At 57.6% G+C, this 57,671-nt stretch carries 52 protein-coding genes (2 of these 52 running past the window's edge); 17 read left to right on the plus strand and 35 right to left on the minus strand.

Going from position 1 to position 57,671, the window contains the following annotated elements:
* Positions 1–752, minus strand: the 5' portion of a protein-coding gene (locus tag R0J87_RS02605) for a circularly permuted type 2 ATP-grasp protein (protein WP_404342874.1). 733 nt of this gene lie to the left of the window's left edge; the window shows 752 of its 1,485 coding nt (coding positions 1–752); it begins with the start codon at positions 750–752; its stop codon lies off the left edge, out of view.
* Positions 753–1,186: 434 nt separating this feature from the next.
* Here R0J87_RS02605 and R0J87_RS02610 point away from each other — a divergent pair, with 434 nt between their 5' ends.
* From R0J87_RS02610 to R0J87_RS02620, 3 genes are all read left to right on the plus strand, one after another.
* Positions 1,187–4,537, plus strand: a complete 3,351-nt coding sequence (locus tag R0J87_RS02610) for a transglutaminase family protein (protein WP_498884188.1) — start codon at positions 1,187–1,189, stop codon at positions 4,535–4,537.
* 76 nt (positions 4,538–4,613) lie between these two features.
* The gene (locus R0J87_RS02615; protein WP_498884189.1) at positions 4,614–7,022 is read left to right on the plus strand and encodes a circularly permuted type 2 ATP-grasp protein; all 2,409 of its coding nucleotides are present in this window, start codon (positions 4,614–4,616) and stop codon (positions 7,020–7,022) included.
* Positions 7,019–7,897 carry a transglutaminase family protein gene (locus R0J87_RS02620; protein WP_498884191.1) on the plus strand — a complete coding sequence of 293 codons (879 nt, stop codon included), beginning with the start codon at positions 7,019–7,021 and terminating at the stop codon, positions 7,895–7,897. Before R0J87_RS02615 ends, R0J87_RS02620 begins: the two co-directional genes overlap by 4 nt.
* 72 nt (positions 7,898–7,969) lie before the next feature.
* Here R0J87_RS02620 and R0J87_RS02625 read toward each other — a convergent pair whose 3' ends face one another.
* The 4 genes from R0J87_RS02625 to R0J87_RS02640 form a co-directional block, all read right to left on the minus strand.
* Positions 7,970–9,235 carry a TRAP transporter large permease gene (locus R0J87_RS02625; protein WP_498884192.1) on the minus strand — a complete coding sequence of 422 codons (1,266 nt, stop codon included), beginning with the start codon at positions 9,233–9,235 and terminating at the stop codon, positions 7,970–7,972.
* Positions 9,232–9,768, minus strand: coding sequence for a TRAP transporter small permease (locus R0J87_RS02630; protein WP_498884194.1), 537 nt, complete (start codon positions 9,766–9,768; stop codon positions 9,232–9,234). Before R0J87_RS02630 ends, R0J87_RS02625 begins: the two co-directional genes overlap by 4 nt.
* A 43-nt stretch (positions 9,769–9,811) precedes the next feature.
* On the minus strand, positions 9,812–10,798 hold the full coding sequence (locus R0J87_RS02635; protein WP_498884195.1) for a TRAP transporter substrate-binding protein: 987 nt from the start codon (positions 10,796–10,798) through the stop codon (positions 9,812–9,814).
* A gap of 148 nt (positions 10,799–10,946) precedes the next feature.
* Entirely contained in the window at positions 10,947–11,654 is a 708-nt protein-coding gene (locus R0J87_RS02640) for a DUF3581 family protein (protein WP_498884197.1), read from the minus strand.
* 107 nt (positions 11,655–11,761) lie between these two features.
* Here R0J87_RS02640 and R0J87_RS02645 point away from each other — a divergent pair, with 107 nt between their 5' ends.
* Positions 11,762–14,710, plus strand: coding sequence for a hypothetical protein (locus tag R0J87_RS02645; RefSeq protein WP_498884199.1), 2,949 nt, complete (start codon positions 11,762–11,764; stop codon positions 14,708–14,710).
* Here the strand turns inward: R0J87_RS02645 and R0J87_RS02650 are convergent.
* Both R0J87_RS02650 and copM read right to left on the minus strand, forming a co-directional pair.
* Entirely contained in the window at positions 14,707–15,420 is a 714-nt protein-coding gene (locus R0J87_RS02650) for a trimeric intracellular cation channel family protein (protein ID WP_404466450.1), read from the minus strand. The two genes, R0J87_RS02645 and R0J87_RS02650, sit on opposite strands and share 4 nt — an antisense overlap.
* A gap of 85 nt (positions 15,421–15,505) precedes the next feature.
* Positions 15,506–15,940: a CopM family metallochaperone gene (copM, locus tag R0J87_RS02655; RefSeq protein WP_498884201.1), complete on the minus strand. Its 435-nt coding sequence runs from the start codon at positions 15,938–15,940 to the stop codon at positions 15,506–15,508.
* 163 nt (positions 15,941–16,103) lie between these two features.
* On the opposite strand from copM, the gene R0J87_RS02660 reads away from it, so the two are divergent.
* A complete protein-coding gene (locus R0J87_RS02660; RefSeq protein ID WP_498884202.1) occupies positions 16,104–16,598 on the plus strand; it encodes a nodulation efficiency, NfeD-like protein in 495 nt (164 codons plus the stop codon).
* A 1-nt stretch (position 16,599) separates the two neighbouring features.
* A complete protein-coding gene (locus R0J87_RS02665) occupies positions 16,600–17,649 on the plus strand; it encodes an SPFH domain-containing protein (RefSeq protein ID WP_404463586.1) in 1,050 nt (349 codons plus the stop codon).
* 39 nt (positions 17,650–17,688) lie between these two features.
* Here the strand turns inward: R0J87_RS02665 and R0J87_RS02670 are convergent, their stop codons facing one another.
* From R0J87_RS02670 to R0J87_RS02680, 3 genes are all read right to left on the minus strand, one after another.
* Positions 17,689–19,017: a DUF2252 domain-containing protein gene (locus R0J87_RS02670; protein ID WP_498884203.1), complete on the minus strand. Its 1,329-nt coding sequence runs from the start codon at positions 19,015–19,017 to the stop codon at positions 17,689–17,691.
* A 62-nt stretch (positions 19,018–19,079) separates the two neighbouring features.
* Entirely contained in the window at positions 19,080–20,570 is a 1,491-nt protein-coding gene (locus tag R0J87_RS02675) for a sodium:solute symporter family protein (RefSeq protein WP_498884204.1), read from the minus strand.
* A complete protein-coding gene (locus R0J87_RS02680) occupies positions 20,563–20,790 on the minus strand; it encodes a hypothetical protein (protein WP_498884205.1) in 228 nt (75 codons plus the stop codon). The genes R0J87_RS02675 and R0J87_RS02680 overlap by 8 nt, the downstream gene beginning before the upstream one ends.
* Positions 20,791–20,911: 121 nt before the next feature.
* On the opposite strand from R0J87_RS02680, the gene R0J87_RS02685 reads away from it, so the two are divergent.
* Entirely contained in the window at positions 20,912–22,075 is a 1,164-nt protein-coding gene (locus R0J87_RS02685; RefSeq protein ID WP_498884206.1) for a glycosyltransferase, read from the plus strand.
* Here the strand turns inward: R0J87_RS02685 and bluB are convergent.
* Complete coding sequence (gene bluB, locus R0J87_RS02690) at positions 22,072–22,779, minus strand: 5,6-dimethylbenzimidazole synthase (protein WP_498884208.1); 708 nt, start codon at positions 22,777–22,779, stop codon at positions 22,072–22,074. The two genes, R0J87_RS02685 and bluB, sit on opposite strands and share 4 nt — an antisense overlap.
* A 215-nt stretch (positions 22,780–22,994) precedes the next feature.
* Between bluB and R0J87_RS02695 the strand changes: the two genes are divergently transcribed.
* The 4 genes from R0J87_RS02695 (at position 22,995) to R0J87_RS02710 (ending at position 27,802) form a co-directional block, all read left to right on the plus strand.
* A complete protein-coding gene (locus tag R0J87_RS02695; protein ID WP_498884209.1) occupies positions 22,995–23,522 on the plus strand; it encodes a sigma-70 family RNA polymerase sigma factor in 528 nt (175 codons plus the stop codon).
* 11 nt (positions 23,523–23,533) lie between these two features.
* Positions 23,534–24,562 (plus strand): FecR family protein, encoded by a 1,029-nt coding sequence (locus R0J87_RS02700; RefSeq protein ID WP_498884211.1) that lies wholly within the window; start codon positions 23,534–23,536, stop codon positions 24,560–24,562.
* Between the two features lie 80 nt (positions 24,563–24,642).
* Complete coding sequence (locus tag R0J87_RS02705) at positions 24,643–27,057, plus strand: TonB-dependent siderophore receptor (RefSeq protein WP_498884212.1); 2,415 nt, start codon at positions 24,643–24,645, stop codon at positions 27,055–27,057.
* A gap of 58 nt (positions 27,058–27,115) precedes the next feature.
* Positions 27,116–27,802, plus strand: coding sequence for a hypothetical protein (locus R0J87_RS02710; RefSeq protein WP_498884214.1), 687 nt, complete (start codon positions 27,116–27,118; stop codon positions 27,800–27,802).
* Positions 27,803–27,911: 109 nt separating this feature from the next.
* Here R0J87_RS02710 and astB read toward each other — a convergent pair whose 3' ends face one another.
* From astB to fabV, 8 genes are all read right to left on the minus strand, one after another.
* Positions 27,912–29,270, minus strand: a complete 1,359-nt coding sequence (astB, locus tag R0J87_RS02715) for an N-succinylarginine dihydrolase (RefSeq protein WP_498884216.1) — start codon at positions 29,268–29,270, stop codon at positions 27,912–27,914.
* Complete coding sequence (astD, locus tag R0J87_RS02720) at positions 29,267–30,739, minus strand: succinylglutamate-semialdehyde dehydrogenase (protein WP_498884365.1); 1,473 nt, start codon at positions 30,737–30,739, stop codon at positions 29,267–29,269. The genes astB and astD overlap by 4 nt, the downstream gene beginning before the upstream one ends.
* An 81-nt stretch (positions 30,740–30,820) precedes the next feature.
* Positions 30,821–31,852, minus strand: a complete 1,032-nt coding sequence (gene astA / locus R0J87_RS02725; RefSeq protein WP_498884218.1) for an arginine N-succinyltransferase — start codon at positions 31,850–31,852, stop codon at positions 30,821–30,823.
* Positions 31,852–32,916, minus strand: a complete 1,065-nt coding sequence (locus R0J87_RS02730) for an arginine N-succinyltransferase (protein WP_498884219.1) — start codon at positions 32,914–32,916, stop codon at positions 31,852–31,854. The genes astA and R0J87_RS02730 overlap by 1 nt, the downstream gene beginning before the upstream one ends.
* Before the next feature lie 35 nt (positions 32,917–32,951).
* A complete protein-coding gene (locus R0J87_RS02735) occupies positions 32,952–34,166 on the minus strand; it encodes an aspartate aminotransferase family protein (RefSeq protein WP_404342913.1) in 1,215 nt (404 codons plus the stop codon).
* Positions 34,167–34,266: 100 nt separating this feature from the next.
* A complete protein-coding gene (locus tag R0J87_RS02740; protein ID WP_404342915.1) occupies positions 34,267–35,241 on the minus strand; it encodes a GlxA family transcriptional regulator in 975 nt (324 codons plus the stop codon).
* Between the two features lie 195 nt (positions 35,242–35,436).
* The gene (locus R0J87_RS02745; protein WP_498884221.1) at positions 35,437–35,652 is read right to left on the minus strand and encodes a hypothetical protein; all 216 of its coding nucleotides are present in this window, start codon (positions 35,650–35,652) and stop codon (positions 35,437–35,439) included.
* A 67-nt stretch (positions 35,653–35,719) separates the two neighbouring features.
* On the minus strand, positions 35,720–36,925 hold the full coding sequence (gene fabV, locus R0J87_RS02750) for an enoyl-ACP reductase FabV (protein ID WP_498884222.1): 1,206 nt from the start codon (positions 36,923–36,925) through the stop codon (positions 35,720–35,722).
* A 159-nt stretch (positions 36,926–37,084) separates the two neighbouring features.
* Between fabV and R0J87_RS02755 the strand changes: the two genes are divergently transcribed.
* Positions 37,085–37,468 (plus strand): DUF7079 family protein, encoded by a 384-nt coding sequence (locus R0J87_RS02755; RefSeq protein WP_404342921.1) that lies wholly within the window; start codon positions 37,085–37,087, stop codon positions 37,466–37,468.
* Between the two features lie 12 nt (positions 37,469–37,480).
* On the opposite strand, the gene R0J87_RS02760 is transcribed toward R0J87_RS02755, so the two are convergent.
* Both R0J87_RS02760 and R0J87_RS02765 read right to left on the minus strand, forming a co-directional pair.
* Positions 37,481–37,966, minus strand: coding sequence for a glutathione peroxidase (locus R0J87_RS02760; RefSeq protein ID WP_404342923.1), 486 nt, complete (start codon positions 37,964–37,966; stop codon positions 37,481–37,483).
* A 75-nt stretch (positions 37,967–38,041) separates the two neighbouring features.
* A complete protein-coding gene (locus tag R0J87_RS02765) occupies positions 38,042–38,659 on the minus strand; it encodes a LysE family translocator (RefSeq protein WP_404463607.1) in 618 nt (205 codons plus the stop codon).
* Positions 38,660–38,892: 233 nt separating this feature from the next.
* Here R0J87_RS02765 and R0J87_RS02770 point away from each other — a divergent pair, with 233 nt between their 5' ends.
* Complete coding sequence (locus R0J87_RS02770; protein ID WP_404342927.1) at positions 38,893–39,624, plus strand: YebC/PmpR family DNA-binding transcriptional regulator; 732 nt, start codon at positions 38,893–38,895, stop codon at positions 39,622–39,624.
* Between the two features lie 4 nt (positions 39,625–39,628).
* On the opposite strand, the gene R0J87_RS02775 is transcribed toward R0J87_RS02770, so the two are convergent.
* The 3 genes from R0J87_RS02775 to R0J87_RS02785 are packed head-to-tail and all read right to left on the minus strand — an operon-like array spanning position 39,629 to position 42,410.
* The gene (locus R0J87_RS02775; RefSeq protein ID WP_498884224.1) at positions 39,629–40,387 is read right to left on the minus strand and encodes a DUF429 domain-containing protein; all 759 of its coding nucleotides are present in this window, start codon (positions 40,385–40,387) and stop codon (positions 39,629–39,631) included.
* Positions 40,387–41,214, minus strand: coding sequence for a mechanosensitive ion channel family protein (locus R0J87_RS02780; protein WP_498884226.1), 828 nt, complete (start codon positions 41,212–41,214; stop codon positions 40,387–40,389). Before R0J87_RS02780 ends, R0J87_RS02775 begins: the two co-directional genes overlap by 1 nt.
* 8 nt (positions 41,215–41,222) lie before the next feature.
* Positions 41,223–42,410 (minus strand): hypothetical protein, encoded by a 1,188-nt coding sequence (locus R0J87_RS02785; protein ID WP_498884228.1) that lies wholly within the window; start codon positions 42,408–42,410, stop codon positions 41,223–41,225.
* A gap of 137 nt (positions 42,411–42,547) precedes the next feature.
* On the opposite strand from R0J87_RS02785, the gene R0J87_RS02790 reads away from it, so the two are divergent.
* Positions 42,548–42,814, plus strand: coding sequence for a hypothetical protein (locus R0J87_RS02790; protein WP_404463613.1), 267 nt, complete (start codon positions 42,548–42,550; stop codon positions 42,812–42,814).
* Between the two features lie 87 nt (positions 42,815–42,901).
* Here R0J87_RS02790 and R0J87_RS02795 read toward each other — a convergent pair whose 3' ends face one another.
* The 6 genes from R0J87_RS02795 to ybaK form a co-directional block, all read right to left on the minus strand.
* Positions 42,902–43,909 carry a zinc-dependent alcohol dehydrogenase family protein gene (locus R0J87_RS02795; protein WP_498884230.1) on the minus strand — a complete coding sequence of 336 codons (1,008 nt, stop codon included), beginning with the start codon at positions 43,907–43,909 and terminating at the stop codon, positions 42,902–42,904.
* Positions 43,910–43,953: 44 nt separating this feature from the next.
* A complete protein-coding gene (locus R0J87_RS02800; protein WP_498884232.1) occupies positions 43,954–45,846 on the minus strand; it encodes an ABC transporter ATP-binding protein in 1,893 nt (630 codons plus the stop codon).
* A 67-nt stretch (positions 45,847–45,913) separates the two neighbouring features.
* Positions 45,914–46,957 (minus strand): AbrB family transcriptional regulator, encoded by a 1,044-nt coding sequence (locus R0J87_RS02805; RefSeq protein WP_498884233.1) that lies wholly within the window; start codon positions 46,955–46,957, stop codon positions 45,914–45,916.
* Positions 46,958–47,055: 98 nt separating this feature from the next.
* Positions 47,056–47,913, minus strand: a complete 858-nt coding sequence (locus R0J87_RS02810; protein ID WP_404342943.1) for a PA4780 family RIO1-like protein kinase — start codon at positions 47,911–47,913, stop codon at positions 47,056–47,058.
* Between the two features lie 111 nt (positions 47,914–48,024).
* Entirely contained in the window at positions 48,025–49,422 is a 1,398-nt protein-coding gene (gene dbpA, locus R0J87_RS02815; RefSeq protein ID WP_498884234.1) for an ATP-dependent RNA helicase DbpA, read from the minus strand.
* Between the two features lie 111 nt (positions 49,423–49,533).
* Positions 49,534–50,001: a Cys-tRNA(Pro) deacylase gene (ybaK, locus tag R0J87_RS02820; protein ID WP_404342947.1), complete on the minus strand. Its 468-nt coding sequence runs from the start codon at positions 49,999–50,001 to the stop codon at positions 49,534–49,536.
* Between the two features lie 107 nt (positions 50,002–50,108).
* Here ybaK and R0J87_RS02825 point away from each other — a divergent pair, with 107 nt between their 5' ends.
* On the plus strand, positions 50,109–50,297 hold the full coding sequence (locus R0J87_RS02825) for a DUF3008 family protein (RefSeq protein ID WP_498884235.1): 189 nt from the start codon (positions 50,109–50,111) through the stop codon (positions 50,295–50,297).
* Between the two features lie 57 nt (positions 50,298–50,354).
* Here R0J87_RS02825 and R0J87_RS02830 read toward each other — a convergent pair whose 3' ends face one another.
* On the minus strand, positions 50,355–50,624 hold the full coding sequence (locus R0J87_RS02830; protein WP_404375470.1) for a hypothetical protein: 270 nt from the start codon (positions 50,622–50,624) through the stop codon (positions 50,355–50,357).
* Positions 50,625–50,728: 104 nt separating this feature from the next.
* Entirely contained in the window at positions 50,729–51,592 is an 864-nt protein-coding gene (locus tag R0J87_RS02835) for a cation diffusion facilitator family transporter (protein WP_404463626.1), read from the minus strand.
* Between the two features lie 120 nt (positions 51,593–51,712).
* Between R0J87_RS02835 and R0J87_RS02840 the strand changes: the two genes are divergently transcribed.
* Positions 51,713–52,582, plus strand: a complete 870-nt coding sequence (locus tag R0J87_RS02840) for a LysR family transcriptional regulator (RefSeq protein WP_498884238.1) — start codon at positions 51,713–51,715, stop codon at positions 52,580–52,582.
* A 238-nt stretch (positions 52,583–52,820) separates the two neighbouring features.
* Positions 52,821–54,230 carry a PhoH family protein gene (locus tag R0J87_RS02845; protein ID WP_404463628.1) on the plus strand — a complete coding sequence of 470 codons (1,410 nt, stop codon included), beginning with the start codon at positions 52,821–52,823 and terminating at the stop codon, positions 54,228–54,230.
* Between the two features lie 66 nt (positions 54,231–54,296).
* Here the strand turns inward: R0J87_RS02845 and R0J87_RS02850 are convergent, their stop codons facing one another.
* The 3 genes from R0J87_RS02850 to R0J87_RS02860 form a co-directional block, all read right to left on the minus strand.
* On the minus strand, positions 54,297–55,292 hold the full coding sequence (locus tag R0J87_RS02850) for a YihY/virulence factor BrkB family protein (RefSeq protein ID WP_404342956.1): 996 nt from the start codon (positions 55,290–55,292) through the stop codon (positions 54,297–54,299).
* A complete protein-coding gene (locus R0J87_RS02855) occupies positions 55,293–55,958 on the minus strand; it encodes an alpha/beta hydrolase (protein ID WP_404342958.1) in 666 nt (221 codons plus the stop codon).
* Between the two features lie 72 nt (positions 55,959–56,030).
* Positions 56,031–57,671 carry the 3' portion of an SLC13 family permease gene (locus tag R0J87_RS02860; protein WP_498884241.1) on the minus strand. Its footprint extends 129 nt past the window's final position, so 1,641 of the gene's 1,770 nt are visible here — the last part of the coding sequence; its start codon lies beyond the right edge, outside the window — the gene reads right to left on this strand; its stop codon occupies positions 56,031–56,033.

Here is a 57,671-nt window from a genome sequence, read left to right on the forward strand (position 1 = left end):
TCAACACCCATTTGTTGGGCAAGATAGGCGTGCTCAAAATAGGCTGAGTTATAAATTCCTGGTGTGAGTACAACGACTTGCGGGTCGTCCCCTGGGCGAGGCGACATCGCCGCCAGCATGTCATAAAGCTGGGCAACATAATCATCCACCGGCAAAATCTTGCCCGAGGCAAAGAGCTCCGGCAGCACGCGTTTGGTAACGTTGCGGTTTTCCAGCATGTAAGAAACACCGGAGGGAATCCGCAAGTTATCTTCTAGGACATAGAGAGTGCCATCGCCACCGCGCACTAAATCAGAACCACAAATATGCGCCCATACGCCATGAGGTGGATTGACGCCAACACACTGAGGACGAAAATTTACCGACTGGGCCAGTACTTCAGCCGGTAATACTTTATCTTTAATGACTTTTTGATCGTGGTAGAGATCATCAATAAACAAATTTAGCGCTTGAACGCGCTGCTTTAAACCGGCCTCTGTTTTACGCCACTCATTGGCCGGTATAATTCTTGGTACAATATCGAACGGCCACGCTCGGTCAATCATGGCCCCTTCTGAATAGACGGTAAACGTAATACCCATCGTTCGAATAGCGATTTCAGCTGCTGTTTTACGCTCGGCTAACTCTTCAGCGCTAAAATGAGCCAGCATGTTACACAACTCATCTGCGGAGGCACGTGGCTTGCCCGGTGCCGCTAACAGCTCGTCGTAAAAATCACGGCACGCATAGTTATTCCAATCTACTTGGCTCATGGGCGCTCTCCTGGCGCTAGGGTGGAAGCGGCAACTTCCTTAATTCAATAGTGTAGGCCTGCCGCGTGCAATGTACGTAGCAACCTGACTATATAAACACGCAAAACTCGTACCATATTCCCCGCTATTTCAACGCTCAATCACCTTTTGGCTCTGCAAGACAATGGATTATGCGTTACTTCATCCTTTTTTTATGCCTTGAGGCATTTAAAGTGCACTTTTTAGTAACCAAAAAATCGAATAAGCACCAAAAAAGTGCATCGAAACTAACTTTTTTGGTGCGATGACAATTTTCCACACTCTTTAAACGTCTTTATTCATATTGCAGCTGCAAAAAAGTTCAACTCCAACGATACTTCTGGTTACTTATCTTCTTAACCGACGCCCTACTGTTCATCAGCTCGGTTACTTTTGACTTTTTTTGAGGGTGGCTCATGACCATTCGCGTTGCCTTGTATCACCGTACAACTTATCAATTTGACCGCCCGGTTAAACTTTCTCCTCATGTCATTCGTTTACGCCCCGCCCCTCACTGCCGTACCCACATTGACGCCTACTCGCTTAATATTTCAGGCGATGATCATTTTTTAAATTGGCAGCAGGACCCTTTCGGTAACTTTAATGCCCGCGTGGTATTTCCCGAGCCGCGTAAAGAGCTCACGATTGCCGTCGAGCTAATCGCCCCCATGACGGTGATCAACCCGTTTGATTTCTTTTTAGACGATGTCGCGCAGAAAATCCCTTTTGCCTACCCAGACGACCTAAGCAAAGAACTAGGACCTTATCTGGAAGTCACCGAAGCAGGCCCCCGCTTAAAAGAGTGGCTGAAAGAGGTGTCGCTTGAGCCAACCACCAGCGTGGATTTTTTAGTCGCGTTGAACCAGCGCCTGCATCACGACATTAGCTATTTGGTACGTATGGAGCCTGGCGTACAAAGCTGTGAGGAAACGCTAACGCTCGCCAGCGGCTCGTGCCGTGACAGCGCTTGGCTGATGGTTCAGATTCTGCGCCACTTAGGGCTAGCCGCCCGGTTTGTATCGGGTTACCTGATTCAGCTAACGCCGGATGTGAAAGCGCTCGATGGCCCCAGCGGCACCGAGGTGGACTTCACCGACCTACACGCCTGGACCGAAGTGTTCCTACCTGGTGCAGGCTGGGTTGGCCTTGATCCCACCTCCGGCCTCTTTGCCGGTGAAGGGCATATCCCACTAGCCGCCACGCCCACCACCGGCAGCGCTGCGGCCATCACTGGTTTTTCTGATAAGTGCGAGGTGGAGTTTGATGTGGAAATGCGCGTTGAGCGCATCCATGAAGACCCGCGTGTCACCAAGCCGTACAGCGACCAACAGTGGGAAAAAATTCTTAAGCTAGGCGACCAAGTGGATCGCGAGCTCAACGAGCAAGATGTTCGCCTCACCATGGGCGGCGAGCCTACGTTTGTTTCCATCGATGATATGGAAAGCCCCCAGTGGAACACTGAAGCGCTGGGTGAACATAAGCGCGAACGTGCTGAAGCGCTGCTGACACGGCTTCAGGCCGCCTACGCACCGGGCAGCGTCATCCAACAGCAGCAAGGTAAATGGTATCCCGGCGAGCCGCTGCCACGCTGGGCGCTGGCCTGCTACTGGCGTAAAGATGGCGTACCGCTGTGGCGCGACCCGACGTGGCTTGCCTGTATGGAAGGCGCGCCCTCTGTGGCCGTCGATGATGCGATGGCGCAGCGTTTTACCCGTGCGCTTAGCAAGCACCTAGGTATTGCCGAGCGCCACTGGATTCCTGCCTTCGAAGATGCCTACTACTACCTGTGGAAAGAACAAACGCTGCCGGTGAGCGTTGACCCACGAGACACCGACTTAAAAGATGACGCTGAACGCCGTCGCCTTGCCCGCCTGCTGGAGCAAGATTTAGGGGCAGTGGTAGGTTATGCGCTACCTTTGCGCCACTCTATCGCTCAGTCTCACCGATGGGAAAGCGGGCGCTGGCCGTTAAAGCGCGACCACCTTTTCCTGGTGCCCGGCGACTCGCCGATGGGTCTGCGTCTGCCGCTTTCCGCGCTGCCCTGGGCCGACCCGGAAGAGCAGCCCCAGCCGCAATCGCTGTTTGCCCCACGCCCGGTACTGGGAGACATTCATGGCGAAGTAGCGCGCCGTAACGCCGAGCAGCACCGGCTTACCGGCGCTGAACGCCTTGGCCAAAGCCTGCATCCAAGCCACAGCCACCCCGAAGGGGAAGCGGTTCAGCAGCAACCTAGCGCCGAGAACGACCGCGAACATAAGATTATTCACACCAGCCTGTGTATTGAGCCGCGCGAGGGTCGACTGCATATTTTCCTGCCGCCGCTAACCCAGCTGGAGCACTATCTCGACCTGCTCAGCAGCATCGAGGAGTGCGCCCGCACGCTGGGCTGCCCGGTCATGATTGAGGGCTATGCCCCGCCCCGCGACCCGCGCCTTGAAAGCTTCCAAGTCACCCCAGACCCAGGCGTTATTGAAGTCAACATCATGCCTGCCGCAAGCTGGCAAACCCTGGTAGCGCAAACCGAACGGCTCTACGACGAAGCGCGCCAAGCACGCCTGGGCACCGAGAAGTTTATGCTCGATGGTCGCCACACCGGCACCGGTGGTGGTAACCATGTGACCCTTGGCGGCATTACGCCGGATGACTCCCCGTTTTTACGCCGCCCGGACTTACTCGCCAGTCTCGTCACCTACTGGCAGCACCACCCGAGCCTTTCGTACCTGTTTTCTGGGCTGTTTATTGGCCCCACCAGCCAGGCCCCCAGGGTGGACGAGGCGCGCCATGAAGCGCTGTATGAGCTGGAAATTGCCCTTCAGCAGATGCCCGAAGGCGAGGTTGTGCAACCGTGGCTGGTCGACCGTTTGCTGCGTCACCTGCTCACTGACTTAACCGGCAACACGCACCGCGCTGAATTCTGTATCGATAAACTCTACTCACCGGATAGCGACAGCGGCCGCTTGGGGCTTCTAGAACTGCGCGGCTTCGAGATGCCGCCCCATGCACGCTTGGGCCTGATGCAGATGCTGCTGATCCGTGCGTTGGTGGCTCGCTGCTGGAAAACGCCTTATCGCGCCAAGCCCGTGCGCTGGGGCAGCGCACTGCAAGACCGCTGGATGCTGCCGCACTATTTGTGGGAAGACCTGAACGACGTATTAAGCGACCTGGGCCACCACGGCTTTGACTTTGAACTCGACTGGTTCGCGCCCTTCCTGGAGTTCCGCTTCCCTGTGCACGGGCGCTTGCATACGCCAATGCTCAATATCGAGCTGCGTCAAGCGATTGAGCCATGGCACGTGCTGGGCGAAGAAGCCGCTGCGGGCGGCACCGCGCGCTATGTCGATTCATCGGTTGAGCGCTTAGAAGTCAAAGTGAACGGCATGAGCGGCGAACGCTATGTGGTGACCTGTAACGGACGCCAAATCCCGTTGACGCCCACTGGCCGCAACGGGGAAGCCGTGGCGGGCGTGCGTTACCGCGCTTGGCAGCCGCCCTCCGCGCTGCACCCGCAAATTCCTGTTCATGCGCCGCTGGTGTTTGATGTGATCGATACCTGGAACCAACGCTCTGTGGCGGGCTGCACCTATTATGTGTCGCACCCCACCGGACGAGGTTTTGATACCTTCCCAGTGAATGCGTTTGAAGCGGAAGCGCGGCGTTTAGGCCGCTTTAGCGACAGCGGCCATGGCCACGGCTACCAAGCGCCGATGCCGGAAATACAGAGCCTTGAGTTGCCCTGTACGCTGGATCTTCGCTGGAGCCCACGCTAATGGCGTGTCTAATGCTTTCTTATCAGCGCTAGCTGCAGGATAATCCGCCCCTTACCTGCTTAGGACAACAAGGATCATGACCGCCCCTGTCTCTCCCTCACTGCTCGAGTTCGGCACCGCCGGACTCGTTGAGGACTACTTGAATCAGCTAGGCAAGGGACAGCCCGGCACGTTTGATGCCATGCTTGACCGGCAGGGGCAGTTACGCCCTGGCTGGCAAAGCCTACTCAGCGCCTTAGAGGCGCTGGGTTCGGATGGCCGTCACCAGCAGCATGAAGAAATTCAGCGCCTGCTGGCGGAAAACGGTGTGATTTTCAATATGCATGACGACACCCAAGGGCGTTCATGGCGGCTAGACCCGCTGCCTTGGGTGATCGATCAATTGCAGTGGCAAGCGCTAGAAGTAGGCTTAACTCAGCGCACACGCCTCTTTAATGCGCTTTACGACGATATTTACGGGGCGCGTACGCTGTTTGATGCAGGCTTACTCCCGACCCAAGCCATCCTCGCCTCTCCCCATTTTTTATTGCCCTGCCACGGCTCCCAGCCCAGCGACCGGCCAGCGATTAGTTTTCACGGCATTGATGTCATTCAAAATGCCGAAGGCCAATGGCGCGTGATAGGTGACCGTTTACAAGCGCCTTCCGGGACCGGCTTTGCGCTTGAAAACCGAATTTTGATGGCGCGGGCACTGCCTGAGATGTACCGCAATGCGCCGCTAAAACGTCTGGCAGGCTTTTTAGATAAGTATCATCGCACGCTGACTGCGCTGGCTTACCAGCATCGCGATAACCCCACCGTGGTGTTGCTCACCCCTGGCCCCGGTAGTCCACGTTATTTTGAGCATGCCTACCTTGCCAACTATCTGAACATCGACCTAGCCGAAGGCCAAGATATGGTCGTGCGTGATAGCCAGCTATGGCTGCGCACGTTAGGCGGCCTGCAGCCGGTGGACGTGGTGCTTCGCCACTGTGACGACGCTTATTGCGACCCGCTAGAGTTGCGCGGCGATTCTCAGCTAGGCGTGCCTGGGCTATTACAAGCGGCCCGCGCCAGCGGCGTTGCGATGTCTAACGCCCTGGGCGTGGGCGTTTTAGAGCTACCTGAGCTGGCCGATTACCTGCCAGCTTTGTGTCAGCACCTGCTGGGTGAAGAGCTACTGCTTCCCAACGCCGATGCTCGCACCCAGCCTGCGACAGCGCCTATTTTTGATCACCAGATGCAGCGGCTCTCACCAGCCACGCTTAACTTGCGCTGTTTCGTATCTCGGGCACCGAGCAGCGTGGCCACGCGCAGCCAGCAGCCCCGCGACTATCACGTTATGCCGGGTGGTTTAGCCTGGGTGGGCACACCCGGCTCACCCTCACTACTCAGCCCGGTCGTAAAAGATGTGTGGGTCACAGCGAATACGCCGCAGCCCCACGTTAGCCAACTGCGCCAAGCCCGTGGCCCGGTGGTCGCCACGCGGGATGGCACCGACCTACCCAGCCGCGTTGCCGAAAGCCTGTTCTGGTTAGGCCGCTACGGCGAACGCTTAGACGCCCGCGCACGCTTGCTGCGCGAAGCGCTGATGCGGCTAATGGAGTATGACCAGGACGAGATTGCCGACCAGCTGCTGGACGAGCTGCTGTTAGCGCTAGAGATCACCACGCTCAACCATGACGGTGAAGGTGCGAAACCGCCGCTGATTGGGTTTGCGCAAAAACGCACCGCGCTGCTAGCGCAGTTTGGCGAACGTGAGCCGCTGGCGTTGCAGCCCATGTTTGCCCACCTGCTGCGCAATGCGAGAAGCGTCCGCGACCATTTAGGCGACGACTCCTGGCGAGTGGTGCACCAATTGCGCCAGCGGGTAGATACCTTTAACCCAAGCCTAGGGGCCAGCGCTGCCCGCCGCGCCTGCGAAGGGCTGTCAGCGCAAATTGCCGCGTTCTTTGGGCTGTGCAATGAAACCATGCCCCACCACTACGGTTGGCGGTTTATGGATATTGGCCGCTTCCTGGACCGTGTATTAGGGCTGCTGTCGCTACTCAAACTCACTTTAAATGCCCCCCATTCACCGGGGTTGGCGCTTTGGGAAGTGGTGTTGGCGACAACAGATAACTTCACCGCCTATCGCAGGCGCTATCGTAGCGAGCTGCACCCAGAAGCGATTTTGGACCTGCTGCTATTCGATGAGACTAACCCACGCTCAGTGGGCTATATGCTCAAGCGCCTAGAGCGGCAAATGGACAGGCTGCCCGGCAGCTCATCGCCCTATCGCAACGCGGAGCGGCGGCTATTGATACAAGCCAACGCGGCGCTGCATTTGGCTGATATTGACCGTCTTAGCCATCTCGCCGACACCCCCGATGCCCAGGAGGCGCTAGAGCAACTGCTGGATGAGCTAATTGCTCCGCTCAACGCGTTGTCTGATGCCATTAGCCATAGCCACTTTAGCCACGTAGAACGGCCGCGCCAACTTGTCAGCATGGAGCCCGACGAATGAACTACACCTTGCGGCACACCACACGCTATCACTACAGCGCCCCGGTTACGCTGTGCCATAGCGAGGCGCGGGTGCTGCCGCGTAAAACTCAGCACCAGCAGTGTGGTGCCTCAGAGCTAACCATCAGCCCGATGCCCCAAGTACAGTCGGAACGCCGCGACGTGTTTGGCAATCGGGTGCTCTATTTCGCCATGGAGGACGTTCACCAAACCCTCGACGTCACCGTGGTAACGCCGCTCAATACTCAGCCGTTGGGGCCGTTACCCCAGACGTCTCCCGCGTGGGAGAGCGTCGCCGAGCAGCTACGCGCCGACAGCCGCTTCGACATGCAGCTTTATCGGTTGGACTCCCCGTTTATACGCCGCAACGATGAGCTGGCGGAGTTTGCCCGCAGCTGCTTTACGCCAGGCCGCCCGCTGGTCGAGGCGGCGTTAGCGCTTAATCAGTTGATCTACGGCACCTTTGAATACGACCCCAGCTTCACCACTCTGGCCACGCCATTAAGCGAAGTACTCGCGAACCGGCGAGGCGTATGCCAAGACTTTGCCCACTTAGCCATTGGCGCATTGCGCTCGGTTGGATTGCCCGCCCGCTATGTCAGTGGGTATTTGGAAACCCAACCACCCCCAGGCCAACCCCGCTTGATCGGTGCTGATGCCTCCCACGCGTGGCTCGCCGCATGGATTCCCGATTGGGGCTGGCTCGCGCTAGACCCCACCAACGGAACAGTGGCGGGGGAGCAGCATCCGGTGCTGGCCTGGGGCCGAGATTACGCCGACGTAGCGCCGCTCAAGGGTGTGATGAATGGTGGCGGCGAACACCAGCTTGAAGTGGAAGTGGATGTCATGCCGCTCACCGACCACAGTGCGGCCTAGGGTCTAGGCCGCGCGGGCATATCTTCAGAGCTGTCTTAAGTGCTGTCTTCAAAGCTGTCTTCAAAGCTGTCTTCAGCGCTGAATAAGTCCGTTGGTTAACCATGGCAGCCATGCCAGCAGTACCAGTGTGACCAGAGTAGCCAACAAGAAAGGCAGTAGTGCTCGGAAGATTTTTAGCGGCGGCGCACCGGTCATGGAGGAAGCGATAAACAGCCCCGCGCCTACCGGCGGTGTGAGTAACCCCATCACCAGGGTCAAGCAAACCACCACGCCAAACTGGTAAGGGCTAATCGCAAACTGGCTTTGAGCAATCGGCATTAAAATAGGCACCACCAGAATTAATGCCGCAATGCCATCTATCACCATGCCTACCAGCAATAGTGCCGCAATCACCAGCAGTAAGAATACGAAGGGGTCGCTGGTGAGCTCGGCAATCCACGCAGCGGCCATTTGCGGTAGCTGCTCGTAGATCACTACCCAGCCAAAGACGCCTGCCGCAGCAATCAGCATAATCACCAGCCCGGCATTAATCGCCGTGCGGGTAAGCACTTGGGGTAGCTGCTGAAAACGCAGATCGCCGTACACAAAGCGTCCCATTAACAGCGCCGCCAGCGAGGCCAGCGCCGCCGACTCCGTTGGCGTCGCGATGCCGAGCAAAATACCGCCGATGATAATCACCGGAATCAGCAGCGCGGGCATGCCCCATAGCGCATCGTGCAGCGCCTGTTGACGGCTGGGCCACTCCCCTTTCGGGTATTGCTGCACCAGCCCAACGAGGGCGATAACCACGAAAAAGCTCGCCCCCAGCAATAGCCCCGGCAGTAGCCCGGCGATAAACATCTCCGCAATGGGCACCTGAGCCATGACCCCAAACAGCACAAACAGCATAGAGGGCGGAATAATCGGCGATAACAGCCCGCCAGCGGCGGTAATCGCCGCACTGTAAGGCGTGTCGTACCCCTCCTCCTCCATGGCAGGCACCATGGCGCGGGACATAATGGCGATTTGCGAGGCCGCCGAGCCAATAATTGCCGCCATCATCATATTGGCGACTAGGTTGATATAAGCCAAGCCGCCGCGAAACCCACCCACCAGAATGCGCGCAAGAGCAATCAAGCGTTTGGTCAGCCCGCCCTCGTTCATCAACTCACCGGCCAGCATGAACAGCGGAATCGCTAGCAGGCCGTAGCTTTCAATAGCGCTGAACAGCTGCTGCGGGTAAGAATCAAACAGCACCGTATTACCAGAAGCCTGGATGTACCACATCGCCGTAAGTGCTAGCACCAGCGCAATGGGCACCGCCCCTAGCAGAAGCAGTAAGAACACCACAACGGTCATAACTGCCCCCTAAGCGCCTTAAGCGACTGCAGCAAATTGGCGACGCCATGCAGGCTCAGCGAGAGCGCAAACCAGGGCACAATCAGCCACGCCCAGAATTTTTTAATCCCCAGCGTGGAAGTGTTTTCCGCATAGATAAAATTAAACGTTTGCCCCTGAAACGCCCGGGTGTCGAAACCGGTTTGGGCCAGCGTCAGCGGCTGGTACCAGCGCCAGCAGAGCCATACCAGTAGTAGCGCAAACAGCAGCACGATAGCATCCACCATCACGCCCACCAAGTGACGCCCCGTGGGTGGCAGTAGGTCGCTCAAAAGCGTCACCGCGATGCCCTGGCGGCGTTTCAGCACCGCCCCGGCAATCAAAAACGTCATCCAGATCATGGCGTAAATCGCCAGTTCACTGACCCAGTAAAGCGGGCTGCCCAGCGCGCGAAAGGCGATATTTGTGAGGATTAAACACGTCACCGCCGCTGCCAAGGCAGCGGCGGTGATCTCTTCACAACGGGCAAGCCCTTTGGACAGGCGTTGCAACATGATGATTAAAGGCCTTTATCAGCGGCTTGTTTGACGTTAAGGATTACTCGGCGCGCAGGCGGTCAGCCTCGGCGCGCAGGGTTTCCAACATGGGAGCTTTAGGTGCCCAAATACTTTCCCACTCGGCAATCGCCTCAGAAAAGAACTCGGCATCGGCTTCGACAATATTGATGTCCAACCCACGAATTTCCTCTTCCTGAGCGGCGTCCATCTCCTCAAAACCCGTCAATACGTTCTCCAGGTGTTCGGACATGGCGGTATCAATCAGCTCACGGTCCTCTTCAGAGAGCTCGCGCCAGACGCGCCCAGACACCACCCCCACCATCGGGAACATCATATGGTTGGAAATCAGCAGGTTGTTCGCCTGCTCGTAGAATTTCAAAATCAGAATCGAGTCGAAATCCATATCAATGGCATCAACCTGCCCATTGGCGAGGGCATCGTACACTTCCAGCAGCGGCATGGGCGCAGGGGCAGCACCAGTAGCGGTGTAGAAGTCGCGGATCGGCTCGAAGGGCGTAATACGCAGCCGCTGGCCCTGCAGATCTTCAGCGCTTTCAATGGGGCTAAGGCTCAATACTTGGCGCATGCCCACCATGCCGTAACCTACTCCAACAAGGCCCACACCTTCCGGCATCAAATCGAGTAGTTCTCCAGCGGCATCGGAGCGCAACAGGCGCGCCGCGTGATTGACGTCGTCCACCAGGTATGGAGCGTAGAGCGCGCCAAAATCAGGAATTCGGTTGGAGATTTCGGCAATCGTGAGAAAAGCCATGTCCAGTGCACCGGTTTGCAGCTGTTGCACCATCTGCGCTTCATTACCTAACTGCTGAGCAGGAAACACGCTGACGCTGTGCTCACCGCCTGAGCGCTCATTGAGTGTTTGCGCGAACGCTTCAGCTTCGGTGGACCACAGGTGCTGGGCGGGGGTAATCAGCCCCAAACGGAAATCACGCGCCTGTGCGCTAATAGAAGAAACGGCCAGGGCGGCGGCTGCGCAGGCAAGCGTCAGCGTTTTCATTCGGTTCATGCAAAGCCTCGTTGTCCAGCCAAAGCGCCCTGCGGCGCTTTGGGTGTTTTTTTAATTAGTCGGCTTTGAGAATACCTTAGCAATTGCGTTTATGGCACCCGCCATTGCGCTAACGCAGCACGGCGATGGTCAAGGAGCGACCGCTACCTTAGGCAGCTTCGTAGGCCGCTTTTAAGCGGTAAAACTCATCCACAATCGCGGCCATTTCAACATCGTCGTAGTCGCACAGCCCGCTCACTACAAGCTTTTTGGAACCTACACCCACTGCTTCTCCAGCGGATTCAATCGAAAACTCCAGCAGCGCATCGGCACGTTTACCCTGCACGTCCAGTGACGATTCCGTCAGCGCCAAGTTGGGCGAAAAGCCGTCTAAACGCTCTAAGCAGAAGCCCATGCTGTCGTAGATCACCAGCGGGCGTTTAGGGTTGAACATCACCCGGTGCTGCTCCATCAATGGCTTCAAATAATGCGGGAAATTCTTACCCGAGAATGCCACGTAGCAGCGGGCAAACCCTTCTACCACCGTTTCATCTCGGGTAATGTCACCGCTACGCACCACCTGCAAGTAGCACTTACCGTTGTCATCACAGACATGAATATCGCCATTATCGGCTTCATTAAACATGAGCGGTGTATCAGCACCCACCATATTGGTGAAGCGAAATTCCATTTGTCGCGACAGCCCAAACTTCACCAGCACCAGCGTAAATAGCAGGTCGCCGGGTACGCAGAAACGCCGCGCATCCGGATTGTGAATTGGGTTGTAATCGCCGGCCACACCTTTAGCGAAGCGGCTGGCCTGCTCAGCGGAGATCACTACATACTCTCCGCGCTGCGCGTAAAAATCCTTGAACATGGCTTTGCTGCCTGCCTAGCGTTGAAATCGAAAACCCATAACTGCCCCACGTCGCGCATAATGCCATAAAACACGCGCCAACAGGAGTCATCTGCTAGGAAGCCCGTATGACGAGTGACACGCCCGCTACTCCACGCCGTTTTCGCCTTCTCATCGCCCTGCTGTTTGGCGCGCTAGCGCTTGTGCTGATTTGGCTGATTGGCGGCTACTGGCTACTCAACAGCCAGTGGCTACCGCAACGAATCTCCACCATCGAAGGGGTCGAGGTACGCTGGTCTAACGCCCAGAGCCTTCACCCAGGGCGCTGGGAGGTCGACAACCTCTACCTAGCCCGGGAAGACGAGGCGCTACCGATTACTGTCGAAGCCCGGCAAGCCACGCTGTCGCTATCGCTGCTCGCCCTGCTGCGCGGAGAGCTACATATCCAAGCACTGGAAGCGAGCGGCATTCGCCGCTTTACCGTCGGGGACATTGCCCTGGAGGCAGAGGGCCAGCTGAAGGTCGAGGATACCCAGTTCAGCCAAGAGACCCTTACCGTGCCTTATGTAGGTTTGGATATTACCCAGGGCCGCCTCGTCCGCTTGAGCGATCAAACCACGCTGGTGCAGGACATTCAGCTACGCAGTACGGCATCGCTGGACTCACTGTCTACCCAGCAAAGTAGCGATGCGTTAACCGAGGCGCTGCTCAATGCCCTCACCGCCCAGCTTGCCATCACGGCTCAAGCGGATGCTTGGGATGTGTTCATGCCCTACCTAGAGGCGCTGTCCTGGTTGAGCTTGGCAGGCAACGGCGTATTGGAAGGTGAACTAGCGCTTGTTGAGGGCCAACTAAAGCCGGGCAGCGAGCTCACATTAGCGGCCACAAGGCTTGCGCTCTCTATCGATGAGCAGCGCTTGAAAGGTACCGACAACACGCGCCGCTGGCTGGTAGCGGATGAAACACCGCCGCCGCATACCGCCACGGGTCAGGGGCGCGTCAGGCTCGCCGTGGAAGAGGGGCAACTGCGCTTCGCTACTCAGCTGGAGGACGTCACGCTAGCCGACACGCACCCCTACGCCACCAACACGCGGCTCGCACTCTCTACACACATCCCCAACCAGCGGCTGGATCAGCTCGACTTGCCCACTGGCGCCTCACTTCAGCTATCGGGCGAGGTAACGCGCCTGGACATGCTCGACCGCTATCTCGCATCAGCCTTTGATGGCCAAGGGATTCGGCTATCCGGCCAGGGAAGTATCACCGCGAGCGCGACGCTGCGGGATGCGCGTCCTTATGAAGCATCGCTAACCGTTCAAGCCCCCACGCTAGGCGCAGAGCTGCTTGAGCTCACCGCGCAAGGCAGCGGCACCCTCGACGCGACGCTCTCCCCCGATGAGCAAGTTGCGGCAACGCTGGCGTTCACAGACGCCACGCTGCGCCATCAGGAGCGAACCTTGCTAGCGGACGCAGCGCTAACGCTAGCGGCACAAAGCCCCCTCGACCCCGAACAGGCACAACAAAGCGCCACGGCACAACTGAGCTGGGAAGAAGCAACGCTGCCCAATATTCAAGCGCTACAACCCTACCTTGCGGCGGTGTTGCCCAGCCCTTCTCCGCTAACGTTAAACAGCGGCTCAGCCACCAGCCACGGGCAGCTACGCTTCACGACCGAGCAACTGAGCGGAGAGCTTTATTTGGCTGGCAACGCGCTAACCACCGGCTGGCAACTGAGCGAGCAGAGCGGCACGTTGGTGAGCGATACGCAACTGGCGCTGGCCATCAACCAAGCGGCGCTGGATGGCACAGCGCTGGACATCAGCGGCTCGCGGTTAAGCTGGCAGGTGGCCGACCCGCAACATCCCAGCGAGACCTTGGAGAGCACGCTCGTGCTGCGCGAAGGCCGTTTCCAGCGCCAAAACGCCACCCCAAGCGGGCAGTTCACGCTGGAGGGCAGCGTGCAGCGGCTGGGGTTTCTCAACACGTTTTTACCGGATGCCCACGGCGTATCGCTTTCCGGCAACGGTCAGCTTTTTTTACAGGGCGCGTTTATAGACGACACGCTGCAAGCCCCTACTCGGCTGCGGGTCAATGCTAACCAGCTGGAAGTGACGTTTCTCGACTACTTGGCCACCGGGCGCGGCGAGCTGACCGCCCAGCTAGATAGCCCCGAGCAAGCACAGCTTTCGCTAGGCATTCCACAGTTCGCCCTACGTCGGCAAGATGATGACCGCCCGCATCTGGAAGGCCGCCACTTTGCGCTCACCACCCAAACCGACCGCTTTAATGATGTACTCGACGCCCCCGCTCCCGAACATTTCACCACCCGCGTTGCGCTGCCAATCACCGAGGTGCCGGACATTGCCCGCTACAATCGCTACCTGCCAGAAGATGCGGGGGTTGAGCTACTCTCCGGCAGTGCCAGCCTAACCAGCGAATGGCTGCTAGAGGGGCGACGCGCCCAAGGTGATATCACGCTGCGCGCTTTCGAAACCGAGCTGGCGCTACTGGAGCAGCGCCTGAGAGGAGATGTGACGCTGCACTTACAGCTCACCGAGGGCGATATCGAGACGCGCCGCTTTGTCGCCAATGACTCCTACCTGCGCCTGGAAAACGTTTTTCGCCGAAGCGACGACGGCACTCAGGACGCAGGCTGGTGGGTTCAGCTCACCATGGAAGAAGCCCAGCTCAACTGGGGCGACCCGATACAACTCACCAGCCAGCTACGGTTAGGCATGCGCGATACTGGGCTGCTGGTTCGGCTATTTCTCGCCCGTGCCCGGGAGAGCGACTGGCTGGGCAGGCTTTTAAACGTGCATGACATCAACGGGCACGCCCTGCTCACAGTGAGCGGCGAGCAAATACGCCTGCATGACCTCACACTCACAGGCGGGCCGCTGCTTCTGCTTTCCGATGTGACCCTAGCCGATGGCCAAGCCAACGGCGCGCTCTATGCGCGGCTGGGTGCCGTGGGCCTCGGCGTGGAGCTGAACGACAGCGAACCGGCCCTACGCGTGCTCCAACCCAAGCGCTGGTTTGACCGCTGGCGAGAGGCCCAGCGCTTTCCAAGGCCTTAGCGGCGCGTGCGCTCCCGACGAATCATACGCACGCGCTCTTTGGCCTTTTGTGGTGTAGACAGCGGTGCGTTGGCGTCTTGGTGTTTAGGCGGCACCGTGACCCAGGCAAACACCGGCAGGGCCAAGTGCCAATGAATCGCCGCTAAGCGCAGGCCTAGCGTCACGCTCAATGAGGCGGCAATGGCGAATGTCAGCGGCACCTCGAGCGCCTGCAGCGCGACATAGACAATCCCGCCCGCCATGGCGGCGGTGGCATAAATTTCTTCGCGCAGCACCATCGGCACCCGCTGGGCCAGCACATCACGAATCATGCCGCCCGCCACGCCGGTCATCATGCCCATCAGTACCGCCACCACGCCAGAGGTACCCAGCAGCAGCGCTTTGTGCGTGCCGATCACGGTAAAGAGCGCCAGCCCAAAGGCGTCGGCTACGGGCAAAAAGCCCCGGGAAAGACGATGGATGTAGTGAAACCCCACCAGCGACACGCCCACCGTAGCCAAGATCACCCACAGGTAGGTCGGGTCGGTCACCCAGAACACCGGCCTAACGCCCAGCACCAAATCACGCAGCGTACCGCCCCCAATGCCCGTCACCGCCGCCAGCACCAGCATACCGAACGGGTCCATCCGCGAGCGGCAGGCCAAAATCACGCCCGACAGGGCAAACACAATCACCCCCGCCATATCCAACCAATAAATCACGCCCGACACGCGGCTCTCCCTCATCACCTGCTGTTTAAGCGGGCAGAATATCACTCATTCGGCAGGGGTGTAGTGATCAGAGAGCCGGACAGGCTTAATAGCCGTGACGCTGCAACCACTCTTTTAGGAAAGCAATTTCACTCTCTTGAGCGGCGATAATGTCCTCGGCCAGTTGACGAATCTCGTCATCCTCGCCGTGCTCCAGCACGATTTCCGCCATGGCGATAGCACCCTCATGGTGAGGAATCATGCCCTGCGCAAAGTCCACGTCGGGTTGGCCGGTAAACGCCATGTTCATATCTTTGTGCATGCGGTCGTTCGCGGCTTGATAAGCGATGACAGCAGGATGGTCGCTATGGGCAGCGCTGTGCTCTCCCCCATGCTGCTGATGGCCGCCATGCCCCTCTTCTGAGTGTTGGTGCGCATAGCTATTCGAGGAGATTAAAAAGCCTGACAGCAAACAAAGGCCCAATACCGGCAACACACGTGGCTTTGCAGACACCGCACTCAGTGCAACATAACGAGACATAGACTTCTCCCTGATGAACGAACGCATGACTTTGGGGTGACAACCATCAACACTTGTCAGGACAAACTGAACGAAGTGTAAAACCTACAGGCTGCCCACAGGTCAAGATGGGCTAAGTGCGTTACTCTGGTAAACATCCTTCGTCGCTAGCCATGGAGTACATATGGACTGGAACCCTACTTACAGCTGGCTGGTGCTCGCCTTGCTGTTGAGCCTAGCCGAACTGACCTCTGGCGCGATGGTGCTGTTGGCGCTCGGCATCGCGGCGGCGCTAACCGCTGCCGTCACGGCTTTGGGGCTATCGCTGCCCTGGCAGTTGCTCAGCATGGGCATCTTTGCGGGAGTGCTGGTGCCGTTAGGCGTGATGGTGATTAGGCCACGCTTCTCCCCCAAAGGCGTTGCCTACGGCACCACTGGTACCGGTGTAGAAAAAGGTAACCGCTACACCACCCTGATTCGTGAGTATGACAATGCCACAGGGATTAAAGTGAACGGCGATTTTTACCGTCTACGCGTGCTCGAAAGTGGCCAAACAGAGCTGCCCGAAGGCACCCAAGTGGTGTTCAAACACTTTGAAGGCACGACCGCTCTGGTGAATGTATTGTCACCTGAAGCACTCGATAGTGAACGCAATACGCCCAACACCAAGGAGTTTTAAAATGGATTTACCGATTAGCCCCGGCCTATTGATTAGCCTAATTGTTGTCATCATTGGCATTTTGATTATCTCGAAAGGCTTGGTGATCGTTCGCCAGTCGGAAGTGATGGTGATTGAACGCCTCGGCTCTTTTCACCGCGTGTTAGAGAGCGGCATTAATATCATCATTCCATTTATTGAACAGCCCCGCGCCATCACTATGCTGCGCTATCGCAAAATGGGCGAGGAGTACACGGCCATTACTTCCGATGAGACCCGCATTGACCGCCGCGAAACGGTGATGGATTTCCCCGGCCAGCCCGTGGTGACCACGGATAACGTCACTGTGCGCATCAATGGCGCTCTGTATTACCAAATCATCGACCCCAAGCGGGCGGTCTATGAAGTCGAGAACATGAGCCAAGCCGTTGAGGTATTAGCGAAAACCACGCTGCGCTCGGTGGTGGGTAAAATGGAGCTGGATAAACTGTTTGAGTCTCGTGCAGAGGTCAACAACGAGATTCAGGCGGCGATGGAAGAGCCTGCCTCCAAATGGGGTGTAAAAATTTCCCGGGTGGAAGTGCAGGATATCGCCATGCCGGAAGAGGTCGAGTCGGCCATGCGCCTGCAAATGGCCGCCGAGCGGAAGCGGCGCGCCACGGTGACCGAAGCCGAGGGTGAAAAGTCGGCCGCCATTGCCATGGCCCAGGGCCAGCGTGAATCCTCCATCTTAAACGCTCAGGGCGATAAAGAGTCCGCCATTCTGCGCGCCCAGGGTGAGCAAGAATCCATCAAGCTGGTGCTCAGCGCTATCGGCGATAGCGAGGAGAACAAGCGTACGGTAGTGGGTTACCTGCTTGGCCAAAGTTATATCAAAGTGCTGCCCACCATGGCGAAAGACGGCGAGCGAGTGTTCGTGCCTTACGAGTCTTCTGCTCTGCTGGGTTCCATGGGGATGTTCCGTGAAATGGCAGGCTCCCCAGAAGACACCGTGTCCCATCATCTAAAAAGCCGCTCCGGTCAGGAAAGCGGCTTAAGAAGTGGCATTGTCGGTGGTGCCAGTAGCAGCTAGCGCGTCACGCTGTAAACCACTGGCACGGTACTGCTCAACCTATGATGCCGTGTCGGTGGCTAGAAAATGCTCCATAAACACTTGGTAGTCTTGAGCAACACAGTCTGCGTAGGCTTTAGCAAGCGTTGAGACCACGCCGATAAACTGCTCTTCACGCCCTTCTAACCGCTGGCATACCGCGTCGGCAAACGGTGCGGCTTTGCCTCGGTTAAGTGCCTGCGCACCGCGCAGGTGTTCACGGGCCAGAATCTCGCCCCACTGGCGCGCCAGCTTGCAGTAGGCTTTACCGCCAGAGAGCTTATGGGTGGGGTAATCCTTTTTGAACGGTGAACGCTCGCGTACCGAAAACACCTTGCCGTTCATGGTCAACCAGCCAAGGTAGGCATCCGGGTGCTCCGCAATGGCATGGAACGCCGCGGCATGGCGAATACCTTCATTGGGAAACAGCTTGCGCCACGCCTGCTGCTGCGCTTTGTCCATCAGGCGGTAGGCTTCTGGCGTCACCTGTTCTTTGATGTCCAGAATCACATCGTCGTGTTCATGATCCGCCCCGCCTTCGATCAGCACGTAGTACCGCTCGACGCCGAGCGACCCAGTGCCTGCATCCAAGCGCCGGGCGGTGTCTTTGACGAAGAAGTGCTGCGGGTCGCTCTCCTTAATAGGGTGCTGCAGCGTTTGCTGGTACTCCTGCTCAATGATGCGCCGTAGCTGGCTTGCCACATCGGCAGGCAGATTGGCGAGCTTACCGGGGCGCTCGGCAAACTGACGCCCTTTATCTGGGTCTAGCGTCGTCCACTTCTCCAGCATGCGCGCACGGCTCTGTTTATCGGCCACCTTGCCCATAAAGGATTTGAGCGGGTCTTTGGCGCTATCCAGCGTAATCGCATGGATCGCCACGTCATCCTCACGATGAATGCTAAGGGTATCCATATACCCTTCTAACAGCTTGCTCAGCGCTTTATCAATAGCTTTGGGGCTCAGCTCGGCGTTCTCGCGGGCATCCAGCACTAGGCTAATCGCCAGCCGCCACACGTCGTACTGGTAATCCCCAATCAACGCATCGTCGAAGTCATCCATGCCGTAGCGTACTTGGTCATCGTGATGTCCGTAAGCGCCAAAATTGTAGGCATGGGCATCGCCCTGAAGCCAGGTTTGGGTATTCGGCCAACCGCCGAACAGCGCAAAGCGCCAGTCGTGCCATACGTCTTGCCAATAAAGGTGATTTGAGCCTCGAAAGAATCGATAGGGAGAGGCCGCCATTTTGGCGTATTTCGCCTGCCGATGCGCCGTACTCAGCGGTGCATTCGCCTGTTGAATGGCCTCAATGACCTGCTGAGGGCGGTTATGTCCTGTCAATGCGTGGCTCATACAGTCCCTTTATGTGTGCATTAAATCGCTTAGATTAAGCGTAGACGATGCACGTTAACAGATTAAGACACCCGCTTGCCCAAACGCGTCAGACCACGGGGCGCTGAAATGCGAAAGAAGCGCTCGACCACCTCTTCACGCGTAGCTGGGGTTGCTAGCGACACCAGCACAAACAGCGGCAAATTGACCATCAGCCCCCAAAACCCTGCATGAATGCCGAGCGGATGCCGCCATAAGGTGGTGAACGCCACGGTCACCACAAAACCACCTAAAATGCCTGCCATAACGCCCAGCCTTGAGGCGCGAGGCCAAAAGAACATGCCAATAAACGCGGGCAAAACCTGCGAGGCAAAGCCAAGCCCTACGAGCAAAATCATCACCAGGCTTCCCGGCTCAGCAATCGCCAGCGGCGCAATCACCAGAAACATAATGGGCAGAATCAAAAGCCGCGCCAGCTTGGCGGTGGTGGCCTCCGAGAGCTTGAGCAACGGCTGCAGCACGTCTTTACTCACGGAAAGGGAAACCGAATGAATAAACGGCTCGCTGGAGGACATAGAGGCGGCCAAGGTGCCCGCACCCAGCAGCCCAACTAACACCACGGGCAAGTGCTGCATGGCGTACGCCAGCACCACGGTATCTGCCCGCGCCAGCTCCGGCAGCGAGAAAATACCGATAAAGCCCACCACCACCATAGGCAGAATCACCACGTAGTAGGTGGGTAACCACGTCGCGCTACGGCGAATGGTCCGCGCTGAAGAGGCGCTCATCCACTGCGTCCAGACGGGGGGCATAAACGAGAACATCGAGACGATGATCGAGGTGGTCCAGAAGCTAAAACTCATATCGCCCCCCGCGCCGGGGAGGGTTAGAAACTCTGGGTGCTCGGCGGCGATGCGTTCAAACACGCCCGCAAAACTCAGCCCACCGGTGGCACTGTGTATGGCCCACAGGCCTACCGCCCAGGCCACCACCAGCATCAGCACGCCCTGGAAAGCGTTGGTGCGGCCAATTGCCCGCTGCCCGCTGGCGTAGAGATAAACGGCAATGCAGGCCAGCACCAACAGTACGCCCAGCCAAACGGGAATCAACCCGCCGCTCATCACAAAAAGAATATAAGCAGAGCCAATCGTTTGTAGCACCGCGTAGGCCACGGAGCCTACCGCCATGACCAATGCGGACAGCGCCCCCAATGCAGGGCTTTGGTAGCGGTCGGCAATGGCGCTTGCCTGCGTCACATGACCAAACTGCTCACCGAACTGCCATACCTTCGGCCCGAAATACCACGCCACCAGCGCCAAGTACGCCAGATAAATCGCCACATAAAAAACCGCCACGCCTTTGGAATAAGCCCAGCCCGGCGCGCCCATGAAGGTGTAAGCACTCACACTGCCCGCCGCGATCAGCAGGTAAAGCGTCACCGGCCCCATGCTGCGCCCCGCCACGCCCCACTCTTCAAGATTGTTCATGGAACGGCCTGCCCGTGCGCGAAGGCCGATCAGCATCGCGGTGGCAACATATAACAGCGTAATGACCAGCGGCCAGGCACTACTCATGGTCGTCTCGCTCTACAATGCGGTTGCCCACTAGCATGACCGCCAGGCAGGCAAACATGATCACGTAGCTCCACACCACCAGCAGTGGCAGTCCCATCACCAGCGTTGCCCGGTTCACCCAACCAATCACTGGCCAAATACCGGCCAATACCAGCGCCACAAAGGCAATGAAAAGCCCCCAGCCCGCCCGAGACGTGGGCAGCACTAAAAAACGTCGCATGTCATATCCATAAGATGATGAAAAGAAGTGGTAGCCTCAGCGGCTGTCATGGCGGTGTCACGGCACATTGCCACACTAGGCCACAATGCCAGCCGTTAAGCCGCTTATGATGAAGATTTTAATGCTTTCCGACGTCTACTTCCCCCGGGTGAACGGCGTTTCCACGTCGATTGAAAGCTTTCGTGGGGCGCTGGAGCGCTTGGGCCACGAAGTACATCTGATTTGCCCCCGCTATATGGATCACGCCAACGAAGACCCGCGCCTTTGGCGTATCGATTCACGAGGCGTATTAGGTGACCCGGAAGACCGCATGATGCGCTACCAGGCCATCATGGCGCTGGTTCCGTCGCTGCACGCCATCGAGTTTGATCTGATCCACATTCACACCCCCTTTGTGGCGCACTACGCGGGCGTGGCATTGAGTAAACGGCTCGGCGTACCCGTGGTGGGCACCTACCACACGCTGTTTGAAGAGTATCTGCACCACTACGTGCCATGGCTGCCTCGCCGCAGCCTGCGCTTTGCCGCCCGGCGATTTTCGGTGCACCAGTGCCATCAGCTCTCCGCCGTCGTCGCTCCTTCGTCCGCCATGACCACTGCCCTATCCGTTTATGGCGTTCGCTCCCCCATCGCGACCATCGCAACGGGTTTATCGCTCACTCATTTCGTCACGCAAACCGCTGGCGGAGAGTTTCGCGAGCGTCATGGCCTCCCAACACAGGGTCGACTGCTGCTGTTTGTAGGTCGTGCCGCGTATGAGAAAAACATCGGTTTTCTGATCGATATGCTGCCCAAGGTGCGCCACCAGCACCCGGAGACTCACCTAGTCATCGTCGGCGAAGGCCCGGCACTCGCCTCACTGAAACAGCAGGCCCAGCAAGCAGGCCTCTCCGATGCGGTTCGCTTTTTAGGCTACCTTCCCCGGGATGGCGCGCTGCAAGATGCCTACCGAGCAGCCGATGCCTTTGTGTTTGCCTCCCGAACCGAAACCCAAGGCTTAGTGCTGCTGGAAGCCATGGCGCTGGGCACTCCAGTCGTCTCAACCGCCATCATGGGCACCCAAGATGTATTGCAACAGGATGAGGGCTGCCTGATCGCGGATGAGCACCCTGCCCGCTTTGCAGAACACGTCAGCCGACTGCTCTGTGATGACGCGCTTCGCACCACCCTATCCCACCGCGGCCAAGCCTACGCCCAGCGCTGGAATGAAGATACCAAAGCCGAAGCACTGGCAGCACTGTATGAGAGCCAATGCCCCAAGGCGTTTGCTTCATCGCCTGCTTAATTTTCTAGGTTACCTAGCAGGCCTTCAAGCGGGTGACTTGCCAGTGGCTGGCCCCAGGTATCACCATGCACTAGCTCCGTTAGCGGCAGGCGCGAACGCCACCCTTTGGCCTCTAACTCAGGTTGGTTGAGAAACTCGCTGACATACCCCAGGCAGAGATAGGCTAAGGGATAAACATGATCCGGCAAATGCAGAACGCTGCTCAGCTGGGTTTGATCCAAAATACTCACCCACCCTACCCCGATACCCTCTGCCCGGGCCGCCAACCAAAGGTTTTGCACTGCCAAACAGGTGCTAAACAAATCGGTCTCCACGATGCTGTTACGCCCCAACACGTGAGGGCCGCCACGACTGCGGTCACAGGTAATGCATAGATTAAGCGGGCTATCCATAATCCCTTGTAGCTTCAGGGTACGATAATGCGCTTGGCGCTCAGCGGCATAACACTCGGTTGCTTTGCGGTTCTCCTGGTCGAAGAGCGCCAGCACCGAAGCACGCACCTCCCGGCTTTCAATCACGATGAAGTCCCAAGGCTGCATAAACCCTACTGAAGGAGCATGGTGGGCCGCCAGCAAAAGACGCGCCAGCACATCGCTAGGAATGGGGTCAGGTAAGAACTGTGAACGTACGTCACGCCGCTCAAAAATCGCACGATAAAGACCATCGCGCTCAGCGGCGGAAAAACGGTGGATAGAAGAAGTCATGTTGCTGGCAGGGCCTTTGGCTGGTCGGTTAATAGATAAAAATGCGTTTACATGAGATGCGCTTATGGCTGCGTGAGAGGCCAAAATGCAGCTCTGGCGATGTTTCGAGAAACACGTTGGATATCGATACAGCCATTTTAAAATCAATTGCTATTGAAAACATTAGGAATGTAAATTAAAATCAATATCATTTGCATTTAGTGTTCGAGTCAACTATGACATCGTTGCCTGGGCTATCCCGCTCTTTTCGTGTTGAACATCTTTATTACTCTCATCAGCCGTGGCTGCAAACGTGGTTGTCTCTCAAACTGGGCTGCCCCGAAAGAGCACAAGATTATGTCCAAGATACCTTTTGTCGTGTCATAACGCGTGAGGATGACACGCCTGTAGAGCAGCCGAAGGCGTTTCTTGCCAAGATTGCTACGCGGCTATTAATGGATCACGCGAGGCGTGCCCGATTAGAGCGAATATGGCGTGAAACCTACGCAGAGAGCGCCACCCAGCATGCATTTGCGCCTTCAGCAGAAGAAGTGAATGCTACACTGGAAACGTTAGAACGAGTTGCCCAGCTACTTGACGGGCTGGGAGATAAACCCCGTTATGCCTTTTTACGCTTTCGCTTAGACGGTGCTTCCCAGGCTAATATTGCTGGCGAACTTGGTGTCAGCGTCAGCATGGTGAAGAAGTACGTTGCGCAAGGGTTACTGCACTGTCATCTTGCGCTGCAGGACAACGCCCCATGAGCGTGTAGGATATGAAAACCCCTTCTTCCCGTTCAAACGCCTCCCCTACGCCTGGAGAACTCTCTGAACAGTCCCTCCGTGAGGCAGCGCAGTGGTGCATAACGTTGGCGGACGATTCCGTCGATAACGCCCAACGACGCGACTTTGAACGCTGGCTAGCTCACCAAAGCGAGCATCAGCATGCCTGGGAAGCCATGCGCGATACTTGGGCAGTGTTTACTGAGGCCGAGCAACCTGGCCTGCGTGACACATTAGAGCATGCCTACCAGCAAGAGCGCTCTGAGAGACGCCGCTTGCTGGGCAAGTACAGCGGCACAGCGGTACTGGTGATATCGCTGGTGACGGCAGGCTGGTGGCTGAGTGGCACCGCTTCTCCAATGCAGATGACGGCAGACCATTACACCGCCCAGGGAGAGCGCAAAACGGTGGCACTGGCAGATGGAAGCGTCCTTACGCTCGACACCTCCTCAGCAATAGATGTGCAGTTTTCACCGGAGCGGCGTCAGATTACGTTACGCAACGGGCGTCTCTTTATTGACGTGGCCCCCGACCCCCAACGGGCGCTAGAAGTGGTGACGCCAGAGGGCACGATACGGGCGCTGGGCACAGCCTTCAGCGTTTATCGCACTAAGTGGGAAGAAGAACCTGCAACACGCGTGACGGTGTATGAGTCTCGTGTTGAGGTGTGTCCTGAGAATACCCACTGCCAAGAAGTTGGCAGCGGAAATGAAGGCAACGTGACCAACGGAACGTTGTCATATCAGCCCCGCCCTTTAGCGTCAACGCCAGATTGGACAAGCGGGGTGCTTATCCTGGATAACCAGCCGCTGACTGAAGTGCTGGATGAGCTGGCGCGTTATTATCGCGGCACACTTCGCTACAGTGACGAGTCGCTTTCAGGGCTAACGGTGTCTGGCGTGTTACCGCTGAACAGTATTGAACACGCGTTAACCTCTTTAACACGTGCCTTGCCTATTGAAACCCAGCGGTTTACGCCATGGGTGACAATCGTTAAACGCAAAGAAGCGACACCGAATTAATTTTTTTTGTGTTGATGGCTGTCCCTTGTGATGAGTGGTGCGTCTTTATAGGCATGACACTACAACACAAGGGATTCAGCATGTTTCGCTATACGCCTTCCAGCACGTTTACGCGCCGCTCTTTGGCTTTGGCCGTCGCTATTGCGGCCACGGCTGGCGGACTGCTGAATCCCTTAGCCGTTAATGCCCAGCAGGAAACCACGGAAATGCCCTCCGTGTTGCGGCAGAATTACTATGTGCCTGCCGGCTCGCTAACATCAGCGCTCAATACCTTGGCCCAGCAAGCTGGGTTAACCCTCTCTTTTAGCCCCCAGTTAACCCAAGGGGGTCATAGCCAGGGGTTAAATGGCCAATACGCTGCGGAAGAGGCGCTGCGTGAACTGTTAGCGGGAAGTGGCTTGGCGTATCGCTTTATTGACGCCAACACGGTAATGCTTGAGCAAGCCGCTGGCGAGAGTGCAGCACCGCTGACGCTTGCACCGCTTCAGGTTGAAGCTCCACGTTTAGTCAGGGGTGGGGCAATAGACGGGTTTCGTACCAGACGCACCAGCTCCGCCACCAATACCGATGCGGCGTTGATCGAAACCCCTGCCACTGTCAACGTTGTTTCTTCTGAGATGCTTGAACGCTTAAACGTAAGGCGGCTTGATGACATTCTCCAGTACGTGCCGGGTGCCTCGGCCGGTGCTTCTGGAGGAGCGCTATCGAATACCTTCACCATCCGAGGCTTCCAATCGTCAACCACTCGGGGCGGACGCCTTGGTGCCCGAGCCAACTCCGTTTATATAGATGGAAACCGGCCTGCCTCCCAACGCTATCACTATGACCGGTCGCTTTATGATCGGGTTGAAGTGCTTAAGGGAACTTCCTCGCTGCTGTATGGCTCGGCGTCGCCGGGAGGCATCGTGAGCTACCGCTCCAAGCAGCCAACGCTTGACGCTAGCCGCGAGGTGTCGCTCTCGGTAGGCGATTTCGACACCCGTCGGGCCACGGTGGATGCCACCGGGCCGATTGGCGATTCGGGGGTGGCGTATCGATTGATTTCAACCGTGCAGGAGGCCAATCAAACGTTTACTGGCGAGAACCACGCCAACAGCTACGACGACCGGCTGATCTTTAAGCCTCAGGTCGCTTGGTATTCCGATGCCGGGACCAGCCTGCTATTTGCCTACGAATACAGTGAACAAGAAAATATCGCCGATCCTGGGGTGATCCGCTTTAGTGACGGCTCCTATGGCTTCAACGGCCCCTCACTGGTAGGCGACCAGAGCTATTCAGATCAGGTTAGCCATATTGTCACCGGCAGCGTTGAGCAGCCGCTATCGGACAACTGGACCACATCACTCGCATTAAGCTACGGGAATAGCAGCACCGACGCCCTGTGGGACACCGTCAATACCAGAAGCAGTCCTGCCAAAGGTGAGCTGATCGATAGGGACATCATCAAATTTGAAACCGATTTTGAGCATAAAGAAGGGCGGCTGGAATTTGAAGGTATTCATCATGTTGGCATTGTCGAAAACACCGCCACGATCGGCTTCACTGCCCGTCGTGAAGGCTATGACACCAACAGAGTGCAAGCGAGTCAGAGAAACGCTATTGACCCCGAACAACCTGTGTTTACACCCGTGCCAGACCTGGGGCCTTACAACAGCCGTATCGAATGGACAATCGAAGAGCGCGGGACGTATTTTCAAAACACCGCAAAAGTGGGCAATAAACTTAGCCTCTTTGGCGGTTTAAGGCATACCGATGTAGAGACAGAGTTCAATGACGGAGGCGGTAAAGACAATGCGCTGAATTACTCCCTGGGAGCTATTTTTAATCAGAATGCCTGGTTTAATCCGTTCCTTAGTTATTCCACCTCATTGACTCCGCAGGTGGGAACGCTGGTATCCGGCGAGCCGGTGCCCTTTTCGGAAGGTAATCAGATCGAAGCGGGGATTAAGAGCGAATGGTGGGATGACAGCCTCGCAACCACCTTATCGTTGTTCCGCGTTGAGCAATCTAACCAAGTGGAATCAGACCCGAACGACCGCTCGCTTTCGATCGTAACAGGCGACCAAAGAGTCCGTGGGGTCGAATTAGAAGCCGTTGGTCAGTTAACCGAACGCCTGACGGCGACTGGCGGCTACAGTTACCTAGACGCCGAGTACACGACCTCGTTGCTGTATGAAGGTAACACCCCCACGAATGTTCCTGAGCATAAGGTGTCAGGCCTGCTGAATTACCACGTTTCTTCGGCATTCGGTCTCTGGGATATCGGACTTGGCGTGGTTCACGCAGCAGGCCGTACTGGCGATGCTGAGAACACCTTTAACCTACCTGATTACACCCGCGTGGATGCAAGCCTTGGCTGGCAGCAAGATGGCTTAGCCCTCCAATTAGCCGTAGAGAACCTAGCAGACGAAGAGTACGTGTCTGGGTCCAGCGGTGTCTTCGTCAATCAAGGCTTGCCTAGGTCGGTTTATCTACGTGCAAATCTCTCTTTTTAACCCACGAGCGGACGCTCCCTTTTACTCTCCTCAACAGCAATATAGGTGTATTTAAACGATGAAAAGCACGCCCCTCAACCATGTTTTTGTTCGAAATGTTTACACAAGCTTCCATCAGCGCTTCAATAAAAAGGCGGTGCTATTAATGGCGGCTTTACTGTTTTCACTTCCGGCAATGTCGGCCCAGCCGGGCCCCGATGGCAACCAAGGCCACCTTAACCGCTTGCTGCACAACCCTGTCGTTGTTCAGCATCTAGGGTTAACCGGTGACGAGGCTGACGCCGCTCAGGCAGTGTCTAACGAGGTGGTCGAAGCGCATCGCGAAGACTTTGAACAGGCACTGGCACCGGCAACAAAATCGGACAGAGTGCCTCTCGTGGCCCAGGTATTTGTATCAGTGAACGAGGATACCTTTGCAGCACTTGAAAGTATTCTTAGCGATGAGCAGCGCCAGCGATTAAAACAGATCGAAATTCAAACCTTCGGCGTTAGAGCTCTGACGCGTCCTTCCATTGCTCAGCAGTTAAATCTCGAACCATCGCAAATAACAGGGCTAAGAGACATCAGCAGCGACGCAGGAAGCCAGCTATCAACTTTAAAACAATCCATGGACTTATCATCTTCGGAAAAAAATGTTCAAGCACAAACAATACGATTAGCTGCAATGCGTGAAGCACGTCATCTTCTTACCGAAGAGCAGTGGGTATCGTGGGAATTGCTAACGGGTGCAGATTTCGCAATTTAACCAGGTGAGATAGGGCGTAAGTACGCCTGAGGCACACTAAAATAAGAATAAACAAACGCCAAGGCTATTCAGATGCCTTGGCGTTTTGATTTATTGCTTAGCGTAATTTTTATCCCAACTGGAACGGATACACCGGCCCAATCTGCAAGAGCAGAGTCAGCTCATCCAGCGCGGTGAGCACTTCTGTGGCGAGTTGGGGGTCGGCGAGGTCTTCACTGGCGAGGCGGTCGCGGTAGTGGCGGTTCACCCAGGCGGTGAGGTCGCTATAAAGTGCATCGTTGAGCAGTACGCGGCCGGTAAGGGCGGCGCGCTCGGCTTCCGACAGCACCACGCGTAGGCGCAGGCAGGCGGGGCCGCCGCCGTTGCGCATGCTTTGCTTCACGTCTTTGACGATTACTTCGCCAATGGGGTTATTGCCCGCCAGGATGAAGTTCTGAATCGTGTTCCAAACGGCTTCCCGCTCTTGGCACTCGCTGGGCACCACCAGTGTCATGGTGCCGTCTGGGTTGGAGAGTAGCTGGGAGTTGAACAGGTACGACGCCACCGCGTCTTCCATGCTCACCGCTTCTACCGGCACCCGAACGGGAATCAGCGGCGTGCTCATCTTGGCACGCAGCTCGTCCAGCGTGCGCTCTTCATCAAGAAACGCCATTTCGTGGTAGAGCAACACCGGGCCGTTACCCACGGCAATCACATCGTTGTGGAACACCCCGGCGTCGATGGCCTCCGGGTGCTGTTGGGCGAAGACGGTTTGCGCGTCACTCAGCCCGTGCTGGCGGGCCACCGCTTGGCTGGCTTCCAAAGTTTGGCGGGCGGGATAGCGCTTGGGTTCGCGCCCACTGCTACTCGCGTCGCCAAACGCTTGGCGGCCGTAAACGAAGAGATGAACGCCTGGCTCGCCGTATTCGCCGCACAGGCGAGTATGGTTGGCCGCCCCTTCATCAGAAAATGCGGGCGTGGCGGGCAGCACCGGGTGATGGGCAAAGCGCTGCTCGTCGCGAAAAATCGCTTGTAGCACGCGGCCGGTAGTCTTCGGCTCTAGGTAGCGGTGGAAGCTGGATTGCAGGTTGGCGGGGGTAAAGTGCACTCGACCATCCGGTGCATCGACGCTAGGCGTAATGGTGCCTGCGTTAGCCGTCCACATGCTGGAGGCTGAACATACCGCCCGCAGCAGCTGCGGCGCTTGCTTCGCGGCTTGGGCGAGGATCTCGCTATTGCTGCCGCTAAAGCCTAACGCTCGCAGTGCGCCCAAATCCGGGCGCTGCTGGGGAGGCAACACGCCCTGGGCGTAGCCTGCGTCCATCAGCGACTTCATCTTCGCCAGCCCCTGCAGCGCCCCCTCTTTGGGGTTGGAGACCAAGCCTCCGTGGCTCATGGAGGCTACGTTGCCGTGGGCAAGCCCCGAGTAGTTGTGGGTAAGCCCTACCAAGCCATCGAAGTTGACTTCGCGAATGCTGTTGACGCTCATAAGTTGACTCCCGGCGGCAGGGTTTCAGGCATTTCCAGGCTCTCGGCTTCCATGGAGGCGACCGGGTAAGCGCAGTAATCCGCCGCGTAGTAGGCGCTGGGGCGGTGGTTGCCGCTGTCGCCTACGCCGCCAAAGGGCGCATCACCAGAGGCTCCGGTGGTTTGGCGGTTCCAGTTCACAATGCCTGCGCGAATACGCAGCAGAAAGTCGTTCCAATCCGCCTGCTCGCCACCGATCAACCCGGCAGAAAGGCCGTAGCGGGTGTCGTTGGCAAGGGCGAGCGCCTCATCCCAATCCGCGTAGCGATGGATTTTCAGCAGCGGGCCGAAGTGCTCCTCGTCGGGCACGTCCAGGCCCGTCACGTCGATCAGCGCGGGGCTGAGCAGGCTGGTGTTCTCTTTGAGGCGCTGCATACGGTTAATGACCGTGCCGCCCATGGCTTCCAGTTCATCTTGGGCGTTGAGCAGGCCATCGGCTGCGGCAACGCTTACCAAGCCGCCATAAAACGGCGCGGGTTCTTCGTCGAACTGCCCGGCCACGCGCAGCTTGGCGATAGCCTCAGAGAGCGCATCGATGAGACGGTCACCCACCTCGCCTTGGGGCACCATCAAGCGGCGCGCACAAGTGCAGCGCTGGCCGCCGGAGAGAAACGCTGATTGCAGAATCGTCAGCACCGCTGCGCGCTCGTCGTCGATATCCTTCACCACCAGCGGGTTATTGCCGCCTAATTCCAGCGCAAGGATTTTATCCAGCTGCCCGGCAAACTGCTGCTGCAGCATCCCGCCTACTTTGGCGCTGCCGGTAAACAGCAGGCCATCGATACCGGGATGGGCGGAGAGCGCCTGCCCGACCGGGACACCGCCCTGCACGAGGTTGATCACGCCGGCAGGCAGCCCGGCTTCTAACCAGCACTGCAGGGTGAAATCCGCAGTGAGCGGGGTTTGGTCGCTGGGCTTGAATACTACGGTGTTCCCCGCCAACAGGGCAGGCACCATATGGCCGTTGGGCAGGTGGCCGGGGAAGTTATAGGGGCCAAACACCGCCATCACGCCGTGGGGGCGGTGGCGCAGTACCGCTTTGGCGCTGCCGACCTCTTTTTCGCGCTCCCCGGTGCGCTCGTGGTACGCCTTAATAGAGAGCGCGACCTTACCAATCATCGCGCCTGCTTCGGTGCGTGCTTCCCACAATGGCTTGCCGGTTTCCGAGGCGATGGCAATGGCCAAGTCCTCGCGGCGTGCGGTCAATACGTCGACAAAGCGCTCCACCAGCGCCTGACGCTCAGCAAAGGGCGTGCGCGCCCAGGCAGGAAACGCCGCACGGGCTGCTTCCACCGCCGTGCTTACCTGACGGCTAGAGGCAGCCGCGCCTTGCCATAGCAGCGTTCCCGCAACGGGGTCGTGCTTGGTAAAGGGCTCGGCGTCGCCGACGACCCAGGCGCCGTTGATCAGTTGCTGCTGCTGGGCGTGCATGTTCTGGGGGTGCATCGTGCTCTCCTTCACTGAGTTTTTGTCGTCTTGGCGCGGGTCGAGGGGGTGCTTAGATTGCCAATATTAGGTTTCCAGCAGGCGAACGGCGTCGCCGGTGGAAATGCCTAGCCGCTCGGCCTCGTCGGGGGTGAGCACAATTGTGCTGCTATCTGCCGGGCCGCGGCCTATCCAGCTCGCGGTAAAGTTCAGCATCTGGGTAGACGCCGCCAGCCAGCGGCTAACGCTCTCTTGTGGCGCGTTAGAGGAGACTTCCACCTGATAAAGCTGCGAGTTGCGAATCGCCCGCACGTCATCGATGTAGGCCTCCACCGTGGGGCCACCATCGAAGATGTCGATGTAGCCTTCCCAGCGCAGCCCCTCTTTTTTGAGCATCTCCAGCGCTGGCCGGGTGTGACGGTGCACCTGCCCGATACACGCCCGCGCCTCTTCCGACATGAAGGTGGTGTAGATCGGGAACTTGGGCATCAGCTCGCCGATAAAGCTCTTCTGGCCCAGGCCGGTCAAGCGGTCGGCTTCGTTGAAATCCATGGGGAAGAAGTGTTTCCCCAGGCTTTCCCAAAAGGGGCTAACGTTGTTCTCATCGAACACGCCACGCATCTCGGCCAGCACTTTCTGCGGAAAGCGGTCGCGGAACTGGGCAATGAACAGCCAGCGCGCTTTGGAGAGCAGCGCCCCGTTACGCAGGTGCTTGTTGGCCTCGCCGCGATACTCCGGACGCAGAAACAGCGAACACACTTCGGCGTCGCCGGTGTGGTCGGAGCTTAAGAACAGCGTGTCGATGGTGCGATGCAGATCGAGCTGTACAGACGAGTGCGCCAGCGTGCCAAGCCGGTAGTTGTAGAACGGCACTTCACGCCCTACCTGGCCTTCGATGGCGCAGCAGCCTGCTAGCTCGCCGTTGGTTTCATCTTCCAGCACGAAGAAGTAGAGACGGTCATCCACCGGCGTACGCTCTTCGAACGCTCGGGCGGCGGACTCAATCTTACCGGCCAAAAACTCGCGGTTATCCGGCAGCGAGGTAAAGCCAACACCGGCCTGCTGCGCAAGCGCCTGGAGCCCATCCAGATCATTACGGGCAATGGGTCGAATGCGCATTACATCTCTCCTTCATCAAGCGCATCGATGGCGCTTGGCAGGGTTAACGGTGCCGCCAGCACCGCCCGCCCCTCTTCTACACCCAAACGCTCCGCGTGCTGCGGGGAGAGCATCAGCTGTCCCGTAGGCGATAGCGCGTAGCGCGCGACGATACAGCGGAAATCGCTCAGCGTTTGATTGGCAATCATCGCCGGTTCGGCATCCGGCAGCGCGTGCTCGGGGCGTATCCGCACCGGGTGCCAGGCCGCGCGACGGAATGTTTCCAGACGCTCGCGTTCGGTTTTGACGATGGGGCCCGCATCGAAAATATCCACATGCCGGGAGCGCACGAAGCCCTCGGCCAGCATTTCGGCCAGCGCCTCTTCGTGTGCCGGGTGCTCGCGGCCAATCGCGGCGCGGGCCTGGGGCGTGAGTAGCGGTAAGTAGAGCGGAAACTGCGGCATCACTTCAGCAATAAAGCTTTTGGAGCGCACGCCCGCCATGTGATTCATCTCTTGAAAGCTGCGGGCAAAGAAGTGGCGGCCCACGCTTTCCCAAAAGGGGGACTCGTTCTGGCTATCCAAATAGCCAGGGAAAGCCACCGCTAATATCCGCGAGAAACGCTCCGGGTACTGGGCGATAAACATCAGCCGCGCCCGGCGCAGCAGGCTCTCCGCACTGGTGCCTTTGTAGCGCGGGTTGAGCGAAAGCGCGCAAAGCAGCGTGGCATCCGAAGCCTCATGAGAAAGCGCCAGCGTTTGCACTTCACGGCGAACGTTAAGCTGCTGAGAGGCGTGAATCAGCGTCTCTTGGCGGTAGGTGTAGTAGGCCTCGGCGGCCCCCGCCTGGGCACGGATGGTGGCCGTGCCCAGCACGTCGTTGCGGCTATCGTCCGCCAACACGAACATATAGTGCTCGTTACCGGGGAACTCGATATCACTCGCAAACGCTTCCTGGGAGCGCATAATGCGCTCCTCAAGGCGTTCACGGTTGGCGGGCAGGTTGGTAAGCCGAGGCACCGCATGTTCTGCCAGTTGCTCTAAGGCGGGAAGGTCAGCCAGCGTGACCGGACGGATTACCAACATGTTTAACGCCCCCTCTTGTATGGCTTGCGGCCTGCTCATGCGCTAGCAACAAGTCGCTCGATGGCACGTTCCAGGCGCGCCATGCCTTCAGCAATGTCTGCTTCCGGAATCACCAGCGACGGCGCCATACGCAGCACGTTGGGCCCCGCGATGAGCGCCATCACGCCCTCTTCAATCGCCAGCGGCAGAATATCCTTGGCGCGGCCTTCGAAGGCGTCCGACATCTGGGCACCCATCAGCATGCCCATGCCACGGATCTCTTTGAAAACGCCGTGCTTGCGGTTGATGGTTTCCAGGTGCTCGCGGAACAGGTCGTGGCGATGTTTGACACCTTGCAGCACCTCCGGCGTATCGATGAACTCGACCGCCGCTAGCGCTACCGCTGAGGCCAACGCGTTGCCGCCGTAGGTAGAGCCGTGGGTACCGATGGCAAGCGATTTGGCGATAGCGTCGGTGGTCAGCGTGGCACCAATCGGGAAGCCGCCGCCCAGCGACTTAGCGCTGGTGAGAATGTCTGGCGTGATGCCGAAGTTCTTGTAGGCGTAGAGCTCGCCGCTGCGGCCAACGCCGGTTTGCACTTCATCGAAAATTAGCAGTGCGTTGTGCTCGTCACACAGATCGCGTAGGCCCTGCAGGAATTCCTGAGTCGCGGGAACGATGCCGCCCTCGCCCTGCATCGGCTCAACCATGATGGCGCAGGTGTCGTCGCCCACGAGCTTACGCACGCTCTCCAGGTCGTTGAAGTTAGCGTGCAGAATGCCGCCCGGTACCGGGCCAAAGCCTTGGGAGTACTTGGGCTGGCCGCCTACGCTGACGGTAAAGAACGTACGGCCGTGGAACGACTGGTAGAACGAGATGATTTTATCTTTGTGCTCGCCGTGGTGGTCCACCGCCCAGCGGCGGGCCAGCTTCAGCGCAGCTTCGTTGGCTTCACCACCGGAAGAGCATAAAAAGACCTTATCGGCGAAGGTGCGCTCGGTCAGGGTTTTGGCCAGTTTGAGCGCCGGTTCGTTGGTGAATACGTTGGAGAGATGCCAAAGCTTTTCGCCCTGCTCTTTCAGCGCATTGACCAGCACCGGATGGCAGTGACCCAGGGAGTTCACCGCAATACCGCCAGCGAAATCGATGTACTCGCGGCCTTCTTGGTCCCACAAGCGGCTGCCTTCACCACGTACCGGAATAATCTGCTGCGGCGCGTAGTTAGGCGTCATGTAGTGGTCGAAATCTTGACGGCTCGGGGTGTGGCTCATGGGACAGTACCTCCAGTGGAGTAAGCGATAGAATCAGTATACGGGGGGCGATGGACGCCCTGCTTTCAGTATTGGGACGGTAAATTATGAAAAGCTGCGCTTAACCTAGCCGCTCTTCTCGCGGGGTAATACCAAAGTGGTTGCGGTAAGCGGTGGAAAAATGCGCGCCAGAGGAGAATCCCGTCATCAGGGCAATATCACCCACCGGGCGGTCGCTCTCTCTTAGCTGCTTTCGGGCATCTTGCAGGCGTAAATCTAAGTAGTAGCGGCTGGGCACCGCCTGCAAGTACTTCTTAAATAAGCGCTCTAGCTGACGCCGGGAAATCCCTAAATGCTCGGCCAGTTCCAGCGTTGAGAGCGGCTCTTCAATATTGGCTTCCATAAGAGTGACCGCATCTACCAGGCTTTGGGGCGCGTGGCCCAAACGGTTGCGCAGCGGCACGTGCTGGCGCTCATCGGCCAGGCGAATACGGTCGCAAACGAACTGTTCAGAGACCTGCTCGGCCAGGCGCGGGCCGTGATGCTTGCCAATCAGCGTGAGCATCATATCCATGGCGGCGGTGCCGCCCGCGCAGGTCAGGCGGTCGCGATCAATCTCGAAGAGCTGCTGGGAGAGCGTGACCTGGGGGTAGGCTTGGGCAAACGCATCGAAGCGCTGCCAAGGCAAGGTAGCGCGGTAGCCTTCCAGCAAACCACAGCGGGCCAGTACCTCGGTGCCACCGGCCAAACCGCCAAAGGCCACGCCTCGGCCCTGGTGGCTACGCAGCCATTCGTTGAGCTTTGCGGGCAGTGCGTACGGCAGCGGCGTGGGCGCGCACACCAGCAACAAATCCAGCGGGCCAAGGGGCTCACCCAACGCGTGCTGCGCGATAAGCGATAGCTGCGCGCCGCTGCGCACGGGTTCTTCATCCAGGCTGAGGGTCACGGTGTGATACAGCATCTGGCCGCTCAGCTGGTTGGCCATGTGCAGCGGCTCAATGGCGCTGGCGTGGGCCAACAGCGAAAACCCCGGCAGCAGCACAAACGCCACCCGGCGGCGATTGCTAGGGGGTGGCGTTAACGTACTGGAATGCATGTGGATTCGCTGTGCTGCCTATTGCGCTGCATGAAAACCGCCGCTGGTTGACTGGATAAGGCGTTCTATTTAAACGCTATCTTACTCAATTGCGCGATTGAAGGCAGCGCCATGACCACGCAAACAAAAACAGGACGCATAAATGCAAATTGCCGAGCCTAGGCCCGGCAATAAGAACAACAGCAAACGCCCATTTTAGCCGCCGCTATTGCCTAGCCCCAACATGACAATACCAGCGACGATAATGCCCATAATCACAATGACTAACGGCAGTATTCTATGCAGCCCGTTGGCAGATTTTTGTGCTTCAGGCTGCAGTTGAGGCTGCGAGGTCTCGAAATCCTCAGGTATGCGCTCGCTCATCACGTGCTCTTTCTCTTCTTCCGGGGTTTTGCTTTCTCGGGTATCCATATAGCACCTCATCCGGTCCGGTCGATGATCAACAGCGCGGCGGCAAGCGTTACCCGTCGCGCGTGCCTTATAGCGTCACGACATCGAATTCCACGTTCGGGTTCACATCGGCGTCGTAATCCACATCGTTACGCTCGAAGCCAAACAGCTTCAAAAACTCATGCTTGTAACCAGCATAGTCGGTAATGTCGAAGAGGTTGTCCGTCGTGACTTCCGGCCACAGGTCTTGGCAGGCTTTTTGAACGTCGTCGCGCAGTTCCCAGTCGTCCAGGCGCAGGCGACCCTGATCGTCGGTCTCCATCTCGCCGGGCTCACCGGAGTAGAGGCGCTCGCCGAACAGGCGGTTCAACTGATCGATAGTGCCTTCGTGCAGGCCCTGCTCTTTCATGATGCGGTAGACCATGGCGATATACAGCGGCATGACCGGGATCGCGGCGCTAGCCTGGGTCACCACGGACTTCAGCACGGCCACGTTGGCACCGCCGCCGCTCTCTTTCAGCTTGGTATCGATGGCTGCCGCCGCACGGTCGAGGTCTTCTTTGGCCTTACCCAGGGCACCGTGCCAATAGATCGGCCAGGTAATTTCGGTGCCGATGTAGCTAAACGCCACGCTGCGTGCACCTTTGGCCAGCACGCCCGCGTCATCCAGCGCGCTCATCCACAGTTCCCAATCTTCGCCGCCCATCACGGTGATGGTGTCGTCGATCTCTTGCTGAGTGGCCGGTTCCACTTCGGCTTCGATGATGGCGTCTTTATTGGTATCGATCGCCGTGGCGCGGTAGGTTTCGCCAATCGGCTTCAAGCTGGAGCGCTTGACTTCACCGGTATCCGGCAGCTTACGCACAGGAGACGCCAGGGAGTAGACCACAAGATCAATCTCGCCCATGTCCTGCTTGATCAGCTCGATGGCTTTTTCCCGCGCTTCGTGGGAGAACGCATCGCCATTGATAGATTTGCTGTACAGGCCTTCTTGCTTGGCAAATTTGTCGAAAGCAGCGCTGTTGTACCAGCCCGCCGTACCGGTTTTCTTCTCGCTGCTGGGCTTCTCAAAAAAGACACCCAGGGTGTCCGCGCCATAACCAAAGGCGGCGGTAATACGCGCCGCTAATCCGTAACCGCTAGAGGCGCCGATCACCAGTACTTTCTTCGGGCCCTGGCTTTTATCCAAACCACGGGCGCGGGTCGCTTCGATCTGCTCCAGAACGTTTTGCTCGCAGCCTTTCGGATGGGTGGTGGTGCAGATAAAGCCACGCACTTTCGGTTTAATGATCACATTGGACCCCTTTTCAGATGATTATCGCGTTCGGCACGGCAGTGCCGAGTTACCAATGGGGGTATTCTAGCGGTCTCGACGCGCCCTGTCCGCTCTTGAGCTTCTTCGCCATTCGCGGCAGGATAGCGGCCTGCCTACCACTTGCCGACGAGACCTTTGATGAATGCACAGCAGCTAGTCGATGAGCGAGGCGATCTGTGGCTCGCACTCGCCCCCCTCTGGCTTGACCGCGAACCCAGCGAGCGCGACTACGCCCATATGATTGAGGTGATTGAGCAGCACAAGATGTCGCTCAAAGAGCTTGAGTGGATGCTGCGCCTGGAGCTGGCACCGGTGATGTCTCGCCACCAGCTATCGGTGGCCAGTGAGTGGCGCAAGTTTGATGACTACAAGCTGATGAAGCAGTTGGTCACCCACAACCTGAAACTAACAGGCTGGCGGCGTAAAAGTTGGGCGCTGTTTTCTGGCCTGACGACCATGATGGTTCGCCATCGCTGGGAAGCACTCATGCAACGCCTGATGGTTGCACGCGGAAACGTATAGTCGCTAGCGGCATTACTCTTTATCTAGCGCAGCCTCAAGGGCTAGGCGCAGCGTCAGCCCATGATCTTTGGGGCCAAAACGGGCAATCACCTTGCCATCTCGGCCCACCAGAAACTTGGTGAAATTCCACTTCACCGCTTTGGTGCCTAACACGCCGGGGGCTTGTTGCTTGAGCTGTACAAACAGCGGATGCGCGTCAGCACCGTTGACCTTGACCTTCTCCATCAGCGGAAAGTGCACGCCAAACTGCTGCTCGCCAAACGCGCAGAATGCCTCAGCGCTTTCAGGCGATTGGCGTCCAAACTGGTTACAGGGGAAGCCCAGCACGGTAAAGCCGCGATCCCGGTAGCGCTGATAAAGGCCCTCCAGTTCTTTTAACTGCGGGGTAAAGCCGCACTGGCTGGCTACATTAACCACCAAGAGTACCTGTCCGCGCAGGGCGCGCAGATTAAAAGGCTTACCTTGGTGGGTATAACAATCCTGCTCGTAAATCGTCATCGCCAGGCCTCAACATGCCTTGATCAGCACACACCCTACCTTGCCATGACAGCCGTAATGGCACCAGAGCGGAGATTAAATGATTGGCCCCGCCACTACTCGCAACGCCAGGGCGATCAACAGCACGCCGGTGATGCGGTTAATCCAGTGGGCGTGACGCTGCAGCCACGGCAGTACCCGAGAGTGAGAGAGCCCCACCGCTACCAGCACGTACCAGCCTCCATCAATCATAATAGCCGTGGCGACGATAATCGCCTTCGCAAGCAGGCTCATTTCTGGCGTCACAAACTGGCTTAATAGCGCGACAAAAAAGATGATGAGCTTAGGATTGCCCAACGCTACCAGCACGGCCTCTTTGGCCGCTTGACGCGGCGTGGTGGCCACCGCGCCCGGTGAGAACGCTCCCCCACGCCCTGCCCGTAGCGCCTTAATACCTAGCCACGCCAAATAAGCCGCACCACACCACGTAATCACTTGAAATAACGCGGGGAAATTGGCCATCACTGCGCCCAACCCCAGCACGGTTAACAGCGCGTAAAACCCTACCCCCAACGCATGAAAAATAGCGGCCGTGATGCCCGGCACGCGGCCACCGCCTAACGTATGGCGAAGTACCAGCGCTAAGCTTGGCCCAGGCGACATAGCGCCCATCGCGCAGATAGCAGCCAGCGAAAGCCAGAGTGTTAACGGCATCTTCTCCTCCCTGAAAGGTATTGTTATCAGTGGGCCAGTATACGCCAAGGGTGGGCTTGCCAGTGGCCAATGATTGGGCGGCCGGGGGCAGCTTCTCTACTCAGCGCCGCTGAAACCGCGAAGACGCTTAAATAACGCTGTTAGCATGGTACGCTGTTGGGTAAAATTTTCCCTTTTTTGAACACGATGACGCCTGCCAAGCAGGCGGTTCATGGCTGATAAAGGACTTCGATATGGGTAGGGCGTTTCAAAACCGTAAGGAATCCATGGCCAAAACGGCCGCTGCGAAAACCAAGGTTTACAGCAAATACGGACGCGAAATTTATGTGTGTGCCAAAGCGGGCGGCACAGACCCTAACGGCAACCTGACGCTGCGCGGCCTGATGGAGCGCGCTAAGAAAGACCAGGTGCCGTCTCACGTCATCGATAAAGCCCTGGATAAAGCCAGCGGCGCAGGCGGCGAAGACTTCTCCCCGGCGCGCTACGAGGGCTTTGGCCCCGGTAATGCCATGGTGATTGTCGACTGCTTGACCGACAACCCCAACCGCACCTTTGGCGATGTGCGCGGCTGCTTTACCAAAACCAAAAGCAAAATCGGTACGCCGGGCAGCGTGAGCCACATGTTCGACCACTGCGCGATTTTCTCCTTTAACGGCAGCGATGAAGAGGCCGTACTGGAAGCACTGATGGAAGCCGACGTAGATGTCACCGACATCGAGCAAGAAGAAGGCCGCATTACGGTCTTTGCTCCCCACACCGACTACGCCAAAGCCAAGCAGGCGCTGCTGGATGCGTTCGGCGAGATCGACTTTGAAGTCGACGAAATTCAGTTTCTGCCGCAAACCACCACGCCAATCGAAGGCGATGATGTGGCCTTGTTTGAAAAATTCCTGGGCATGCTTGAAGAGTTAGACGACGTACAAAACGTCTTCCACAGCGCGGAGCTTCCCGAAGATAACGCTTAAACGACTAGCCGTTTAAGGCATCCTTCGGTACAAAGATCCACCCTTCGGCCGCTGGCATCTCTGCTGGCGGCCAAGCCACGCTCTCTTTTGCATGTTCCAAGCTCCACGCCAGCAGCGCACAGTGCCAAGCATCGTGGATATCCTGCTGCTTCGGCGTTGGCTGATGGAGCATAGCGTGCAGTGTCTCGGGCATGTGCACGCGCTGACGCAGCGCTGCAAACTCGGCCGACCGCTTGGCAGGCGACGGGTAGCCCTCGACTGCACACAGCTCCCCTGCTACTGATTGCCACTGGCCGCAAGCCGTTATGCGCGGCGCAAACCGTGCTAGAAAGTGCATGCCTTTGGTGGCTTGGCTGCCAATCATATCTTTAATCGGCGAAAGCGGCGTGACCCCTCGGGCGAATAGCCAGCGCTCAGTTTCACGGTACAGGTAAGGGTTATCCTGGGAGCGGCCCAATAAATCCACCGCCTCGCCACGGGCAAGTGCCAGAAGCGCCTTAGGGAGCGCCAGCGGCGTATCAATCGCCATCGCCACTCGTTCTTTGCCACTGGACACATATTGGCACAGCGCCAGCAGCCTGTTGATCACATCACGGCTGGAGGTAGCATCATTTAACGTGACGCGCAGGTTTCCCCGCCACGGCGTTCCTATCACATTGAGCGCATCATCCAGTACCACCAGCGCATCGCGGCTGGCAGGGTTGTTGTCGCAGTTCCAGCCGCCCACGTCCCATCCGATATAGAGTGTGGTTGGTGTTGTCATCAGCTAGCGGCACCTCGTGCGTCTAGGGCGGCATCCGGTGGTAGCAGTGCTGGTGTAATGCCAGCAGCGCTCAGCACCGCCTTGCCGCGCACCGTTAAGTCGGTGATGAACAGAAACTGCTGGCGGGGGTCGACGGGGTAAGCGCGAATACGGTAATGCGTGCCCCAGGGCTTCTCCTCTGCCACCACAATAATCGGCTTATCAAACTTTAAGTAAGCACTGGTCAGCGCTACATCGCGTAGCGCTTTGCGCACCCAACCGGCCTCATGCTCTGGATGAAGGTAAAAACTCGCCACGCACTGCAGGCTAGTGCCACCGTTATTGGCGTTATAGATCGCGGAGTCCCACAGTTTTAAATGCGGCACCGCCACCATATCATCATCCGGCGTTTGGACTTCCACGGTCCGCATCCCCACGTGCTTCACTTCGCCGTAAGTGCCTTCAATATTCACCCAGTCGCCGGGCCGGTACGGCAGCTCAACGGCAGACACTACCCCAGCAATCAGGCTGCTGACATAGTCTTTCAACGCAAAGCCAATGGCTAAGCCAATCGCCCCCAGCAGCGTCACCATATTGCGCAGCGATGGCTCAATAATGATCGGTACGGCAATGGCGAGCGCGGCAATCAAAATGATCAGCCGGGTGAGTGGCACCAGGGCAAAGACCCGAAAGCGCACTTGGCCGTGTAGCCGATTCGCCACCCAGTTGAGGCCTCGCTGGCTGACAATAATCAGTAGACTTGTGCTGACCAAGATAAGGCCGAGCGTTATCAACGCTTGGCTATCCATTTCGTTAAACAGCTTGGCGTACTGCCCTTGGTCTTCCATCAGTGCTCCTAGAGCGGGTCAACGAGATAGTTACGCGACTCAAGCAGCTGCCGCACGCTGGCATAGCTAAGCGGCGACACCTGCCAGCGCCCTTGCTGGCTGCTAAGAATGCCGCGCCGCGCCAGGGCAAAGCGTGCATTTAACGCTTCGTGGTCAGAAAAGGGCAGCACATGTTTTAACGCATGATCTTCCAGCCCGCCGTGAATCAGCAGCGTATGCAGCAGTAACGTGGCTAGATCGCCGGTATCTGTGGGTAGTTCGGCTTCAGCCAACGCGTCCAGTAGCCACAGTTCTTGAGTAGTGTCGCTTTGCTCTTTATCGCTAGGTTTATGGCCATGGTTATCGCTGCTGGCCGTATCTTCTGCTGGCTCACGCAGCCGCTCGCGCCAGTAGTGCCAAGCAATCCCTAAGTGCCCTCGGCAGTGTGCCGCCAAACGCTGTAGCTCTTTATAAGCCGCCTTTTGATCACTCCCGCTGGTCAGAATCGATTTGCCCGTGCGGGTACTGTATACCGTCGGACACTCTCCAGCGGACTGGGAAAAATAGTGCGCCAACTGTTCGCCTTCCACTCCTTGAAGGGTAAATACCGGCACGCCTTCCAGCCCCACCGCATGCTGTAAGTAGGCGTAGGCCCAGCTGTCGCAGCCCACCACGCTCTGCCCTAAACGCCCGCTTAACGCGCGTTCAATCAGGTGACGAATACCTTGTAGACCTTGGGTATGGCGTAAAAAATGACGTTCAAGCGCGGGAATTGCCCAGCGTTTCGTCTGAGTAGCGTTGTCCACCCACGCCAAACTTCCCTCCACCAGCTCTTTCAGCGTGGGGGCGGTCAGGCAGTGTATATCCTGCTGCGCAGCCCAATGGCTGACCACCGCACTGTGCCCGCCGTGGGGCGGCGAGATAAACAGCACTAAAGGTGCGTCGTCGTAGGGCTTCAGCGCCTGCTCCAGGCAAGCAGCGGCGGGTCGCCAATCAATTGAGGGCGCCAAATGCGCTAGTTTGATTTCAGGCAGCGCGCGCAGCTCGCTTTCCTGCTTCGCTTGGCGCTCGGAGGCCTCTTTTCCTGTCATCCAGGTGGTCGCTGCTCGCCAGCTACGACGCCACTGGCTCGCTTGAGTGCGCTCTGGCGTTTGAAAGTCGTCTAACGCCACCACGTCCCATGGCGGTAAAGCCGCGTTTGTTGAGCTCTGCGCCATATCCCGCCTCAAATTCGTTAACTATATTAAGGTTAGCATGCCTTATGCTGGTACCTCGGGGCTAGCCGAACTTATCGACTAGAATAAAGTCGTTATACCAAAGCAACTCACCTTTGAGCGATGCGCAGGAGGCAACGATGAGCGTGGTGAATGTCACTATGGCTGAACTACACGAGAAGCTTGCAAAGTGCATTGCTGGCGAACGAGTGCTCGTTGACCATGAAGGTAATCGGTTTAGCGGGCGCATTCAGCATGTTGGGGTCATGGGGGTGAAAATCATTCCCGAAACCGTGATTAAAAACAGTACCAGCGACCCAGGAGATATGGATGGCGTCACGGTGCCTTACGACGACATCTGGGAGTTGGAAGTGAAAGGAGTCGTTTTCAGCCGCCAAGGAGAGTAGCAGCGCTCCCCCGCTTTCCATAAAAAAGCGCGCCTGCTCCTTGGCAGACGCGCCTTGTTAACTCTTATACTCAGCGCTTAACTCTCATTAATACGTCAGGCAGATTTTACCAAAGTGCTTGCCGGACTCTTGATGGCGAAACGCCTCTGCGATCTCATTAAGCTCAAACTCGCGGTCAATCACCGGCTTCATGTTCGTCGCTTCGATAGCACTAATCATGTCCATTTGGTGACGACGACTCCCTACGATCAGCCCCTGTAGCTTGGCCTGTTTGGCCATCAGCTTGGCCGTGGGGATCTCACCTTCACGGCCGGTGAGCACACCAATCAGCGAGATATGCCCACCAATCTTCACTGCATCAATGGATTGCGGCAGCGTGCCTGGGCCACCTACTTCGACCACGTGATCCACACCTTCACCATTGGTGAGTGCTTGCACGGCTTTGCCCCAGTCGGGGGTTTCACGGTAGTTGATGGTGTGCTCCGCGCCTAGCGCGCGCAGGCGTTCCAGCTTCTCATTAGACGAAGAGGTCGCGATCACCCGAGCGCCCATCATCTTGGCAAACTGCAGGGCGAAGATAGACACACCACCGGTGCCGAGTACCAGCACGGTATCGCCGGCCTTCAAGCCGCCATCTACGACCAATGCACGCCAGGCGGTTAGGCCTGCGGTGGTCAGCGTGGCGGATTCGGCATGGCTGTAGCCTTGCGGCTGGCGAGTAAACCACTCAGCCGGGCGAATCACCTGCTCGCGGGCATAGCCATCGACGCCATCGCCGGGGGTGGTGGTGAAGTCGCCTACGCGCGCCGGGCCTTCCAGCCAGTATGGGAAGAAAGTCGAGACGACCGCATCGCCCACGGCAAACTCTTCCACACCTTCGCCAACGGCTTCCACCACGCCCGCACCATCGGACATCGGGATGCGCTTATCGTCGGTGGGAATCATCCCCGCCACGACCGCGTAGTCGTGAAAGTTCAGTGAGCTGGCGTGCAGGCGCACTTTGATCTCGCCGGGGCCTGGCTCCCCTGGGGCTGCCACGTCGACAACGTTCAATTTATCTAAACCGCCGGGTTGTTGAAGCTCAATCGCTTGCATCACTCTCTCCTGTTAACGCGCCCTTGTAGGCGACCGGTCTAGTTTCAAATGGGGGCGTTGTTATCAGGATCAAGGTCGTTGCCTAAAAAGCCGCCCGACTGACGCTGCCATAGGCCTGCGTAGATACCGTTTCGGGCCAGCAATTCCTGATGGGTGCCGCTCTCTACCATGCGCCCTTCATCCACCACAATCAAACGGTCCAGCATGGCAATGGTAGAGAGCCGATGGGCGATGGCAATCACGGTTTTACCCTCCATTAACGCGTCCAGCTGCTCTTGAATCGCCGCTTCGACCTCGGAATCCAGCGCTGAGGTGGCTTCATCCAACACCAGAATCGGCGCGTCTTTGAGCAGCACCCGGGCGATGGCAATACGCTGGCGCTGGCCGCCTGAGAGCTTGACGCCCCGCTCACCCACATGAGCATCCAGGCCACGCCGCCCTTTGGGGTCGACTAGGTCGTTGATGAAGGTATCAGCATGGGCACGACATACCGCCTGCCAGACATCCTCATCGCTAGCGTGCGGGCTGCCGTAGCGGATGTTATCTCGCAGCGAACGGTGCAGCAGTGAGGTGTCTTGGGTCACCATACCGATCTGGTGGCGCAGCGAGGTCTGGGTGACCTCAGCAATGTTTTGTCCGTCGATCAGAATGCGCCCGCCCTGCAGGTCGTAAAAGCGCAGCAACAGGTTCGCCAGGGTCGATTTCCCCGCCCCGGAGCGGCCAATCAGGCCGATCTTTTCACCGGGCTTGATGGTCAGATTCAGCCCATCAAACACATTTTTGCTCTCCCCTTTTGCCTGGGCATACTGGAAGCGCAGCGTATCGAAGACGATCTCGCCGTTGGGCACGGACAGCGCTTTGGCGCTGGGAGCGTCTTTCACCGTTGGCTCCTGGGCGATGGTGTTCATGCCATCCTGCACCGTGCCGATGTTTTCAAACAGCCCGGCCACTTCCCATAAAATCCAGTCGGACATAAAACGGATCCGCATCACCAGCGCAATGGCGATGGCCAGCACGCCCAGAGAGATCGCCTCCATGTACCATGCCGCAATGGCCATGCCTGCCGTGCCGACCAGCAGCAGCGTGTTGAGAAACGTCAGGCAGACGCTCATCACCGTAACCAAGCGCATCTGGCGATGCACCGTCACCATAAAGCCTTCCATAGCATCTTTGGCGTAACGCTCTTCGCGCTGAGTATCGGCAAACAGCTTGATAGTCTGGATATTGCTGTAGCTATCCACCACGCGGCCGGTCATTTGCGCGCGAGCATCCGCCTGGGCCATAGAGACATCCCGCAGGCGCGGCACAAAAAAGCGCATGATGCCTAAATAGCCGATCAGCCAAAGGCCTAGCGGCAGCAGCAGCCACGGATCAGCGCGGCCCAACAGAATGGCCGCCCCGGTAAAATAGACGATGGCGTACACCATCAGATCCATCACTTTCGTGACGGTTTCACGCACCGCCAGCGCGGTTTGCATCACTTTTTGCGATACCCGCCCGGCAAACTCATCTTGATAGAACGCTAGGCTCTGGCTGAGCATATGGCGATGAGAGAGCCAGCGGCCAATCATCGGGTAGTTGCCAAAAATGCTCTGGTGAGTGACCAGCGACTGCACCAGCACCAGTAACGGCAGGCCCACCACCACTAACAAACCAAGGCCCGCCAGCCACAGGCCGTGGTTGGCCCAGAAATCGGCGCGCTCGACGCCACCCAGCCAATCCACCAAATCGCCCATGTAGCTAAAGAACACCACCTCTGCGGCGGATACCACCGCCGTAATCAGCGACATCACTAGCAGCCACGGCCACACCGGGCGCGAAAAGTGCCAGATAAACGGCAACAGCCCTTTGGGCGGTGTGGTGACCTCACCCTCTGGATAGGGATTGACGCGCTCCTCAAAGAAACGGAACAGAGGCGAGAGCAGACGTGACAGCATGGAGAGTCCTTACATGACGCGATAAAAGGGAGTACAGCGTAGGAATGTTTGCGTAATGATCGCGATGTCAGGCGTCAGGATGATGACGCATTAACCAGCGGGCCCAGAAGGGAGCAACAATCATCAGGGTGACCATCCGCAGCAGGTGGTGAAACGCCACAAACACTGGGTCAATGTTGAGCGCGACGGCGAGTATCGCCATTTCACCAATACCGCCGGGGGCTAAAGCGAGCAAGGCAACATCGCGCCCTACCCCCACCGTTTGGTGGATCAATTCGGCAAAAACAGCCAACACGACGAGGGCCAGCAGCGTCGCAATGCCTGACTGCCATAAGTAGCGGCCCAACAGCCGCCGCGTCATGCCTTGAAAGCGCGAACCAATGGCGCTGCCCAGCACCCAGAGCATCAGGTTCATGCCCCAGCTTGGCAGGGCGAGGCTGGCGATATCTAACCCGGAGAGTAGCGCGGTGGCTAACAAGGGAGCGAGCAGCGCGGGGCTTGGCAGGCGCAGCCATTTACCTAGCGGCAGCAACAGCGGAATAGCAAGCAGCAGCCAGCCATCGGTGAGTGCTGACTCTGCCGGGCCCAACGTGCCTTCTCCACCTTCGAATGCCCAGAAAAGCGGCGGTAGAAAAAGGATCACAAGCACGATACGCAGCGACTGGGCAATGGCAATGCGCTGCGGGTCGCCGCCGCATCGTTCACCCAGTAGGATCATCGCGGTCATGGCGCCCGGCGAGGCGCCAAACCAGGCGCTGACAGGGTCGAAGCCGCAGCGGCGATACCAGGCAGACGCCACGGCGGTTGACGCCGCGACCCCCGCCAACAGCAGCATGGCCGAAACGGGCCAGTCGAGCACCCGGTGGGCCAGCTCAGGTGTGACTTGGCTGCCGAGCACCATGCCCATCACCGCGAGAAACACGCTGCGCAGCGATTCAGGCACTTCAACCTTCACGCCTTTGGCAGACACCAGCAGGTTCGCCACCAAGGGGCCAAGCATCCAGGCCAGCGGCAGCCCCGTAATGTGAAACAGCACACCGCCTGCTGCGCCAACACTGAGCGATAAGACAAGCGCTTTGGCTCTCCCTGCACTGAAACGGCTGCCCTTCACACTCCCCTCCGGTGATCTTTCGGCTATGCGATATGGCAGAGTCGTTTCATCCAACTACTTACTCTGCTAAGCGTTGCCTCAGTTTATCACTATTGGGGTTAATCCTCGTCGTCGTCATCACGCATTCGCGCTTGGCGCTCGGCCTCTTCTTCTTTGGCGTCGTCGATGACTTCCATCAGCTCATCCACGTTGGCAATGTGGCTATCAAACTCGAAGTGGCCGGTGAGTTTGCTATCGGGGTGCAGCTCACCCGCTTCATAGAGCGCCCACATCTCCTTGCCGTAGTGGGTGGTGAGTAGCTCAGGCGCAAAGCGGCCAAAATAATCGCGCATATTGTCGACATCGCGCTCCAGCATCGCGGCGGCACTGTTATTACCGGCGGCATCCACCGCTTGGGGCAGGTCAATGATGACCGGGCCATCGGCATCCACTAAGACGTTAAATTCCGATAGGTCACCGTGAATCAGACCCGCACAGAGCATTTTCACCACGTCTTGAATCACTTTGGCGTAATAGCTAAGTGCCTGCTCTTTGGTCAGGGTGACATCGTCTAAACGCGGTGCCACATCGCCTTCAGCGTCGGTGATCATCTCCATCAGCAGCACGCCATCCACAAAGCCGTAAGGCTTTGGCACACGTACATCGGCAGCGGCTAAGCGGTACAACGCATCCACCTCGGCGGTGAGCCACGCCTGCTCCTGCTCTTTCTGGCCGTAGCGGGTTTTCTTGGCCATGGCCCTCGCTCGGCGGCTGTTACGCTCTTTACGCCCTTCCTGGTATTGCACCGCCTGCTTGAAACTGCGCTGTTTGGCTTCCTTGAACACTTTGGCACAGCGTGTGTCGCCGCCGCAGCGCACCACATACACCTGCGCTTCCTTGCCGCTCATCAACTGCATCAGCACCTCATCGATCAGGCCGTCATCGACCAAGGGCTGTAATCGTTTGGGTGTTTTCATAGCTTGCTGCGAAGGCTCCTATCTCATGCCAGACATCTACATGGCGAACGCGCGAGTCGCGAATACGCTGACGACCAAGTGATACACATCAGCATTGTTTTGAATACGTCGTTAATACCGAATGCGGCGCACTCGAAAAGCGCGCCCTTTTAGCTTATCCCGCTCAAGCTTTGCTTGGGCTTTTTGCACCGTTTCTCGCTCTACGGCCACGTAAGCACTGCGCGCGAGAACTTTGATTTTGCCCACCTGATCACCGCGCAAACCGCCTTCACTGGTTAAAGCCCCTAGAATATCGCCGGGGCGGAGCTTGTCCTTTTTGCCGCCGGCTAGTTGCAGGGTCGCCATAGGTGGCTCAAACGGAGCACTATTAGTGGCCTTTGGCAGCGCTTCGGTTGTCAGCGTTTCATTCAGAAGCTCTGCTAGACGCTCCAGGCGGTAACTCTCTTGAGGAGTGACCAGCGTGCAGGCAATACCGCTGGCCCCCGCACGTCCGGTACGCCCAACGCGGTGTACGTGTACCTCTAGCTCGCGGGCTATTTGGTAGTTAAACACAGCGTCTAGCTGAGCGATATCCAGGCCACGGGCGGCAACATCGGTGGCCACCAAAATGGACGCGCTTTGGTTGGCGAACAGCACCAATAGCCGGTCACGATCTTTTTGCTCAAGATCACCGTGGATGGCCACCGCGCTAAAGCCCGCGTCGACCAAGCTATCGGCCACGGCTTGGGTTTCTCGCTTGGTGTTACAAAACACCACGCTGGTGGTGGGCCGTGTCGCGAGCAACAGCTGCTTTAGCGCAGCAAAGCGGGCGTCATCGTTGGCCACATCGTAAAAGTGTTGCTCAATGGTCGTCGCGTCGTGGGTCTCTTCGACTTTAACGCTGACCGGGTCGCGCATGACGCCACGCGTCATGATCGCCAACCCACCTGAGGCTTCCTCATCAGGAAAGGTGGCGCTGAACAGCAGGGTTTGTCGGTCGGCAGGCGTATCGGAAATAATATCGTCAATGGTGGCCTGAAAACCCATATCCAGCATGCGGTCCGCTTCATCCAACACCAGCGTGGAGAGTGAGCCGAGCGTGAGCGAGCCTTTGCGCAGATGTTCATCCACCCGGCCCGGCGTGCCCACCACAATGTGCGCGCCATGTTCCAACGATGCGAGCTGTGGGCCAAAAGGCGCACCACCGCACAGTGTGAGCACTTTCACGTTGGGCATCCCGCGGGCGAGACGGCGCAGCTCTTCCGCCACTTGATCCGCCAGTTCACGGGTGGGGCACAGTACTAGACCCTGTACGCTAAACGCCTCAACGCGTAATTGAGAGAGTAGCGCCAAGCCAAAGGCGGCGGTTTTCCCCGAGCCGGTTTTCGCTTGAGCCATGACATCGCGGCCTGCCAACATAGGCGGCAGGCTCTGCGCCTGTACCGGCGTCATTTCGTGGTAGCCAAGGGAGTCTAGGGTAGTGATTAGCGCAGGTGACAGCGCCAGGGATGCAAACGAGGTGTCGGACACAAAAAATTCCTGAAGGGGCCATTAGACCCAGCAAACCGATAATGTGAAGCACCATACCAGAAAGTGCCATCCCCTGCCTTGCTGGCCTTCGCTTCCTCTCTCGCCTCCCTTCTATGCCGACAGCTCAGCAAAGTGCCCTTGGCTCAAGGTCGCTAAATCGCTTGGCGAGAGTTCAATTTCAAGCCCTCGCCTGCCCGCGCTGATATACAGCGTTGACCACCCCTGTGCCGAGGCATCAATAAAGGTGGGCAAACGCTTTTTCTGACCCAGCGGGCTAACGCCACCCAGTACATAGCCGGTCGTGCGCTCAACAATCTCCGGGGGGGCCATCGCCGCCTTTTTAGCACCTGCGGCTTTGGCAATGTGTTTCAACCCTAACTGGCAGCTTACCGGCACAATGCCGACTGCTAACTGCTTGCCGTCTAGGCTCACCACCAACGTTTTAAACACCTGCTCAGCGGTCACACCCAGCTTTTCAGCCGCCTCTAACCCGTAAGAGGGGGCTGAAGCATCGTGATGATACTCATGGAGTTGAAAGGCAATGCCCGCGTGCCTTGCGCTATTAATCGCTGGTGTCATGGCGTTCTCTTAAGTTAAAAGCGCTAACCCGTCTGGAAACAATACTACCCACTGCTAGGCTTAATAGCGTGAGCACCTAAGGGAAGTCAACTGACAGGAGTCGTTAAATGAAAGCTACCTCCAAAGCCCAGCAAAAAGCCGCTGGCGCGGCCCTTTCCGCCAAGCGTGGCGAGACCAAGCCGAGCGAGCTGTATGACGCCTCGAAAGAGATGTACGACTCGATGAGCGAAGAGGAGTTGGAAGAAATAGCGGGTACCCAGCGTAAGGGCAAACCGCAAAAGAAAGAGGACGATTGAGCGGAGCTGCGCCAGCGGGTTGCGCTGGCGCAGCTTGCGTGAGCCTATTTCAGCCAATTATTGGCAAGGCACCACGCGGCGCAGCGTATCTTTTGCCCACAGCGTTTGGCCATCCGGCGTGCGGCCATGTTCGTTCCAGCGCTCGGTAGTTTCCAGGCAGAACGAACCGGCATTTTCAGTACGCGGGTCGGCATTGGCGGGGCGCTCTCCGCCGATACGCATGACGTCCGGATTTTCAGTGGTGTAGCGTGGGGCAATGGTAGAACTTGCGCAGCCAGCCACCAAAGCGGTGACCAGCAGCACGGGCAAACAGCGGCGCAGTGGCATGTTTTTGCAACCCTCAAAAGTGCAGTGTTAAGCCGACACCAATTGTCGGTAGCGCTGAATATCACCACACCTTCGATAGCGTCAACATTTTTTCGATGAGAACGTTAGGTGACCAGCGTAATACTCGTCACCGGGCGGAGATTGCGCAGCTTACAGTGCTGCTCTACGCTCTCGACAATCTCTTCGGCGTCATCCATCTGCTGCTTATCCAGCTGAATATCGACCATTAAGAAGCTGCCCACCTGGGCTAGGCGCACATCGTCGTCGGCGATATCAAAATCAGCGACTTCTTGCACTACCTCACGACGAACGCTACCCAGTGGCTCGCCAAACATCAGCTCACGCAGCGCCCCTTTCACCATTCGAATGGGCATGGGTAGAAAATAGCCCGCAATCAACAGCACCATGACCGGGTCGGCAAAACGTGCCAAGTGTGCCCAAGGGGAAAGCGTCAGCCCCCAGGTAAGGGCAAAGCCCAGCATGACGGCGGCGCTTAGCCATGTGTCCATTTGCCACTGGCGAAGCTCGGCAGCTAATAGCGATGACCGCGCCACCTTTGCGTAGCGATCAAGCCACCACCAAGTGAGCAAACAGCCGGTCACGTTGACCACGCCAAACATCAGCGCTAGGTCCAGCGTGACTAAACGCCCGCCCTGAGCAAGGCTCCAAAGTGCCGATACCAGCGAAAACAGACAGACCAGCGCGATCACCACGCCTTTGAGCAGCACGGCTAGCGGTTCTACCGTTAGCCGCCCAAAGGGGTAGTGATCATCCGCGGGTTTACGGGCCTGTTGAAGTGCATACAGCGACAGCGATGCCAGCACTAAACTTAATAGCGAATAGCCACTATCGAAGAGTATCGTAATTGAGCCACTAGCAAGGCCTAGGGCAAGCCCGGTAAAGGCAAATAGGCTGGCAGAAATGGCGGAAAATCTAAGCGCTCGGCGCTCGGCGACAAAGGGGGTCACGCGGGTTGCTCCAATAAGAGGATGGTAAACGCAGGCCATCATAGTGAGTACACTAGCACTTCACCAATCGCTCAGCGCCAACTATATTGGCGCTCAAAGAGTCTTCACAAGGTGGTTTTCATGCGCGCAGAACAGGTGCAGGCGTTTATTGATGTCACAGAACACGGCTCGTTTGCCGCTGCTGCACGGCATACAGGAATCAAGCGCAGCACGCTAAGCGCCGCCGTCAATGCGCTGGAAGATAGCCTGGGCGTGGCGCTGTTTGAGCGCTCGGGCAATAGCCTGCAGCTAACGGCGGTGGGGGAAAGCGTACTCCCCGACTGCTACCGCCTGCTAACCAGCGCCAGCCGTATTAATAAACATTGCCAGCAGCACTTACAGGGGGTTGAGAGCCAGCTCTGCATCGCTCGAGACGATGCTCTGCCCGAAGCGTTTTGGCGGCAGGTTATGCACGACTTAAAGCAGCGTTATCCGCTGACGGCTATTTCGGTGTACCTGCTGCCACCCCAGGAGCACGCCCAGTTTGTGCTGCGTCAAACCGTGGATATTGCCTTTGGGCTTTATACCGCCGAAGGCGCTGCGGTGAACGCCAGTAACCTTGCCCCCGTGAGCATGAGCCTGGTGGCCGCTCCTGATCATCCGCTTAGCCGCCTGCCCAATGTCACTAAGGATGATCTGGCCCAATATACCCAGGTATGCCTGACCTTCGATCAGGGCGACAAACTTGTGAGCGAGGCGCTGTTCTCGACCAACTACTTGGGCCTGACCATGTTTGAGGTGATTCGCGATGCGGTAATCAACGGTACGGGGTGGGCGCTACTGCCCTATCCACTGGTGAAAGACGCCTTAACCACTCACACGCTGTGTGCACTCAACCACGACCTGCTGCTTGAAAGCCACTATTACCGCTACGTTGAAGGTGAGAGCCTGGGCGTAGTGGCCACTGTATTACTAACAAACGTCACGCGCTTTTTAGGCACCACTCGCTAGTACACCTTGTCCCCTCATTAGCAACGTTGAAATTAAGAGGTGGCGAAAATCACGAATGCATCCCACGCTGTTAGAAATCCCCAAACGTGACATCAGGAACCCAGAAATCAACGGACAGAAAACAACGAAGAAGGAGCATTAAGGACACGCTAGAGAACCGACACAGGCAAGTGTCATCTAAGCGTAAAGTGCATCTGCCAGTGTCGATGTTGCCGTCAACCAAGGAGTAGTTTCCGCGATGGTAAGACTCGATAAGAAAGCGACTAGGCTGTATGTCCTAGACACGAATGTCCTGATCCACGACCCCGCCGCGCTTTATCATTTTGATGAGCACGATGTGGTTATCCCCATGACCGTGCTTGAAGAGCTGGATAAGCACAAAAACGGCATCCGCGAAATCGCCCGTACGGCGCGGCAAATCAGCCGCACGCTTTCCGACCTCACCAGCCAGGTCACCTTCGATGAAATTCAAAAAGGTATCCCCATTCCCCGCATCAGCGGAGAATCCGGCCGCCTACACTTTTTGTGCTACAACGACTTAAAGCCTTTCGACTCGCTAGACGATAGCCCCGACAACCGAATCCTGGCAGAAACCTGCCGCCTGCGTGACGAACGTCCAGATGCCTCGGTCATTCTGATCACGAAAGACATTAACCTCAGGGTAAAAGCCGCCGCACTAAAAGTGCCGGTGGAAGACTACCTGAATGATCGCGCCTTCTCCGATAGCGATGCGATGATTGAAGGTGCCCAGGTGTACGCCTCGGCCGGGCAGGATGGCGCATCGTTATGGGAGGCACTCAACGTAGAGGTGACCGTTGAGCGCGTCGGCCACCATACCTTCTACCAACTCAGCGGCAATATGCCCCGCCACTGGCATGTGGGCATGCTGGTCTCTGATAGCGAGAATGGCGCTGAGTTCGAAGCCATTGTGCGCGAGCTTTCGCCCTCATCAGCACGGCTTCAGCTACTCACCAACTACCGTCACCACGCTGGCGTTTGGGGCGTCCACGCCCACGATAGCCGCCAAAACTTTACGCTCAACCTGTTAATGGACCCCGAGATTGATCTCGTCACCATTGCCGGTAACGCAGGCACCGGCAAAACGTTTATGACCCTGGCGGCGGCTTTCCAGCAGACCCTGGACGCCAAACGCTTTGAGCGTATTGTCTTCACCCGCGCGCCCATCCCCATGGGGGAGGATATTGGCTTCCTACCGGGTACCGAAGAGGAGAAAATGTCGCCGTGGATGGGGGCCTTCCACGACAATATGGATAACTTGCTGCGTAACGAGGAGGGCGAATCCAGCTGGGATAACGGAGCCACGCGGCAGCTGATTGGCTCGCGGGTACAAATTCGCTCACCGAGCTTTATGCGCGGGCGCACCTTGAACGACACCTTTTTGATCATCGATGAGGCGCAAAACTTCACCCCTAAACAGCTTAAATCGCTGGTGACCCGCGCCGGGCGTAACACCAAGATTGTCTGCTTGGGCAACGTCGGGCAGATCGACACACCCTACCTCACCGCCAACACCTGCGGCATGGCCGCCGTAGTCGAACGCTTTAGAGATTGGCCCCACGCCGGGCATATTACCCTGAAAAGCGTCGAGCGCTCTCGTCTGGCACTGGCTGCCGAAGAGCTTTTGTAGCGCTGTATTAACTCCTACCGTTAATGTTCACCGCCCAGCTAGCTGGGCGGTGGCACCTTTGGCCTCTTAATCGGACGACGGTTGCTTTCTCGGGGTGTTGTCACTATTCCAAGGGTTTTCGACGCCAATGGTATCGGCAGCAAAGGCTTCGCGCTCGCCTAGAGGACGCGCCGCACCCACGGTGGTGTCATGACAGGTTTGGCGCTCCATTTCGCTATTAAGCTCCGCACCAAACAGCACGACAAATGCTGACAACCAAAACCACAGCATCAGCGCCACCACCGCGCCCAAAGAGCCGTACAGTTCGCTAAAGGTCGAAAAATAGCGTACGTAGAGCGAAAGACCACCGGAGCCCAGCAGCCACATTAATGTCGCCAACAGCGTGCCGTAACTCAGCCAGCGCCACTGCGGTGAGCGCCGATAGGGAGCAAAGCGATAGAGCAGCGCAATCAGCAAGCTCATCAACACCAACAGCGCAGGCCAGCGTAGCCACTGCAGCACTCGATCCAACGGTGGATCAATCAGCAATCGATCCACCACCACTGGCACGACGGCAATGAAACCAAGGGAAACAAGCGTCATAACGATCAGACCAAAGGTCAGCGAGACGAGCACCAACGCCCGATACAGCAGCGAGCGCTTCTCTTGCTCGCCATAAACGGCGTTTAAGCCGATCACTAATACTGACACCCCTTTCGAGGCGATAAACATGGCAATCAACAACCCTGCCAAGGCGGTCATCACATTGCCAGACTCGGTACTCTCCACCACCTCTTGCGCCTGCTGATCAATCAAATTGGCAGCATCCGGCGGCATAAAGCGGCTAATGGTATAGAGCTGTCGCCCGGCCTCTACCGGGTCAAATAGCAGCCCCCACAGAGAAATCACCGCCGCAATGGTCGGAAACAGCGCCAGCAGTGCATAAAACGCCACGCCAGCTGCAAACATGGTAATTCTATCCCGGCGTGCCGCACGTACCACCCGCCACGCAATATCGTGCCAGCCTCGTTTAGGGATATCGGTAGGCGCGTTGGCTGCTCGACCTCGGCGATGGCTCTCCATTTAGCCTAACCGCTCGCTCAGCCACTTACCGATATCGTTAACCTGCTGCGGGCAGAGCGCATGTGCCATCGGGTACTGCCGATAGTTAACGCTGTAACCCATCGCTTTTAAACGCTCTACACCGCTGCGGCCCAAGGTTTCAGGCACGATGGGGTCGAAGTTACCGTGATGAACTTCAATCGGCACCTGACGGTTCGCCTCGGCAGGCTCGATGCTATCGGCGGTGGCAAAGTAGGTCGACATCGCCAGCAGCCCGCCTAGCGGCTGCGGGAACGAGAGAGCAGCCTGATACGCCACCGCACCGCCTTGGGAGAAGCCAGCCACGATGATCCGCTGGCTATCGATACCCTGATCGATCTGTTCTTGAATCAGCGCCTGAATACGCTCGGCGGATTTCATCAGTTGAACCTCATCGACCCGGCGGCCCAAATCCATCGCCAGAATGTCGTACCAGGCGGGCATTACCATGCCACCGTTGATGGTGACCGGCAGACGCGGTGCATGGGGCATGATGAAACGCACGTTGGCGCTTTCTGGCAGTGCTAAGGCGGGCACTAAGGGTTCAAAATCATGCCCATCGGCACCTAGGCCATGAATAATAAACACACACGCATCGGCGGGTTGACCATTTTTTGGCTCAATAATCAGTTCGCCTGGGGCTGTCATGGGTTATTTCCTTACTGATATTAAAAGCGTCACCCTAGCGTAAAGCAGCGCGAGGAGCGAGACATTAACCGCTTAAAACGGCCACACCAATGGAATCAGCGTGACCGCAATCACACCGGTCAGTACGTTTAAACCACCACCAACACGTAAAAAATCACTGACTCGATAGCCACCAGGACCATGCACCATCAAGTTGGTTTGGTAGCCGATTGGGGTCAGAAAACTGGCCGAGGCAGCAAACATCACGGCCACCACAAACGGCATAGGACTCACGCCGAGACTTTCAGCAGCCGCCATGACCACCGGAAAAATAATCACCGCCGCGGCGTTGTTGGTCACCAGCTCCGTGAGTAGCGCCACCACGCAGTAGGTGCCAATCAGCAGCAGCCACGGGCTGCCCGCCACCCACGACAGCACGCTGCCTGCCATGGCACCCGCTGCACCTGACGACTGTAACGCTGCCCCCACCCCAAACGAGGCGGCAATGGTTAATAACACCTGAGTATCTAAGCCCCGCTTAGCTGCGCCCACTGTGCAGCAGCCGGTCAGCAGGGCCATGGCCGCACCCAGCATGGCGGCATTAAGCATGCTCAGAACACCAAACGCAGCCAGCAGCACCGCACCTAGCAAAATCCCCCAAGCCAGCGGGGCCTTCTCATGAATGGGCCGTGCAGAGCCGTTTAGCTCACTGATTAGTAAGAAATCTTTAGACTGACGATGGCGCTCGATAAACGGCGGGCGCGCCTCTAATAGCAATACATCGGCAGGCTGCAGGCGCACTTGGCCGAGGTTCCCCGTCACGCGCTCGCCGCCGCGGCAAATCGCCAGCACGGCGGCGCCGTATAGGGTTCTAAATCGACCGTCACGAATCCGCTGACCAATAAACTGGCACTGATTGGAGACCACCGCCTCAACCAAACGGCGCTCTTTGAACTCTTTCTCCAGGCTAGAAGCGCCATCCCGAGAAGGGATCAGCCCACGGATCTGCTGAAGCTCTACAGCGGCATCCGAGGTGCCCACGAACACTAAACGATCCCCGCCTTTGAGCTGCTCCCCTGGCCCAACCACGCTGACCACGTTACCGGCGCGCTCAATCTCGACAAGGAACAGCTCCTGCAAATGGCGCAGCCCCGCCTCTTCGACCGTCCGGTCAACCAGCACCCCTGCCGGGTCTACTTCCATTTCAATAGTGAACTCGCGAGGGTTGGCAAAGGCTTTAGCCGTGCCGCCACGGGCGGGTAATAAACGTGGGGCAAGGAAAATAAGATAAGCCAAGCCCGCTACCGCGACCGGAATACCTACCCACGCCAGGTCGAATAACCCCATGGCCAAATCAGGGTAGCGCTCGATCAGTAGCCCATGCACTACCAAATTAGTGCTGGTACCAAATAGCGTAATAGTACCGCCTAAAATAGAAGCGAAGCTCAGCGGCATGAGTAAGCGCTGCGGAGAAAGCCGGATTCGGCGACTCCAACTCATAACGGCAGGAATATACGTCGCCACCACCGGCGTGTTATTGAGAAAGCCGCTGAGCGATGCCACAGGTAACAATAGACGTGTCAGCGCGCCGCGCTCACTCGATGGCCGCCCCAATACGTAGCGAATGATCAGATCGATGCCGCCGGTTTCACGAATACTGGCCACCAGCACGTACATAAACGCCACAGTAAACAGGCCGCTATTGGAAAACCCACCCAGCGCCTGCTGTGGGTC

It is taken from the genome of Halomonas sp. SIMBA_159 (genome assembly GCF_046536035.1).
Lineage (GTDB): Bacteria > Pseudomonadota > Gammaproteobacteria > Pseudomonadales > Halomonadaceae > Vreelandella > Vreelandella venusta_A.

Bases quoted from the DNA above. Each gene is read 5' to 3' on its own strand.
- R0J87_RS02610 (WP_498884188.1), top strand. From the start codon at position 1,187: ATGACCATTCGCGTTGCCTTGTATCACCGTACAACTTATCAATTTGAC.
- R0J87_RS02615 (WP_498884189.1), top strand. From the start codon at position 4,614: ATGACCGCCCCTGTCTCTCCCTCACTGCTCGAGTTCGGCACCGCCGGA.
- R0J87_RS02620 (WP_498884191.1), top strand. From the start codon at position 7,019: ATGAACTACACCTTGCGGCACACCACACGCTATCACTACAGCGCCCCG.
- R0J87_RS02625 (WP_498884192.1), bottom strand. From the start codon at position 9,235: ATGACCGTTGTGGTGTTCTTACTGCTTCTGCTAGGGGCGGTGCCCATT.
- R0J87_RS02630 (WP_498884194.1), bottom strand. From the start codon at position 9,768: ATGTTGCAACGCCTGTCCAAAGGGCTTGCCCGTTGTGAAGAGATCACC.
- R0J87_RS02635 (WP_498884195.1), bottom strand. From the start codon at position 10,798: ATGAACCGAATGAAAACGCTGACGCTTGCCTGCGCAGCCGCCGCCCTG.
- R0J87_RS02640 (WP_498884197.1), bottom strand. From the start codon at position 11,654: ATGTTCAAGGATTTTTACGCGCAGCGCGGAGAGTATGTAGTGATCTCC.
- R0J87_RS02645 (WP_498884199.1), top strand. From the start codon at position 11,762: ATGACGAGTGACACGCCCGCTACTCCACGCCGTTTTCGCCTTCTCATC.
- copM (WP_498884201.1), bottom strand. From the start codon at position 15,940: ATGTCTCGTTATGTTGCACTGAGTGCGGTGTCTGCAAAGCCACGTGTG.
- R0J87_RS02660 (WP_498884202.1), top strand. From the start codon at position 16,104: ATGGACTGGAACCCTACTTACAGCTGGCTGGTGCTCGCCTTGCTGTTG.
- R0J87_RS02665 (WP_404463586.1), top strand. From the start codon at position 16,600: ATGGATTTACCGATTAGCCCCGGCCTATTGATTAGCCTAATTGTTGTC.
- R0J87_RS02670 (WP_498884203.1), bottom strand. From the start codon at position 19,017: ATGAGCCACGCATTGACAGGACATAACCGCCCTCAGCAGGTCATTGAG.
- R0J87_RS02675 (WP_498884204.1), bottom strand. From the start codon at position 20,570: ATGAGTAGTGCCTGGCCGCTGGTCATTACGCTGTTATATGTTGCCACC.
- R0J87_RS02680 (WP_498884205.1), bottom strand. From the start codon at position 20,790: ATGCGACGTTTTTTAGTGCTGCCCACGTCTCGGGCGGGCTGGGGGCTT.
- R0J87_RS02685 (WP_498884206.1), top strand. From the start codon at position 20,912: ATGCTTTCCGACGTCTACTTCCCCCGGGTGAACGGCGTTTCCACGTCG.
- bluB (WP_498884208.1), bottom strand. From the start codon at position 22,779: ATGACTTCTTCTATCCACCGTTTTTCCGCCGCTGAGCGCGATGGTCTT.
- R0J87_RS02695 (WP_498884209.1), top strand. From the start codon at position 22,995: ATGACATCGTTGCCTGGGCTATCCCGCTCTTTTCGTGTTGAACATCTT.
- R0J87_RS02700 (WP_498884211.1), top strand. From the start codon at position 23,534: ATGAAAACCCCTTCTTCCCGTTCAAACGCCTCCCCTACGCCTGGAGAA.
- R0J87_RS02705 (WP_498884212.1), top strand. From the start codon at position 24,643: ATGTTTCGCTATACGCCTTCCAGCACGTTTACGCGCCGCTCTTTGGCT.
- R0J87_RS02710 (WP_498884214.1), top strand. From the start codon at position 27,116: ATGAAAAGCACGCCCCTCAACCATGTTTTTGTTCGAAATGTTTACACA.
- astB (WP_498884216.1), bottom strand. From the start codon at position 29,270: ATGAGCGTCAACAGCATTCGCGAAGTCAACTTCGATGGCTTGGTAGGG.
- astD (WP_498884365.1), bottom strand. From the start codon at position 30,739: ATGCACGCCCAGCAGCAGCAACTGATCAACGGCGCCTGGGTCGTCGGC.
- astA (WP_498884218.1), bottom strand. From the start codon at position 31,852: ATGCGCATTCGACCCATTGCCCGTAATGATCTGGATGGGCTCCAGGCG.
- R0J87_RS02730 (WP_498884219.1), bottom strand. From the start codon at position 32,916: ATGTTGGTAATCCGTCCGGTCACGCTGGCTGACCTTCCCGCCTTAGAG.
- R0J87_RS02735 (WP_404342913.1), bottom strand. From the start codon at position 34,166: ATGAGCCACACCCCGAGCCGTCAAGATTTCGACCACTACATGACGCCT.
- R0J87_RS02740 (WP_404342915.1), bottom strand. From the start codon at position 35,241: ATGCATTCCAGTACGTTAACGCCACCCCCTAGCAATCGCCGCCGGGTG.
- R0J87_RS02745 (WP_498884221.1), bottom strand. From the start codon at position 35,652: ATGGATACCCGAGAAAGCAAAACCCCGGAAGAAGAGAAAGAGCACGTG.
- R0J87_RS02755 (WP_404342921.1), top strand. From the start codon at position 37,085: ATGAATGCACAGCAGCTAGTCGATGAGCGAGGCGATCTGTGGCTCGCA.
- R0J87_RS02760 (WP_404342923.1), bottom strand. From the start codon at position 37,966: ATGACGATTTACGAGCAGGATTGTTATACCCACCAAGGTAAGCCTTTT.
- R0J87_RS02765 (WP_404463607.1), bottom strand. From the start codon at position 38,659: ATGCCGTTAACACTCTGGCTTTCGCTGGCTGCTATCTGCGCGATGGGC.
- R0J87_RS02770 (WP_404342927.1), top strand. From the start codon at position 38,893: ATGGGTAGGGCGTTTCAAAACCGTAAGGAATCCATGGCCAAAACGGCC.
- R0J87_RS02775 (WP_498884224.1), bottom strand. From the start codon at position 40,387: ATGACAACACCAACCACACTCTATATCGGATGGGACGTGGGCGGCTGG.
- R0J87_RS02780 (WP_498884226.1), bottom strand. From the start codon at position 41,214: ATGGAAGACCAAGGGCAGTACGCCAAGCTGTTTAACGAAATGGATAGC.
- R0J87_RS02785 (WP_498884228.1), bottom strand. From the start codon at position 42,410: ATGGCGCAGAGCTCAACAAACGCGGCTTTACCGCCATGGGACGTGGTG.
- R0J87_RS02790 (WP_404463613.1), top strand. From the start codon at position 42,548: ATGAGCGTGGTGAATGTCACTATGGCTGAACTACACGAGAAGCTTGCA.
- R0J87_RS02795 (WP_498884230.1), bottom strand. From the start codon at position 43,909: ATGCAAGCGATTGAGCTTCAACAACCCGGCGGTTTAGATAAATTGAAC.
- R0J87_RS02800 (WP_498884232.1), bottom strand. From the start codon at position 45,846: ATGCTGTCACGTCTGCTCTCGCCTCTGTTCCGTTTCTTTGAGGAGCGC.
- R0J87_RS02810 (WP_404342943.1), bottom strand. From the start codon at position 47,913: ATGAAAACACCCAAACGATTACAGCCCTTGGTCGATGACGGCCTGATC.
- ybaK (WP_404342947.1), bottom strand. From the start codon at position 50,001: ATGACACCAGCGATTAATAGCGCAAGGCACGCGGGCATTGCCTTTCAA.
- R0J87_RS02825 (WP_498884235.1), top strand. From the start codon at position 50,109: ATGAAAGCTACCTCCAAAGCCCAGCAAAAAGCCGCTGGCGCGGCCCTT.
- R0J87_RS02830 (WP_404375470.1), bottom strand. From the start codon at position 50,624: ATGCCACTGCGCCGCTGTTTGCCCGTGCTGCTGGTCACCGCTTTGGTG.
- R0J87_RS02840 (WP_498884238.1), top strand. From the start codon at position 51,713: ATGCGCGCAGAACAGGTGCAGGCGTTTATTGATGTCACAGAACACGGC.
- R0J87_RS02845 (WP_404463628.1), top strand. From the start codon at position 52,821: ATGGTAAGACTCGATAAGAAAGCGACTAGGCTGTATGTCCTAGACACG.
- R0J87_RS02850 (WP_404342956.1), bottom strand. From the start codon at position 55,292: ATGGAGAGCCATCGCCGAGGTCGAGCAGCCAACGCGCCTACCGATATC.
- R0J87_RS02855 (WP_404342958.1), bottom strand. From the start codon at position 55,958: ATGACAGCCCCAGGCGAACTGATTATTGAGCCAAAAAATGGTCAACCC.